Annotated in this window: 48 protein-coding genes, 2 tRNA genes and 1 pseudogene (1 of these 51 only partly in view); 15 read left to right on the top strand and 36 right to left on the bottom strand. The window is 65.1% G+C overall.

Going from position 1 to position 57,671, the window contains the following annotated elements; genetic code table 11:
- Positions 1 to 68: 68 nt before the first annotated feature.
- From zapE to typA, 5 genes are all read right to left on the bottom strand, one after another.
- Entirely contained in the window at positions 69 to 1,166 is a 1,098-nt protein-coding gene (gene zapE / locus BAMB_RS07050; protein ID WP_011656697.1) for a cell division protein ZapE, read from the bottom strand.
- A gap of 99 nt (positions 1,167 to 1,265) precedes the next feature.
- Positions 1,266 to 2,696 carry a dihydrolipoyl dehydrogenase gene (lpdA, locus tag BAMB_RS07045; RefSeq protein WP_011656696.1) on the bottom strand — a complete coding sequence of 477 codons (1,431 nt, stop codon included), beginning with the start codon at positions 2,694 to 2,696 and terminating at the stop codon, positions 1,266 to 1,268.
- Positions 2,697 to 2,777: 81 nt separating this feature from the next.
- Positions 2,778 to 4,055, bottom strand: a complete 1,278-nt coding sequence (odhB, locus tag BAMB_RS07040) for a 2-oxoglutarate dehydrogenase complex dihydrolipoyllysine-residue succinyltransferase (protein ID WP_011656695.1) — start codon at positions 4,053 to 4,055, stop codon at positions 2,778 to 2,780.
- A gap of 135 nt (positions 4,056 to 4,190) precedes the next feature.
- Positions 4,191 to 7,055 carry a 2-oxoglutarate dehydrogenase E1 component gene (locus BAMB_RS07035; RefSeq protein WP_006752281.1) on the bottom strand — a complete coding sequence of 955 codons (2,865 nt, stop codon included), beginning with the start codon at positions 7,053 to 7,055 and terminating at the stop codon, positions 4,191 to 4,193.
- A 317-nt stretch (positions 7,056 to 7,372) separates the two neighbouring features.
- Positions 7,373 to 9,199, bottom strand: a complete 1,827-nt coding sequence (gene typA / locus BAMB_RS07030; RefSeq protein WP_006752282.1) for a translational GTPase TypA — start codon at positions 9,197 to 9,199, stop codon at positions 7,373 to 7,375.
- Positions 9,200 to 9,521: 322 nt separating this feature from the next.
- Between typA and BAMB_RS07025 the strand changes: the two genes are divergently transcribed.
- The 4 genes from BAMB_RS07025 (at position 9,522) to BAMB_RS07010 (ending at position 14,461) form a co-directional block, all read left to right on the top strand.
- Complete coding sequence (locus BAMB_RS07025; RefSeq protein ID WP_011656694.1) at positions 9,522 to 10,016, top strand: MarR family winged helix-turn-helix transcriptional regulator; 495 nt, start codon at positions 9,522 to 9,524, stop codon at positions 10,014 to 10,016.
- An 84-nt stretch (positions 10,017 to 10,100) separates the two neighbouring features.
- Entirely contained in the window at positions 10,101 to 11,597 is a 1,497-nt protein-coding gene (locus BAMB_RS07020; protein WP_011656693.1) for an efflux transporter outer membrane subunit, read from the top strand.
- A 52-nt stretch (positions 11,598 to 11,649) separates the two neighbouring features.
- Positions 11,650 to 12,873, top strand: coding sequence for an HlyD/EmrA/EmrK family protein (locus BAMB_RS07015; protein ID WP_011656692.1), 1,224 nt, complete (start codon positions 11,650 to 11,652; stop codon positions 12,871 to 12,873).
- A 28-nt stretch (positions 12,874 to 12,901) separates the two neighbouring features.
- Complete coding sequence (locus BAMB_RS07010) at positions 12,902 to 14,461, top strand: DHA2 family efflux MFS transporter permease subunit (protein ID WP_011656691.1); 1,560 nt, start codon at positions 12,902 to 12,904, stop codon at positions 14,459 to 14,461.
- A gap of 95 nt (positions 14,462 to 14,556) precedes the next feature.
- Here the strand turns inward: BAMB_RS07010 and truB are convergent, their stop codons facing one another.
- The 9 genes from truB to BAMB_RS06965 all read right to left on the bottom strand — a co-directional run bounded on the left by truB (position 14,557) and on the right by BAMB_RS06965 (position 26,615).
- The gene (gene truB / locus BAMB_RS07005) at positions 14,557 to 15,489 is read right to left on the bottom strand and encodes a tRNA pseudouridine(55) synthase TruB (protein ID WP_011656690.1); all 933 of its coding nucleotides are present in this window, start codon (positions 15,487 to 15,489) and stop codon (positions 14,557 to 14,559) included.
- 13 nt (positions 15,490 to 15,502) lie between these two features.
- Entirely contained in the window at positions 15,503 to 15,901 is a 399-nt protein-coding gene (gene rbfA, locus BAMB_RS07000; protein ID WP_006752288.1) for a 30S ribosome-binding factor RbfA, read from the bottom strand.
- Between the two features lie 114 nt (positions 15,902 to 16,015).
- Positions 16,016 to 18,931, bottom strand: a complete 2,916-nt coding sequence (infB, locus tag BAMB_RS06995; RefSeq protein WP_011656689.1) for a translation initiation factor IF-2 — start codon at positions 18,929 to 18,931, stop codon at positions 16,016 to 16,018.
- Positions 18,932 to 19,022: 91 nt separating this feature from the next.
- Positions 19,023 to 20,498 (bottom strand): transcription termination factor NusA, encoded by a 1,476-nt coding sequence (nusA, locus tag BAMB_RS06990; RefSeq protein ID WP_006752290.1) that lies wholly within the window; start codon positions 20,496 to 20,498, stop codon positions 19,023 to 19,025.
- The gene (rimP, locus tag BAMB_RS06985; RefSeq protein WP_006752291.1) at positions 20,498 to 20,956 is read right to left on the bottom strand and encodes a ribosome maturation factor RimP; all 459 of its coding nucleotides are present in this window, start codon (positions 20,954 to 20,956) and stop codon (positions 20,498 to 20,500) included. The genes nusA and rimP overlap by 1 nt, the downstream gene beginning before the upstream one ends.
- Before the next feature lie 416 nt (positions 20,957 to 21,372).
- Positions 21,373 to 23,091 carry a 23S rRNA pseudouridine(2605) synthase RluB gene (rluB, locus tag BAMB_RS06980; protein WP_011656688.1) on the bottom strand — a complete coding sequence of 573 codons (1,719 nt, stop codon included), beginning with the start codon at positions 23,089 to 23,091 and terminating at the stop codon, positions 21,373 to 21,375.
- 60 nt (positions 23,092 to 23,151) lie between these two features.
- Entirely contained in the window at positions 23,152 to 24,174 is a 1,023-nt protein-coding gene (scpB, locus tag BAMB_RS06975) for an SMC-Scp complex subunit ScpB (protein ID WP_011656687.1), read from the bottom strand.
- A 271-nt stretch (positions 24,175 to 24,445) separates the two neighbouring features.
- A complete protein-coding gene (locus BAMB_RS06970; protein WP_011656686.1) occupies positions 24,446 to 25,648 on the bottom strand; it encodes a pyridoxal phosphate-dependent aminotransferase in 1,203 nt (400 codons plus the stop codon).
- 64 nt (positions 25,649 to 25,712) lie between these two features.
- Positions 25,713 to 26,615 carry a LysR family transcriptional regulator gene (locus tag BAMB_RS06965; protein ID WP_011656685.1) on the bottom strand — a complete coding sequence of 301 codons (903 nt, stop codon included), beginning with the start codon at positions 26,613 to 26,615 and terminating at the stop codon, positions 25,713 to 25,715.
- 432 nt (positions 26,616 to 27,047) lie between these two features.
- Here BAMB_RS06965 and BAMB_RS06960 point away from each other — a divergent pair.
- Positions 27,048 to 27,443 (top strand): annotated as a pseudogene (locus BAMB_RS06960) (transposase); the annotation flags it as partial.
- Between the two features lie 202 nt (positions 27,444 to 27,645).
- Positions 27,646 to 27,897: a hypothetical protein gene (locus BAMB_RS06955; protein ID WP_011656684.1), complete on the top strand. Its 252-nt coding sequence runs from the start codon at positions 27,646 to 27,648 to the stop codon at positions 27,895 to 27,897.
- Between the two features lie 189 nt (positions 27,898 to 28,086).
- On the opposite strand, the gene BAMB_RS06950 is transcribed toward BAMB_RS06955, so the two are convergent.
- Positions 28,087 to 28,404 (bottom strand): hypothetical protein, encoded by a 318-nt coding sequence (locus BAMB_RS06950; protein ID WP_006754206.1) that lies wholly within the window; start codon positions 28,402 to 28,404, stop codon positions 28,087 to 28,089.
- Between the two features lie 199 nt (positions 28,405 to 28,603).
- Between BAMB_RS06950 and BAMB_RS06945 the strand changes: the two genes are divergently transcribed.
- The 3 genes from BAMB_RS06945 (at position 28,604) to BAMB_RS06935 (ending at position 30,167) form a co-directional block, all read left to right on the top strand.
- Positions 28,604 to 29,278, top strand: coding sequence for a YdcF family protein (locus BAMB_RS06945; RefSeq protein ID WP_011656683.1), 675 nt, complete (start codon positions 28,604 to 28,606; stop codon positions 29,276 to 29,278).
- Positions 29,279 to 29,500: 222 nt separating this feature from the next.
- Positions 29,501 to 29,773 (top strand): hypothetical protein, encoded by a 273-nt coding sequence (locus BAMB_RS06940; RefSeq protein WP_011656682.1) that lies wholly within the window; start codon positions 29,501 to 29,503, stop codon positions 29,771 to 29,773.
- 136 nt (positions 29,774 to 29,909) lie between these two features.
- The gene (locus tag BAMB_RS06935) at positions 29,910 to 30,167 is read left to right on the top strand and encodes a hypothetical protein (protein ID WP_006758856.1); all 258 of its coding nucleotides are present in this window, start codon (positions 29,910 to 29,912) and stop codon (positions 30,165 to 30,167) included.
- 658 nt (positions 30,168 to 30,825) lie between these two features.
- Here the strand turns inward: BAMB_RS06935 and bamC are convergent.
- The 3 genes from bamC to BAMB_RS06920 form a co-directional block, all read right to left on the bottom strand.
- Positions 30,826 to 32,034 carry an outer membrane protein assembly factor BamC gene (bamC, locus tag BAMB_RS06930; protein WP_011656681.1) on the bottom strand — a complete coding sequence of 403 codons (1,209 nt, stop codon included), beginning with the start codon at positions 32,032 to 32,034 and terminating at the stop codon, positions 30,826 to 30,828.
- 141 nt (positions 32,035 to 32,175) lie between these two features.
- Positions 32,176 to 32,252: transfer RNA gene (locus BAMB_RS06925), tRNA-Pro, on the bottom strand.
- A 172-nt stretch (positions 32,253 to 32,424) separates the two neighbouring features.
- Positions 32,425 to 33,138, bottom strand: coding sequence for a class I SAM-dependent methyltransferase (locus tag BAMB_RS06920; protein ID WP_011656680.1), 714 nt, complete (start codon positions 33,136 to 33,138; stop codon positions 32,425 to 32,427).
- 553 nt (positions 33,139 to 33,691) lie between these two features.
- On the opposite strand from BAMB_RS06920, the gene BAMB_RS06915 reads away from it, so the two are divergent.
- Positions 33,692 to 35,902 (top strand): hypothetical protein, encoded by a 2,211-nt coding sequence (locus BAMB_RS06915; protein WP_011656679.1) that lies wholly within the window; start codon positions 33,692 to 33,694, stop codon positions 35,900 to 35,902.
- A gap of 86 nt (positions 35,903 to 35,988) precedes the next feature.
- On the opposite strand, the gene BAMB_RS06910 is transcribed toward BAMB_RS06915, so the two are convergent.
- The 13 genes from BAMB_RS06910 to BAMB_RS06850 form a co-directional block, all read right to left on the bottom strand.
- The gene (locus BAMB_RS06910) at positions 35,989 to 36,402 is read right to left on the bottom strand and encodes a MerR family transcriptional regulator (protein ID WP_011656678.1); all 414 of its coding nucleotides are present in this window, start codon (positions 36,400 to 36,402) and stop codon (positions 35,989 to 35,991) included.
- 61 nt (positions 36,403 to 36,463) lie between these two features.
- A complete protein-coding gene (locus BAMB_RS06905; RefSeq protein WP_006753316.1) occupies positions 36,464 to 36,850 on the bottom strand; it encodes an integration host factor subunit alpha in 387 nt (128 codons plus the stop codon).
- 72 nt (positions 36,851 to 36,922) lie between these two features.
- Positions 36,923 to 39,352, bottom strand: coding sequence for a phenylalanine--tRNA ligase subunit beta (gene pheT, locus BAMB_RS06900; RefSeq protein WP_011656676.1), 2,430 nt, complete (start codon positions 39,350 to 39,352; stop codon positions 36,923 to 36,925).
- A 96-nt stretch (positions 39,353 to 39,448) separates the two neighbouring features.
- Entirely contained in the window at positions 39,449 to 40,462 is a 1,014-nt protein-coding gene (gene pheS / locus BAMB_RS06895; RefSeq protein WP_041489802.1) for a phenylalanine--tRNA ligase subunit alpha, read from the bottom strand.
- Positions 40,463 to 40,610: 148 nt separating this feature from the next.
- On the bottom strand, positions 40,611 to 40,970 hold the full coding sequence (gene rplT, locus BAMB_RS06890; RefSeq protein WP_006052502.1) for a 50S ribosomal protein L20: 360 nt from the start codon (positions 40,968 to 40,970) through the stop codon (positions 40,611 to 40,613).
- Positions 40,971 to 41,000: 30 nt separating this feature from the next.
- Entirely contained in the window at positions 41,001 to 41,198 is a 198-nt protein-coding gene (gene rpmI / locus BAMB_RS06885) for a 50S ribosomal protein L35 (RefSeq protein ID WP_004191477.1), read from the bottom strand.
- A gap of 190 nt (positions 41,199 to 41,388) precedes the next feature.
- A complete protein-coding gene (gene infC / locus BAMB_RS06880) occupies positions 41,389 to 41,913 on the bottom strand; it encodes a translation initiation factor IF-3 (protein WP_081467222.1) in 525 nt (174 codons plus the stop codon).
- 49 nt (positions 41,914 to 41,962) lie between these two features.
- The gene (gene thrS, locus BAMB_RS06875) at positions 41,963 to 43,870 is read right to left on the bottom strand and encodes a threonine--tRNA ligase (protein ID WP_011656673.1); all 1,908 of its coding nucleotides are present in this window, start codon (positions 43,868 to 43,870) and stop codon (positions 41,963 to 41,965) included.
- A 270-nt stretch (positions 43,871 to 44,140) separates the two neighbouring features.
- Positions 44,141 to 44,217 (bottom strand) — tRNA-Val (locus BAMB_RS06870).
- 95 nt (positions 44,218 to 44,312) lie between these two features.
- Complete coding sequence (locus BAMB_RS06865; protein WP_011656672.1) at positions 44,313 to 46,532, bottom strand: RelA/SpoT family protein; 2,220 nt, start codon at positions 46,530 to 46,532, stop codon at positions 44,313 to 44,315.
- A gap of 39 nt (positions 46,533 to 46,571) precedes the next feature.
- A complete protein-coding gene (locus tag BAMB_RS06860) occupies positions 46,572 to 46,925 on the bottom strand; it encodes a RidA family protein (RefSeq protein ID WP_006758848.1) in 354 nt (117 codons plus the stop codon).
- A 74-nt stretch (positions 46,926 to 46,999) separates the two neighbouring features.
- Positions 47,000 to 47,893 carry an alpha/beta fold hydrolase gene (locus BAMB_RS06855; protein WP_011656671.1) on the bottom strand — a complete coding sequence of 298 codons (894 nt, stop codon included), beginning with the start codon at positions 47,891 to 47,893 and terminating at the stop codon, positions 47,000 to 47,002.
- 132 nt (positions 47,894 to 48,025) lie between these two features.
- Entirely contained in the window at positions 48,026 to 48,931 is a 906-nt protein-coding gene (locus tag BAMB_RS06850) for a LysR family transcriptional regulator (RefSeq protein WP_011656670.1), read from the bottom strand.
- A 138-nt stretch (positions 48,932 to 49,069) separates the two neighbouring features.
- Between BAMB_RS06850 and BAMB_RS06845 the strand changes: the two genes are divergently transcribed.
- Genes BAMB_RS06845 through BAMB_RS06835 form a run of 3 tightly spaced genes read left to right on the top strand, consistent with a single transcriptional unit; the run spans position 49,070 to position 51,415 of the window.
- Positions 49,070 to 49,627, top strand: a complete 558-nt coding sequence (locus BAMB_RS06845) for an ester cyclase (protein ID WP_011656669.1) — start codon at positions 49,070 to 49,072, stop codon at positions 49,625 to 49,627.
- An 11-nt stretch (positions 49,628 to 49,638) separates the two neighbouring features.
- Positions 49,639 to 50,664 carry a polysaccharide deacetylase family protein gene (locus tag BAMB_RS06840; protein ID WP_011656668.1) on the top strand — a complete coding sequence of 342 codons (1,026 nt, stop codon included), beginning with the start codon at positions 49,639 to 49,641 and terminating at the stop codon, positions 50,662 to 50,664.
- A 37-nt stretch (positions 50,665 to 50,701) separates the two neighbouring features.
- Positions 50,702 to 51,415 (top strand): SDR family oxidoreductase, encoded by a 714-nt coding sequence (locus BAMB_RS06835; protein WP_041491154.1) that lies wholly within the window; start codon positions 50,702 to 50,704, stop codon positions 51,413 to 51,415.
- A gap of 77 nt (positions 51,416 to 51,492) precedes the next feature.
- On the opposite strand, the gene BAMB_RS06830 is transcribed toward BAMB_RS06835, so the two are convergent.
- Together BAMB_RS06830 and BAMB_RS06825 are read right to left on the bottom strand one after the other, a co-directional pair.
- Positions 51,493 to 52,134 (bottom strand): CoA transferase subunit B, encoded by a 642-nt coding sequence (locus BAMB_RS06830; RefSeq protein ID WP_011656666.1) that lies wholly within the window; start codon positions 52,132 to 52,134, stop codon positions 51,493 to 51,495.
- A 1-nt stretch (position 52,135) separates the two neighbouring features.
- Entirely contained in the window at positions 52,136 to 52,840 is a 705-nt protein-coding gene (locus BAMB_RS06825) for a CoA transferase subunit A (RefSeq protein ID WP_011656665.1), read from the bottom strand.
- A 223-nt stretch (positions 52,841 to 53,063) separates the two neighbouring features.
- Between BAMB_RS06825 and BAMB_RS06820 the strand changes: the two genes are divergently transcribed.
- Complete coding sequence (locus tag BAMB_RS06820) at positions 53,064 to 53,609, top strand: PAS and helix-turn-helix domain-containing protein (protein WP_011656664.1); 546 nt, start codon at positions 53,064 to 53,066, stop codon at positions 53,607 to 53,609.
- Positions 53,610 to 53,715: 106 nt separating this feature from the next.
- On the opposite strand, the gene BAMB_RS06815 is transcribed toward BAMB_RS06820, so the two are convergent.
- Together BAMB_RS06815 and BAMB_RS06810 are read right to left on the bottom strand one after the other, a co-directional pair.
- Positions 53,716 to 54,147: an acyl-CoA thioesterase gene (locus BAMB_RS06815; protein ID WP_006753331.1), complete on the bottom strand. Its 432-nt coding sequence runs from the start codon at positions 54,145 to 54,147 to the stop codon at positions 53,716 to 53,718.
- Between the two features lie 32 nt (positions 54,148 to 54,179).
- Positions 54,180 to 54,956: an SDR family oxidoreductase gene (locus tag BAMB_RS06810; protein WP_011656663.1), complete on the bottom strand. Its 777-nt coding sequence runs from the start codon at positions 54,954 to 54,956 to the stop codon at positions 54,180 to 54,182.
- A 178-nt stretch (positions 54,957 to 55,134) separates the two neighbouring features.
- Between BAMB_RS06810 and BAMB_RS06805 the strand changes: the two genes are divergently transcribed.
- Positions 55,135 to 56,808, top strand: a complete 1,674-nt coding sequence (locus BAMB_RS06805; RefSeq protein WP_011656662.1) for an electron transfer flavoprotein-ubiquinone oxidoreductase — start codon at positions 55,135 to 55,137, stop codon at positions 56,806 to 56,808.
- Between the two features lie 113 nt (positions 56,809 to 56,921).
- Here the strand turns inward: BAMB_RS06805 and BAMB_RS06800 are convergent, their stop codons facing one another.
- A protein-coding gene (locus BAMB_RS06800; RefSeq protein WP_011656661.1) for a dihydrodipicolinate synthase family protein crosses the window boundary here: on the bottom strand, positions 56,922 to 57,671 show its 3' portion. 198 nt of this gene lie beyond the right edge of the window; only the last 750 of its 948 coding nucleotides appear in the window; its start codon lies beyond the right edge, outside the window — the gene reads right to left on this strand; the stop codon is at positions 56,922 to 56,924.

The following is a 57,671-nucleotide window of genomic DNA, read 5'->3' as shown; positions in this document are numbered from 1 at the left end:
ATACCCGGGGATCGCGATAATTTGACCGGAATTGACGTTTAAAGCCCGTCATTTATCGAAAACTACGCTCAGGTCAGCGAAGTATCGACGATGCGACGCGGCGTTTCAATGTATTCCTTCGACTGCATCTCGACGATCCGCGACACCGTGCGCGCGAACTCGTTCGCCATCGGCCCTTCGATGTACAGTTGCTCCGCCGGCACCGCCGCCGACATCAGCAGCTTGACCTTGTGGTCGTACAGCACGTCGATGAGCCACGTGAAGCGCCGCGCCTCCGATGCCATGCGCGGCGACATCTGCGGCACTTCGGACAGCACGATCGCGTGAAAACGGCTCGCCAGCTCGAGATAGTCGTTCTGCGAACGCGGGCCGCCGCAGAGCGTCGCGAAATCGAACCAGACGACCCCGTCGGCCTTGCGCAACGCCTTCAGTTCACGCTTCTCGATATGCAGGATCGGGCTTTCGTCGGGCACCGCGGCGAGCTTCGCGAATGCATGACGCAGTTCGCGATCGGCGTCCGCGCCGAGCGGCGTGTGATACATCCGCACCTGCGCGAGCGTGCGCTGGCGATAGTCGACGCCCGCGTCGACGTTCAGCACGGCGAGCTTTTCCTTGATCAGCGCGATCGCCGGCAGCATGCGGTCGCGATGCAGGCCATCGGGATACAGGTCGTCGGGATCGTAGTTGGACGTCATCACGAACTGCACGCCGTTGTTGAACAGGCGATCGAGCAGCCGGTACAGGATCATCGCGTCCGCGATGTCCGACACGTGGAATTCGTCGAAGCAGATCAGCCGGTAGCGCTTCGCGATGCGTCGCGCGAGTTCGTCGAGCGGATCGGCCTGCCCTTTCAGCTCCTCGAGTTCGCGGTGCACTTCGCGCATGAATTCGTGGAAGTGCAGGCGCGTCTTGCGCTGCACGGGCACCACCGCGTAAAAGCTGTCCATCAGGAAGCTCTTGCCGCGGCCGACGCCGCCCCACATGTAGACACCACGCGGCAGGTCCGGATGATTGATGAGCTTCTTGAACGCGTTCGAGCGGCGCGCCTTGTAGTCGACCCACTCGTCGAAGCAGTGCTGCAGGCGGTCGACGGCCGCGCGCTGCGCGGGATCGGACTGATAGCCGCGCGTGGTCAATTCGCGCGTGTAGTATTCGGTGACGTTCATCGGGCAAACCGGAAAAAACGAAGGCGAGCGGGAAACTCCCGCCCGCCTTCGTCATGAGACGGCTACGCCGACCAAAGGCCGGCCGCCGCTATACCGCACTCAGCTGTTCAGCGAGCGCTTGTCGACGGCGAGCGCCGCTTCGCGCATCACTTCCGACATCGACGGGTGCGGATGGCAGATGCGTGCGATGTCTTCCGACGCCGCCTTGAACTCCATCGCCACCACGGCTTCGGCGATCAGGTCCGACGCGTTCGCCCCGATCACATGCACGCCGAGCAGTTCGTCGGTCTTCGCGTCCGCGATCATCTTCACGAAACCGTCCGGCGCGTTCATGCCGAGCGCGCGACCGTTGATCGAGAACGGGAACTTGCCCGACTTGATCTCGCGGCCTTCGGCCTTCAGCTGCTGCTCCGTCTTGCCGACCCAGGCGATTTCCGGGTACGTGTAGATCACCCACGGAATGCAGTTGTAGTCGATGTGCGGCTTCTGGCCGTCGATCACTTCCGCGACCAGCACGCCTTCGTCTTCCGCCTTGTGCGCGAGCATCGGGCCGCGCACCACGTCGCCGATCGCGTAGACGTTCGGCACGGCCGTACGGCAGTGGTCGTCCACGTCGATGAAGCCGCGCTCGTTCGCCTTCAGGCCGATTGCCTCGAGGCCGAGGTTGTCGGTGTTCGGCACGCGGCCGACCGACACGATCAGGCGGTCGGCGTCGAGCGTCTGCGCGTTGCCGTCCTTGTCCGTGTAAGCGATCGACACGCCATCTGCGGTCGTCTTCACGTCACCGATCTTCACGCCGAGATGGATGTCGAGGCCCTGCTTCTTGAACAGCTTGGCCGCTTCCTTCGCGAGCGCTTCGTCGGCCGCGCCGAGGAACGCCGGCAGCGCTTCGAGCACCGTCACTTCGGCACCGAGGCGACGCCACACCGAGCCGAGCTCGAGGCCGATCACGCCCGCGCCGATCACGGCGAGCTTCTTCGGCACCGACTCGAACGTCAGCGCACCTTCGTTGTCCGACACGATCTTGTTGTCGACCGGGACGTTCGGCAGGTGACGCGCCTTCGAGCCCGTCGCGATGATCACGTTCTTCGCGGTGACGACTTCGGTTTCACCTTCGCCGCTCACTTCGATCTGCACACCGGCGTCGGTCTTGCCGGTGAACTTGCCATGGCCCTTCAGCCAGGTGATCTTGTTCTTCTTGAACAGGAACTCGATCCCGCTCGTCATCTTCTCGACGATCGCGTCCTTGCGGCCGAGCATCTTCGCGACGTCGATCTTCACGCCGTCGACCGTGATGCCGTGGTCGGCCAGGTGATGCGACGTGTTCTCGAACTCCTCCGACGACGCGAGCAGCGCCTTCGACGGAATGCAGCCGACGTTCAGGCAGGTGCCGCCGAGCTTCAGCGCGCCGGCCGGGTTCTTCCACTTCTCGATACAGGCAACGGTCTTGCCGAGCTGCGCGGCGCGAATCGCGGCGATGTAGCCACCGGGGCCGGCGCCGATCACGACGACGTCAAATTCCTTGGACATGACAATCCTTTCTACTTGTACGTCCGCACGCGCGCGCGGTGGCGCGAGCGTGCGGAACGGGTCAATGCAGTGAGACTCGGCTTACAGATCGAGCAGCAGGCGTGCCGGATCTTCCAGCGCATCCTTCATCGCGACGAGCGACAGCACGGCTTCGCGGCCGTCGATGATCCGGTGGTCGTACGACAGCGCCAGGTAGTTGATCGGACGGATCACGATCTGGCCGTTTTCGACAACCGGGCGCTCCTTCGTCGCGTGCACGCCGAGGATGGCCGACTGCGGCGGGTTGATGATCGGGGTCGACAGCATCGAGCCGAACACGCCGCCGTTCGAGATCGAGAACGTACCGCCCGTCATTTCCTCGATCGACAGCTTGCCGTCCTTCGCCTTCTGACCGAATTCGGCGATCTTCTTCTCGATCTCGGCGAGGCTCAGTTGATCCGCATTGCGCAGGATCGGCACGACCAGGCCGCGCGGCGAACCGACCGCGATACCGATGTCGAAGTAGCCGTGATAGACGATGTCGTTACCGTCGATCGACGCGTTCACCAGCGGGAACTTCTTCAGCGCGTGCACGGCCGCCTTCACGAAGAACGACATGAAGCCGAGCTTCACGCCATGTTCCTTCTCGAACTTGTCCTTGTACTTGTTACGCAGTTCCATGACCGGAGCCATGTTCACTTCGTTGAACGTCGTCAGGATCGCGTTGGTCTGCTGCGACTCGAGCAGACGCTCGGCGATACGCGCACGCAGGCGCGACATCGGCACGCGCTGTTCCGGACGGTCGTTCAGCCACGTCGCTGCCGACGCCGGCACCTTCACTTCCGGCAGCGCCGGCTTCGCAGCGGCGGTCTTCGCCGGGGCGGCGGCCGGAGCGGCCTTCGGTGCGCTGCCAGCTGCGAGCGCGTCGCCCTTCGTGACGCGGCCATCGCGGCCCGAACCTGCGACGTCGCCTGCCGACAGGCCCTTCTCGGCCAGCAGCTTCGACGCGGCCGGCGATGCGGCAGCCGAGCTCGATGCGACAGCGGCAGCCGGCTGGGCTGCCGGTGCGGCTGCAGCAGGTGCTGCTGCCGGCTTCACTTCGGCGGCGCCTGCGGCGGCTTCGGCAGCACCTGCCTTCGCTTCGGTGTCGATCGTCGCGATGATCTGGTCGGCAACGACCGTGTCACCGTCGTTCTGCAGCACTTGCGCGAGCACGCCCGCGGCCGGTGCCGGCACTTCGAGCACGACCTTGTCGGTCTCGAGTTCGATCAGGATTTCGTCCTGCGCGACTGCTTCGCCCGGCTTCTTCTTCCACTGCAGCATGGTGGCTTCCGACACCGACTCCGAAAGCTGGGGGACTTTGACTTCTACGATAGCCATGTGATTTTCCTGGATGCTTAATCTGGGTAATGACGAGGTTCGTGCGATTCCTTCGGCCGGAGCGGCGCGCGACGCGCCCGGCGGGCCAAAAGAGACGGGAAAGCGCCGCGCGCCTTCCCGTTTCGCTTCCGTCGGTTATTTCGCGATCGATGCGCTCTTCAGGCGGCCGAACGCACCTTCGATCAGTGCCTTCTGCTGCTCGTAGTGCTTCGCGTAGTAGCCAACCGCCGGCGAGGCCGAAGCCGGACGGCCGCTGTATGCCAGCTTCTGCCCTTCCTTCATGCCTTCCTTCAGGTGGTGCTCGACGTAGAACCAGGGGCCCTGGTTCTGCGGCTCGTCCTGCACCCAGACCACTTCAGTCGCGTTCTCGTACTTCTTCATTTCGGCTTCGAACTGCTTGTGCGCGAACGGATACAGCTGCTCGATACGGATGATCGCGACGTCGTTCGCCTTCGCTTCGCGGCGATGTGCGACGAGGTCGTAATACACGCGGCCCGAGCATGCCAGCACGCGCTTGACCTTCTTCGCGTCGATGCCGCCGTCGGTTTCGCCCAGCACCGGCTGGAACGAACCCTTCGCGAGTTCCGACAGATCCGACACCGCTTCCTTGTGGCGCAGCAGCGACTTCGGCGTCGCGACGATCAGCGGCTTGCGGAACAGACGGATCATCTGGCGACGCAGCAGGTGGAAAATCTGCGCCGGCGTCGTCGGCTGAACGACCTGCATGTTGTGATCGGCACACAGTTGCAGGAAACGCTCGATACGGGTCGACGAGTGTTCCGGACCCTGGCCTTCGTAGCCGTGCGGCAGCAGCATCGTGAGACCCGACACGCGGCCCCACTTCACTTCACCCGACGAAATGAACTGGTCGATCACGACCTGCGCACCGTTGACGAAGTCGCCGAACTGGGCTTCCCACAACACGAGCGTGTTCGGCTCGGCGGTCGAGTAACCGTATTCGAAGCCCAGCACCGCTTCTTCCGACAGCACCGAGTCGATCACCGTGAACTTCGCCTGACCTTCGGCGATGTTCTGCAGCGGCACGTACGTGCCGTCGTTCCAGCGCTCGCGGTTCTGGTCGTGCAGCACCGCGTGACGGTGCGTGAACGTGCCGCGGCCCGAGTCCTGGCCCGTCAGGCGCACCGAGTAGCCCGATGCGACGAGCGACGCGAATGCGAGGTGTTCGCCCATGCCCCAGTCGAGCGGCTGGTCGCCGCGCGCCATGTTGCGGCGGTCGTTGATCACGCGCTCGACGAGCGGGTGAACCTTGAAGTTTTCCGGGACCGTCGTGATGCGTTCGCCGAGGCGCTTCAGTTCGGCGAGCGGCACGGCCGTATCGGCTGCGTCCGTCCACTTGCGGTTCAGGAACGGAACCCAGTCGACCGCGTACTTGCTCTTGTAGTTCGACAGGACCGGATCCACCGTGTGGTGGCCGTCGTCCATCGCCTTGCGGTACGCCTTCACGTAGTTGTCGGCGTCTTCCGCGGTGATCACGCCCTGCTGCACGAGCTTCTCGGCGTACAGCGCACGGGTGCCCGGGTGCTGCGCGATCTTCTTGTACATCAGCGGCTGCGTGACGGCCGGCGTGTCCTGCTCGTTGTGACCCAGCTTGCGGAAGCAGACGATGTCGATCACGACATCCTTGTGGAACTGCATCCGGTAGTCGATCGCGATCTGGATCGCGAGCACGACGGCTTCCGGATCATCGCCGTTCACGTGCAGCACCGGCGCCTCGATCATCTTGACCACGTCGGTACAGTACAGCGTCGAGCGCGCGTCGCGCGGGTCGGACGTCGTGAAGCCGATCTGGTTGTTGATGACGATGTGCAGCGTGCCGTGCGTGCCGTAACCGCGCGTCTGCGCGAGGTTCAGCGTTTCCATCACGACGCCCTGGCCGGCGAAGGCCGCGTCGCCGTGGATCTGCACCGGCAGCACCTGCAGGCCGTCTTCGTCGCCGCGACGGTCCATCCGCGCCTTCGCGGAACCTTCGACCACCGGGTTCACGATTTCGAGGTGCGACGGGTTGAACGCGAGCGACAGGTGGACCGGGCCGCCTTCGGTCGACACGTCCGACGAGAAGCCCTTGTGATACTTCACGTCGCCGGCCGGCAGGTCGTCGACGTGCTTGCCTTCGAATTCGGCGAACAGGTCGGCCGGCATCTTGCCCAGCGTGTTGACCAGCACGTTCAGACGCCCGCGGTGCGCCATGCCGATGATGATTTCCTGCACGCCGCTCTTGCCTGCGTGCTGGACGACTTCGTCCATCGCCGCGATGAAGCTTTCGCCGCCTTCGAGCGAGAAGCGCTTCTGGCCGACGTACTTGGTGTGCAGATAGCGCTCGAGGCCTTCCGCTGCCGTCAGGCGATTCAGGATGTGCTTCTTCTTGTCGACCGAGAAGGCCGGCGTCGCGCGAGTCGATTCCAGGCGCTCCTGCCACCAGCGCTTCTGCTCCGGATCGCTGATGTACATGAACTCGGCGCCGATCGTGCCGCAGTACGTGTCACGCAGGCCCTTGACGATGTCGCGCAGCGAAGCCTGGTCGAAACCGAAATACAGGTTGCTTGCGCTGTAGGTCTGGTCGAGGTCGCCTTCGGAGAAGTCGTAGAACGCGGGTTCGAGCTCGGGAATGGCGGGACGTTCGCGACGCTTCAGCGGATCCAGATTGGCCCATTGCGAGCCGAGGAAGCGATAGGCGCTGATGAGGGACTGGACGTGGACCTGCTTGCGCGCGGTCGCCAGATTGCTGGTGCTTTCGCGCGGGATGAAGGCATTGGCCTTCGCACGCTCGGCGAACGATTCGACGATCGGAAAATGAGCGACGTCATTGGCGGTCGAGCCGTCGGTTGCAGGCACGTTCTGCAGCGCGTCGAAATACTCTCGCCAGTTCTCCGGCACCGATGCCGGATTGTTGAGGTATGCATCGTACAGTTCTTCAACGTACGAAGCATTGCCGCCGAACAGATAGGAGTTCAGCTGAAACTGCTTCATTACATCTGACATTTTACGCTCACCTTTCTTCGAGCTTCTCGAGAAATAGCGGGTTGCTCAACCTTCCGCGACACGGCCTGACCGTTTAGCGGATTGCGAATCAAGTCTTGCTTGGAAGGACCTAAAACTTGCGTGCGCGCAGCATATCACAGAACCGATACCGAAGTTCACGGCGAGATGCGCCCGGAAGCACCGTACGACGGGGTTTTGCCCGATTGCCACGACACCGGGGAACAGTGTTTTGCAACCGCTCCGGTTGCACCTCGCGAGAATGCAAAAAAGCTGCCCGAAGGCAGCCTTTTTTCGTCATGCACGGGAACGATCGATGCTTAGTCGACCGCGCCTTCGCGGCTCGCGCGGCGACGCTCGTGCTCCTTCAGGAAGCGCTTGCGCAGGCGAATCGACTGCGGCGTCACTTCGACGAGCTCGTCGTCGTCGATGAATTCGACCGCGTATTCGAGCGACATCTGGACCGGCGGCACGAGACGCACGGCTTCGTCGGTACCCGACGCACGCACGTTGGTCAGCTGCTTGCCCTTGATCGGGTTCACGACGAGGTCGTTGTCGCGGCTGTGGATGCCGATGATCATGCCCTCATACAGCGCGTCGCCCGGCTTCACGAACATGCGACCGCGATCCTGCAGCTTCCACAGTGCGTATGCCACTGCCGCGCCGTCGTCCTGCGAGATCAGCACGCCGTTGCGGCGCTCGAAGACCGAGCCGTCCTTGACCGGTGCGTACGAGTCGAAGATGTGGCTCATCAGGCCCGTGCCGCGCGTGAGCGTCAGGAACTCGCTCTGGAAGCCGATCAGGCCACGCGCCGAGATCTTGTATTCCAGACGCGTGCGGCCGCGGCCGTCCGACGCCATGTCGAGCATTTCGCCCTTGCGGCGGCCGAGCTCTTCCATCACGCCGCCCTGGTGCTCGTCTTCGACGTCGACGGTCAGCAGCTCGTACGGCTCGTGGCGCACGCCGTCGATTTCCTGCATCACGACGCGCGGACGCGACACGGCCAGCTCATAGCCTTCACGGCGCATGTTTTCGACGAGAATCGTCAGGTGCAGTTCGCCGCGGCCCGACACTTCGAACACCGTTTCGTCGCCCGTGTCCTTCACGCGCAGCGCGACGTTGTGGTTCAGTTCCTTCATCAGGCGATCGCGGATCTGGCGGCTCGTGACGAACTTGCCTTCGCGGCCGGCCAGCGGCGACGAGTTGACGAGGAAGTTCATCGTCAGCGTCGGCTCGTCGACGGTGATCATCGGCAGCGCTTCCGGCGTATCCACCGCGCAGATCGTCGCGCCGATGCCGACATCTTCAATACCGTTGATCAGCACGATGTCGCCTGCTTCGGCCGAGTCGACCTGCACGCGCTCGAGGCCCGTGAACGACAGCACCTGGTTGATCTTGCGGTTCAGCACATCGCCTTCCGGGCCGAAGCGCATCGCGACCGGCTGACCCGGCTTGATGCGGCCACGCGTGATGCGGCCGACGCCGATCCGGCCGACGTACGTCGAATAGTCGAGCGACGTGATCTGCAGCTGCAGCGGCGCGTCCGGATCGGCCGGACGGACCGGCACGTGCTGGAGGACCGCCTCGAACAGCGGGCGCATGTCGCCCTCGCGCGCGGCCGGATCGAGCGACGCATAGCCGTTCAGGCCCGATGCGTAGACGATCGGGAAGTCGAGCTGCTCTTCGGTCGCGCCCAGCTTGTCGAACAGGTCGAAGGTCTGGTTGATGACCCAGTCGATCCGCGCACCCGGACGATCGATCTTGTTGACGATGACGATCGGCTTCAGGCCGAGCGCGAGCGCCTTCTTCGTGACGAAGCGGGTCTGCGGCATCGGGCCTTCGACCGCGTCGACGAGCAGCAGCACCGAGTCGACCATCGACAGCACGCGCTCCACTTCGCCGCCGAAGTCCGCGTGCCCCGGCGTGTCGACGATGTTGATGTGCGTGCCTTCGTATTCGACCGCGCAGTTCTTCGCGAGAATCGTGATCCCGCGCTCTTTTTCGATGTCGTTCGAGTCCATCACCCGTTCGGCAATCTGCTGGTTCTCGCGGAAGGTGCCGGACTGGCGGAGCAGTTGGTCGACGAGCGTGGTCTTGCCGTGGTCGACGTGGGCGATGATGGCGATATTGCGAAGGGCGCGGGTCATAGAAACCTGGAAATCGTTGAACGCGCAAACGCGCACGCTCGTCAGTCCGTGGGACACGTGCGCGCGCGTTGCAGCTTGGAAACCACAAATTATAGCACGTGAGCGTGGCGGCAGCCGGACTCTTCGTTGCAGCGCAACAAACCACCCGCCCTACGGCTGCCCCGCTCCGGATCCACGGGCCCGGCGGCACGCCGAAGACCCTGACGCCGACAAGGGGATTTTGGGGCGCGGAGCGCGCCCTCGCCCGTTCAATTAACATTTGCCGCGGCAAGCAATTGTGCCTATACTGCTGCCTAGTCAACTATTGCAGCCTCAGGGTTTTATGTCGGATTCTCCTTCCCAACCGCCTGTTTCGCCGCTGTCCTCGTATCAGATGAACGACAGCGTCGGTTATCTGATGTCGCGTGTGAAATCGGTGATGACCAACCTCGTCACGCAGCGCACGCAGGAAGAGCTCGGCATCACCGGCACGCAGGCGAGCATGCTGTTCATGATCGCGGTCGGCAGATGCTCGACGGCCGCCGAGCTCGCGCGGGAATACGGGATCGACGCGAGCGCGGTCACGCGCCTGCTCGATCGCGTCGAGAAGCGCGGGCTGCTGTCCCGCGTGCGCAGCATCGAGGATCGGCGGGTCGTGCGGCTCGAGCTGACCGACGAAGGCCGGGCGCTTGCCGAGCGGCTGCCGCCGGTGTTCCGCAGCGTGCTCGACGAGCTGCTCGGCGGATTTACGCCGGAAGAAGTCGGGTTCCTCAAGAGCATGCTGCGCCGCATTCTCAGCAATTATTGCGAGAACGCCGGCGGTGGCGCCCCGCAATAGTTGCCATAACAATTACTTTTGACAGATTAATGTAAGGAAATCCTTGCAGTGTCCATCATTCATTCCGAGTCAGGGAACAGCGCGATGAAACCCTCCCCGTTGTCCGTGCGCGCCGGGTCGTGCCGCGCCGCCGTCGCCGCCGCGGTTGCCGCGCTGGCGCTGGCGGGCTGCGCAAACTACATCGGCATCAAGAGCGACAAGCAGATCGCGCCCGCATCGCAATTCGACACCACGCAGAGCCTGCCGGCCCAGGGCGGCCAGTGGCCGGCGCTCGACTGGGCCAACCAGTTCGGCGATCCGCAGCTGCCGAAGTTGATCGACGAAGCGCTCGAGGGCAGCCCGTCGATCGCGCAGGCGCAGGCGCGCATCGCGAAAGCATCGTCGTACATCGAATCGTCGCGCTCGAACCTGATGCCGAAGGCCGAAGCTAGCTACTCGTGGACGCGCGAGCTGTATTCGTCGAACGCACTGTTCCCGCCGCCGTACGGCGGCCAGTGGTACAGCGAGAACAATGCGCTCGCGAGCGCGTCGTGGGATCTCGACCTGTGGGGCAAGAATCGCGAGCGCCTGCACACGGCCGTGTCGCAGGAAAAGGCCGCGGAAGCCGACATGCAGCAGGCGCGCATCACGCTCGCGGCGTCGGTCGCCCGCACCTACAACTCGCTCGCGCAACTCTATGCGCTGCGCGACATCGCGCAACGCGAGATCACCAACCGCCAGACGGTCGGCAAGATCACCGACGGCCGCGTGTCGGCCGGCCTCGACACCAACGTCGAACGCCAGACCGCGCGCGGCAATATCGCGACGACCCAGGCGTCGCTGTCCGACCTCGACGGCCAGATCACGACCGTGCGCTACCAGCTCGCCGCGCTGCTCGGCAAGGGTCCGGACCGCGGGCTGCAGATCGCCGCGCCGGTGCTGAGCCCGGCGGGCGACGTCGCGCTGCCCGGCAACCTGCCGGCCGACCTCGTGTCGCGCCGCCCCGACATCGTCGCCGCGCGCTGGCAGGTCGAGGCCGCGATGCACGACGTGAAGGAAGCGAAGGCCGAATTCTTCCCGGATGTGAACCTCGCGGCCGGCTTCGGCTTCGATGCGTTCGGCTGGGGCAAATTCCTGAATTTCGCGAGCCGCCAGGCGCAGTTCGGCCCGGCCATCCATCTGCCGATCTTCGATGCCGGCGCGTTGCGCGCGCAGCTCAAGGGCCGTTATGCGGACTTCGACCTGTCGGTCGCGAACTACAACCAGACGCTGATCAACGCGCTGAACGACGTCGCGACGCAGGTCGCGTCGATCCGCGCGGTCGATCGCCAGATGGACGACGCGCAGCGTGCGCTCGACGCGTCGACGCGCGCTTACGATCTCGCCGTGATCCGCTACAAGGCCGGCCTGTCGCCCCAGCTCCAGGTGCTGACCGCGGACAGCAACCGCCTCGCATCGGAACAGACGGTGACCAACCTGAAGATGCGCCGGCGCGACATGCAGCTCGCGCTGATCAAGGCGCTCGGCGGCGGGTTCGACGCGACCGGCACGCGGCTCGCCGCGCCCGACGCCGACAAGCCGACGAAACAGGCCGCCAACTGATCCGGCGCCACCACTACGCAGACACTCGAAATAACGGACGGAGAAAATCGCCATGAGCGACCCTCAACAAAACGCCGCCAGCGCACAGCCGCAGAACAACGGGAAGCGCAAACGGATGATGACGCTGCTGATCGCGGTCATCGTGATCGCGGCCATCGCGTACGGCCTGTACTACTTCCTCGTCGCGCGCTTCCATGAAGAGACCGACGACGCGTACGTAAACGGCAACGTCGTGCAGATCACGCCGCAGATCACGGGTACCGTGATCGCCGTGAAGGCCGACGATACGCAGACGGTCAAGGCCGGCGACCCGCTCGTCGTGCTCGACCCGGCCGACTCGCAGGTCGCACTGCAGCAGGCCGAGGCCAATCTCGCGCAGACGGTGCGCCAGGTGCGCGGCCTGTTCGTCAACGACGATCAATACCGTGCGCAAGTCGCGCTGCGCCAGTCCGACCTGTCGAAGGCGCAGGACGACCTGCGCCGCCGCGTGGCCGTCGCGCAGACGGGCGCCGTGTCGCAGGAAGAAATCTCCCACGCACGCGACGCGGTGCGCGCCGCCCAGGCGTCGGTCGACGCGGCGCAACAGCAGCTCGCATCGAACCGCGCGCTGACCGCGAACACGACGATCGCGTCGCACCCGAACGTGATGGCTGCCGCGGCGAAGGTGCGCGACGCCTACCTCGCGAACGCGCGTAACGTGCTGCCCGCGCCGGTCACCGGCTATGTCGCGAAGCGCTCGGTGCAGGTCGGCCAGCGCGTGTCGCCGGGCAACCCGCTGATGTCGGTCGTGCCGCTGAATGCGGTGTGGGTCGACGCGAACTTCAAGGAAGTCCAGCTCAAGCACATGCGCATCGGCCAGCCGGTCGAGCTGACGGCCGACATCTACGGCTCGTCGGCGGTCTACCACGGCAAGGTCGTCGGCTTCTCGGCCGGGACGGGCTCGGCGTTCTCGCTGCTGCCGGCGCAGAACGCGACGGGCAACTGGATTAAGGTCGTGCAGCGCCTGCCGGTGCGTATCGAGATCGATCCGAAGGAGCTCGAGAAGCACCCGCTGCGCATCGGCCTGTCGATGCAGGTCGACGTCAACATCAAGGACGAGCGCGGCGACCAGCTCGCCAACGCGCAGAACACCGTCTACGAGACCAACGTGTTCGCGAAGTACGGCGATGAAGCCGACGCCGAGATCGCACGCATCATCGCCGAAAACGCGGGCGGCAACGCAGCGGCACCGGCCGCGGCTGCAGCGAAATCGAGCGGCACCGCCAAGATGATGTAACGACTCCGACTCCGGAAAAACTACCGACATGGCACAGGCTCCAGTCTCCCACCCGCCCCTGCAGGGCGGGCAACTCGTGCTCGGGACGATCGCGGTATCGCTCGCGGTGTTCATGAACGTGCTCGACACGTCCATCGCGAACGTCGCGATCCCGACCATCTCGGGCGACCTCGGCGTATCGTCCGACCAGGGTACGTGGGTCATCACGTCGTTCGCGGTCGCGAACGCGATCTCCGTGCCGCTGACGGGTTGGCTGACCGATCGCTTCGGACAGGTTCGCCTGTTTCTCGCGTCGATCCTCCTGTTCGTCATCTCGTCGTGGATGTGCGGGCTGGCGCCGACCCTGCCGTTCCTGCTCGCGTCGCGCGTGCTGCAAGGCGCGGTCGCGGGGCCGATGATTCCGCTGTCGCAATCGCTGCTGCTGTCGAGCTACCCGCGCGCGAAGGCGCCGATGGCGCTCGCGCTGTGGTCGATGACGACGCTGATCGCACCGGTCGCGGGCCCGATCCTCGGCGGCTGGATCTCCGACAACTATTCGTGGCCGTGGATCTTCTACGTGAACATCCCGGTCGGCATCGCCGCCGCGCTGGCCACGTGGTCGATCTATCGCACGCGCGAATCGACGGTGCGCCGCGCGCCGATCGACGGCGTCGGCCTCGCGCTGCTCGTGCTTTGGGTCGGTTCGCTGCAGATCATGCTCGACAAGGGCAAGGATCTCGACTGGTTCGCGTCGACGACGATCATCGCGCTCGCGCTGATCGCGGTCATCTCGTTCGCGTTCTTCGTGATCTGGGAGCTGACGGCCGAACATCCGGTCGTCGACCTGTCGCTGTTCCGCATGCGCAATTTCACGGGCGGCACGATTGCGCTCGCGGTCGGCTACGGGCTCTACTTCGGCAACCTCGTGCTGCTGCCGCTGTGGCTGCAGACGCAGATCGGCTACACGGCCACCGATGCGGGCCTCGTGATGGCGCCCGTCGGGCTGTTCGCGATCCTGCTGTCGCCGCTGACCGGCAAGTTCCTGCCGCGCACGGACCCGCGCTACATCGCGACCGCCGCGTTCCTCACGTTCGCGCTGTGCTTCTGGATGCGCTCGCGCTACACGACCGGCGTCGACGAGTGGTCACTGACGCTGCCGACGCTCGTGCAAGGCATCGCGATGGCCGGCTTCTTCATCCCGCTCGTGTCGATCACGCTGTCCGGCCTGCCCGGCCATCGCATTCCTGCGGCGTCGGGCCTGTCGAACTTCGTGCGGATCATGTGCGGCGGCATCGGCACGTCGATCTTCCAGACTGCGTGGGATCACCGGAACAACTTCCACCACGCGCAACTGGTCGAGCAGGCGAACCCGTACAACCCGACGTTCAACCAGGCTGTCACTCAGATGGGCAACCTCGGGCTGACGCAGAATCAGGCGCACGGCCTCATCAACAACATGGCCACGCAGCAGGCCGCGCAACTGGGCGTGAACGATCTGTTCTATATCTCGGCGGCGATCTTCGTGCTGCTGATCGGACTCATCTGGATCACGAAGCCCGAACGCGCGGGCGGCGGCGATGCGGGGGCGGCGGCGTCGGCTGCGCACTGAGCACCGCGCTCGAACGCGCGCGCCAAACAAAATAGCCCGGTCGATTCCGACCGGGCTATTTTTTTATTCCGACGGCGGCGCTTGCGCGCCGCGCATCACGCAGCCGTCACGACCAGGCGTTCGGGTGCGAGCACGCCGTTGGCCTTGCGCGCCACGCCGAGCAGCCGTGCCGCATCGTACACGCGCACACGCTCGCCCTCTGCCGCATCGATCGGATCGAGCGCCGACAGCGGCAAGCGCTGACCATGCAGGAACCGCTTCGCGCCGGCTTCGTCGAGACGCACCAGCGGAAACGTCGACAACAGCGCGTCGACCGGCTGAAGCCACGCATCGCGCGCCGCTTCGTCCGCATCGGACAGCGCGTCGAGCGTCACCGCATGCTCGAGCGTCAGCGCGCCGACACCCGTACGACGCAACATCGTCAGATGCGCGCCGCAACCGAGCGCTTCGCCGATATCTTCGGCCAGCGTACGCACATACGTGCCCTTGCTGCAGGTCACGCGAAACGTCACGTCCGGCAGCTCGCAGGCCAGCAGGTCGAGTGCAAGAATCGTCACGTTGCGGCCTTCCCGTTCGACCGTCTGGCCCGCGCGCGCATATTCGTACAGCGGCTTGCCGTCGCGCTTGAGCGCCGAATACATCGGCGGCACCTGCACGATCTCGCCGGTAAAACGTGCGAGTGCGGCTTCCACCGCCGCGCGATCGCATTCGACCGCGCGTGTGTCGAGCACGTCGCCTTCCGCGTCGCCGGTGGTCGTGCGCACGCCCAGACGCATCGTCGCTTCGTAGGTCTTGTCCGCTTCCAGCAAGTCCTGCGAGAACTTCGTCGCCTCGCCGAAGCACAACGGCAACAGGCCCGAGGCCAGCGGATCGAGCGTGCCGGTGTGACCGGCTTTCTTCGCGAGAAGCAGGCGCTTCGCGCGAATCAGGGCGTCGTTGCTCGACAGGCCGACCGGCTTGTCGAGCAGGAGGACGCCGTCCAGCGCGCGCCGGGGCACGCGCGGACGCTGGGAGGCTGCATTCGTCATAGGGCGCGCGCGCTCAATCGTCCTTCGCGGGCGCGTCGGCTTCGTCGTCGTCCTTCGCGCGCGTCGAGTTGGCCTCCTTGATGAGGCGCGACATTTCCACGGCCTTCTCGATCGTCTGGTCGTAATGGAAATGCAGCGTCGGCACCGTATGAATATGCAGGCGCTTGAACAGCAGGTTGTGAAGGTGACCCGACGCGTGGTTCAGCGCTTCCTGCGTCTTGTCCGGATCGCCGGTGAGCGCCGTGAAATAGATCTTTGCGTGCGCGTAGTCCGGCGTGAGCTCCACGCTCTGGATGGTTACGATACCGATGCGCGGGTCTTTGACCTCGCGCATGATGAGTTCGGACAGATCGCGCTGAATCTGGTCGGCGATCTGAACGTTGCGATTGGGGGAAGTACGTTTCCTGGACATGATCCATCCCTGATTCGTTTATCAGGATAATGCGGCCGCCGTCTGGCGCGCCGCCATGAAAATGGGCGGGACAGGCCCACAAGCCTGCCCCGCCCACGAGCCGATACGCGACGATTACAGCGTACGCGCGACTTCGGTCACTTCGAAGACTTCGAACTGGTCGCCTTCGGTGACGTCGTTGAAGTTCTTCACCGACATACCGCACTCGAAGCCTTGCTTCACTTCCTTCACGTCGTCCTTGAAGCGCTTCAGCGATTCGAGTTCGCCCGTGAAGATCACGACGTTGTTGCGCAGTACACGCACCGACGACGAGCGCTTGACGATACCGTCCGTGACCATACAGCCGGCGACCGTGCCGATCTTCGGCACCTTGAACACCTGGCGCACCTCGACCATACCGGTGATGACCTCGCGCTTCTCCGGCGCCAGCATGCCCGACATCGCGGCCTTCACCTCATCCACTGCGTCGTAGATGATGTTGTAGTAGCGGATGTCGATACCGTTCGATTCGGCCAGCTTGCGCGCCTGTGCATCCGCACGCGTGTTGAAGCCGATGATGACCGCCTTCGATGCCGTCGCGAGGTTGACGTCGTTTTCGCTGATGCCGCCCACCGCGCTGTGCACGATCTGCACGCGCACTTCGTCGGTCGACAGCTTGAGCAGCGACTGCACGAGCGCTTCCTGCGAGCCCTGCACGTCCGCCTTGATGATGAGCGGCAGGTTCTGCACTTCGCCTTCGCCCATCTGCTCGAGCATGCTTTCCAGCTTCGCGGCCTGCTGCTTCGCCAGCTTGACGTCGCGGAACTTGCCCTGGCGGAACAGCGCGATTTCGCGCGCCTTGCGCTCGTCCGGCAGTACGATGACTTCCTCACCGGCACCCGGCACTTCCGACAGACCCTGGATTTCGACCGGGATCGACGGGCCGGCTTCCTTCGTCGGCTTGCCGTTCTCGTCGAGCATCGCACGCACGCGGCCATAAGCCGAGCCTGCGAGCACGACGTCGCCGCGGTTCAGCGTACCCGACTGCACCAGGATCGTCGCGACCGGGCCCTTGCCCTTGTCCAGCTTCGCTTCGATCACGATGCCCTTGGCCGGCGCCTCGATCGGTGCCTTCAGTTCCAGCACTTCGGCCTGCAGCAGCACGTTCTCGAGCAGGTCGTCGATACCGACGCCCGTCTTGGCCGACACCGGCACGAACGGCGAATCGCCACCGTATTCTTCCGGCACGACGCCTTCCGCGACCAGTTCCTGCTTGACGCGGTCCGGGTTCGCTTCCGGCTTGTCGATCTTGTTGATCGCCACGACGATCGGCACGCCACCCGCCTTCGCGTGAGCGATGGCTTCCTTCGTCTGCGGCATCACGCCGTCGTCGGCAGCCACCACCAGCACCACGATGTCGGTCGCCTTCGCGCCGCGTGCACGCATTGCCGTGAACGCTTCGTGACCCGGCGTATCGAGGAACGTGATGACACCGCGCGGCGTTTCGACGTGGTATGCGCCGATGTGCTGCGTAATGCCGCCCGCTTCGCCCGCTGCAACCTTCGCGCGGCGGATGTGGTCGAGCAGCGAGGTCTTGCCGTGGTCGACGTGGCCCATCACGGTGACGACCGGCGGACGCGGCAGCTGCTCCGCATCGGTGGTGGTCTCGCCTTCGACCAGCAGCGCTTCCGGATCGTCCAGCTTCGCGGCAACCGCGCGGTGGCCCAGTTCCTCGACGACGATCATCGCCGTTTCCTGGTCCAGCACCTGGTTGATCGTGACCATCTGGCCCATCTTCATCATCACCTTGATGACTTCCGAGGCCTTGATCGACATCTTGTGTGCGAGATCGGCAACCGAGACGGTTTCCGGCACGTGCACTTCACGCACGATCGGTTCGGTCGGTGCCTGGAACGTCGATGCGCTGTCCTGGTGACGGCCACGACCCTTCGGGCCGCCGCGCCAGCCGCGGTCGACGCCGCCGCTCGAATCGCCGCGCGTCTTGATGCCGCGGCGCTTCGCTGCGTCGTCCTGCCAGCCGCCCTTGCCGCCACCCGGCTTCTTGTTGCGGTCGCCCGCACCTGCCGGTGCCGTGGTCGCCGGCGCTGCGCCGGCCGGCTTCTTCACGGCCGGACGTGCCGCGCTTGCGCCCGCCGGCTTTGCCGGCTTGTGCAGCGTGCCCTTCGCTTCGACCGGCTTCGGCGGTTCCACCGGCTTCGGCGGCTCGACTGCCTTGACCATGGCCTTGCGCGGCGTGTTCATCATTTCGCGGATCGCGCGCGCTTCGGCCTCGGCCGCCTCGCGACGCTTGCGAATCTCTTCCTGCTCGGCGCGCGTCTTGTCCGCCGCCTCGCGTGCAGCGTCCTCGGCCTTCTTCGCCGCTTCGCGCTGGGCCGCACGTTCGGCGGCCGCGCGTGCTTCGTCCTGCGCGGACTGCGCACCGGCCGTTTCCTGCTGAGCCTCGGCGGCCTGCTGGGCGGCAACCTGCTGTGCCTCTACGGCTGCGGCCGCGGCACGCTTCGCTGCCGCTTCTTCCTCGGCACGACGACGCTGGGCCTCGGCCGCTTCCTCGCGGGCGCGGCGCTCGGCTTCCTCGCGCTCGAGGCGCTCCTGGCGCTCGCGCAGTTCCTGCGCCTGCTTCTCGAGCAGCTCGGCCTCGCGGCGCGCTTCTTCCTCGCGACGCTTCAGTTCCGCATCGTCGTCCGCTTCGGCGACTTGCGCCTGACCCTGTTCCGCACCTTCGGCCACGTCGTCGCGCTTGACGAACGTACGCTTCTTGCGGACCTCGACCTGAATGGTGCGAGCCTTGCCCGTCGCGTCAGATTGCTTGATCTCCGACGTATGCTTGCGGGTCAGCGTGATCTTGCGCTTGTCGCCGTCGGTTGCGCCGTGCGACTTGCGCAAATGATCGAGCAGACGCGCCTTGTCCGCCTCGGACAGCGCATCGTCTTCACTCGCTTTCTGGACGCCCGCTGCCTGCAGCTGTTCGAGCAGCACACCAGCAGGCATTTTCAGTTCCGCGGCAAATTGGGCTACGTTGTTACTCGCCATTCATTCCTCTTAGTGCAAGGACCGATTCCTTGCGGTTAGCATCGGGTCAGGCCATACGGCCGCCATCAAATCAGTGCGCCATGGTCATTTCTCACTGGAACCAGTGTTCACGTGCTTTCATGATCAACGCCTTAGCGGCATCCTCTTCCATCCCGGTCATATCGACCAGTTCATCCACAGCCAGCTCGGCGAGATCGTCCCGCGTCTGCATGCCGTGTTCGGCCAGCTTTGCGAGCAACTCCGGCGTGACGCCGTCGAGGCCCTTCAAATCCAGCGCTGCGTTTTCGACCTTTTCTTCGTTGGCGATCGCCATCGTCAACAGTGCGTCGCGTGCGCGGTTGCGCAGCTCGTGCACGGTGTCCTCGTCGAATGCCTCGATTTCGAGCATTTCGTTGAGCGGCACGTAAGCGATCTCTTCGAGGCTCGTGAAGCCTTCGTCGATCAGGATATCGGCAACTTCTTCGTCGACGTCGAGACGCGCCATGAAGAGCGCACGCAGTCGATCGCGCTCTTCACCCTGCTTCAGGGCGGATTCGTCCGGCGTCATGATGTTGATCTGCCAGCCGGTCAGTTCGCCGGCAAGGCGAACGTTCTGACCGCTGCGGCCGATCGCGACAGCCAGCTCGTTCTCGTCGACGACGACGTCCATCGAGTGCTTTTCTTCATCGACGACGATCGACTGGACGGCTGCCGGCGCGAGCGCGCCGATCACGAACTGGGCGGGATCCTCGGACCATAGCACGATGTCGATGTTTTCGCCACCAAGCTCGTTGCGCACGGCCTGCACGCGGGAGCCGCGGATGCCGACGCAGGTACCGATCGGATCGATCCGCTTGTCGTAGGCGATCACGCCGATCTTCGCGCGCACGCCCGGATCGCGAGCGGCTGCCTTGATCTCGAGCAGGCCCTGCTCGATTTCCGGCACTTCCATCTCGAACAGCTTCATCAGGAACTCGGGCGCCGTGCGCGAGAGTTCGATCTGCGGACCGCGCGCGGTGCGGTCGACCTTCGCGATGTACGCACGCACGCGGTCGCCCACGCGCAGGTTTTCCTTCGGAATCAGCTGGTCGCGGCGCAGCAGCGCTTCGACACGGCCCGATTCGACGATGAAGTTGCCCTTGTCGAGGCGCTTCACCGTGCCCGTCATGATCTTTTCGCCGCGCTCGAGGTAGTCGTTCAGGATCTGCTCGCGCTCGGCATCGCGCACCTTCTGCAGGATCACCTGCTTGGCGGCCTGCGCGCCGATACGGCCGAACTCGATCGACGGCACCGGCTCCTCGACGAATTCGCCGACTTCGACGTCGGGGTTCTGCTCACGCGCTTCGAACAGCAGGATCTCGCGATCCGGCTCCTGCAAGCCTGCCTCGTCAGGGACGACGAGCCAGCGACGGAAGGTTTCGTGCTCGCCGCTTTCGCGATCGATATGGACGCGGATTTCGGCGCCTTCGTCGAACAGCTTCTTGGAAGCGGACGCGAGCGCAGCCTCGAGGGCGCCCAGCACCACATCCTTGTCGACGTTTTTCTCGCGCGCCAGCGCATCCACCAGCATCAACACTTCGCGACTCATTATTTGCGGCTCCTAAAGTCAACTTGCGGAATCAGGCGGGCTTTGTCGATGTCTGCCAGCGTGAAATCCAGCATGGCCGCCTCGCCCTTCTTCCCCTCAAATTCCAAACCGATCGTTTCGCCATTCGGCGCGTGCAGAATGCCGCGGTACGTCTTGCGCCCGTCCAGCGGCTTTTTCAAGGTCACGGAAACTTCGCTGCCGGCGAAGCGCTCGAAGTCGGCCAGTTTCTTCAACGGGCGGTCGAGCCCCGGAGACGAGACTTCGAGCCGTTCGTAATCGATGTTTTCGACCGTCAAGACGTGCTGGAGCTGACGCGTGACCTTTTCGCAATCTTCGAGCGAGATGCCGGCAAGCTGATCGATATAGATGCAAAGCATGCCGCGCCCGGTGCGCTCGAGATCCACCAGCTCGTAGCCGAGCCCGGTGACCGTGGTTTCTATCAGTTCCGTCAGTTGCACAGTGTCCTCTCAGGTGTTCGCGCCCGCCGCTCGCGATTACACCCGCGGGCGCGCGCCTTAGCCGGCGCAGGAAGCGCTACCCGAGATGCCTAACCGTTTCAGCAAAAAAAAATGGGCGGAACGCCCATCTTCTTACTGGTGGTCGCACCTGAGCCGCACATTGAATCCGTACGCCCAGCGACTCTGCGATTATAGCGTTTTTTGGCGCAAACGCCAAGCTAGCCGGTAAATGCAGCGCCCAGCCCGCATTTACCGACCAAAAATGCGAAACCGGACTGTCCGACCAGGCACAATCCGGCAGCGCAATATATATACAGTCGAAAGCAAGTCACGCAGCGCGCGGTGCCGACCCAACCGGATTCACGCCGATTTCGCCGGCGCGCCGGCGGCTTCACGCCGCCGTCCGCCGGAAACGTTCAGCGACCGCGCGAGCGATTGCGCTGCGGGCGCTGACCGCCGCGTGCACCACCACCGGTGTTGCCGCCGCCTTCGGCGCGATTGCCGTTCGGGTTGCGGTTACCGCCGCCCTTGCTGCCGCCACGCTTGGCGCCCGCGCCGCCTTCACGCTTGGGACCCGCGCCATACGACGCGCGATTGCCGTCGACATCGCGACCGCCACCCGAGCGGTTGCCATGGCCCGACGGCGAAACCGGCAGGCTGCCGTAGCCGCTCAGGCCCGGCAGGCCGGGGCCGCCGCGCCGACCGCCACCGCGACGCGGCTGGTCGAGTTGACCATGCGTGGTCAGCACCGGCTCACGGCTGATGAAGCCCATCGACGTCTGCATCGGATCCGGCTGGCGGCGCTCGGCCGGCCCACTGCCACCGCGCTTGCCCTTTTCCTCGGACGGCGCCTTCAGGCCGACGGTCGCCATCAGCTTGCGCACCTGCGCCTCGTCGAGCTCTTCCCAACGGCCGCGCTTCAGGCCGCGCGGCAGCGGGATCGGACCGTGGCGCGTACGGATCAGGCGGCTCACCATCAGGCCGGCCGCTTCGAACATACGGCGCACTTCGCGGTTGCGGCCTTCGGCCAGCGCAACGTGATACCAGTGGTTCGTGCCTTCGCCGCCGCCGTCGCGGATGCGCAGGAAGTTCGCCGGGCCGTCATCGAGCTCGACGCCATGCAGCAGCTTCTGCCGCATGCCTTCGGACAGCTCGCCGACGACACGCACCGCATACTCGCGCTCGACGCTATAACGCGGATGCATGAAGCGGTTCGCGAGATCGCCGGACGTGGTCAGCATCAGCAGACCTTCGGTGTTGAAGTCGAGGCGGCCCACCGCGAGCCATTTCGCCGTCTTCATCGGCGGCAGGCGATCGAACACCGACGGACGACCTTCCGGATCCGCATGGCTGACGATCTCGCCCGTCGGCTTGTGGTACAGCAGCACGCGCGGCGGCTTGTTCGGCAGCTTGCGCTTGACCGGCTTGCCATTGATGCGGACCTGGTCGGTCGGCATGATGCGCTGGCCGATGTGCGCGGGCTCACCGTTCACCGACACGCGGCCGGCGACGATCAGCTCTTCCATTTCGCGGCGCGAGCCCATGCCGGCTTCCGCGAGCACCTTGTGAAGCTTCGGTGCGTCGTCGTCCGGCGACAGCACGCGCTTGTTCGTCGGCTGCGCACGACCGCGCCGCAGCATCGGTGCACGCACGCCGCTGCCGCCCGCGGAGTTGTCCGCGTCGAAGGCCGGCGACGTCACATAGGCGAACAGATCGTCCTGCGACGCTGCATCGCCTTCGACCTTCGCCGCGCCGCCCTCGGCTTTCGCCGGGCTGCCACGCCGCCCCTGGCCGCCTTGTCCGCCCTGCGCACTCTTGGGTGCACCTTCACGCTTGGCGGCCGGCTTGCGGCCGCCCCTGGCCGCGCCTTCCTTGCGCGGTGCGCGTGCGGGCTGCGCTTCGGCGGCCTCGGCCGGCGGCGCGTCTGCGCCTTCGCCGTCCTGCGACTCGCCCTCGGCGCCCTTCGACTTGGCCGCCGCGCGGCGACGCGCGATCAGGCTGCGCGGACCGCGCCGCAGGCCGCGGCGGGGACGCTCGTCACCACCCGCGGCCGGAGCGTCCTGCTCCGGCGCATCGTCGGCACGCGCGGCCTGTGCGGCAGGCGCGGACGATTCAATATCGTGGATATCTGTCAAAACAACCTCAAAATGTCAGGTCTCGCGCCCGGCGCGGGCGCGGCAAGAAGTCGGCCGCGATCAGGCGCGGCGCTGTTCGGGTTCTGCTTCGTCGTCCGGCAGCGCGTCGGCGCCGATGGGCGCACTGGCACTGCGTACGGCATCGGCAAGGCTGTCGGACGTATCGTCCAGCATCTCGCCATCCGCGGGACCGGATCGTGAGGCGCCGGCGTTTCCAGGCTCGCCCGGCATGTCGCCGAGCGCCTCCGCTCCGTCTCCGGCAACCGCGTCGGCGGCCGGCTTGCGATCTTCCTCGTTCCACTCCGCGCGCGGCGGCTCGGACTGCCCGCCGGCCGGCGCTGCTTCGGCGCCGCCCTGTTCGGTTTGAACGCGATCAGCTTCCAGCGTATCGCGGTTCGGTATTTCGTGCGTCGACGCGACGTCCGTCGCCGCGTCGCCCGGCAATTCGTCAGGCTGCGCGTGCGGTTCGTCGGCCGCCGCTTCGCCGGCTTCCGGCGCCGCTTCCAGCGCCGGCACGTCGCCGTCGAAGTCCATCGCCTGCTGCGCGAGCAGCGCGGCCTCGATGTTCGCGGCGGGCTCCTCGAGCGCGGGCAGGTCGTCGAGCGCCTTTAGGCCGAGATCGTCGAGGAACTGCTTGGTCGTCGCATACAGCGCCGGACGCCCCGGCACGTCGCGATGCCCGATCACCTCGATCCAGCCGCGGTCCTCGAGCTGCTTGACCACCTGCGTATTGACCGTGACGCCGCGAATCTCTTCGATGTCGCCGCGCGTGACGGGTTGCCGATACGCAATGATCGCGAGCGTTTCGAGCACCGCGCGCGAATATTTCGGCGGCTTCTCGGGATGCAGTCGATCCAGGTAGTGACGCATCGCCGGCTTGCTCTGAAAGCGCCATCCGGTTGCCAGCGCCACCAGTTCGACACCGCGGCCGGACCAATCCTGTTTCAGATCTTCGAGCAACGTGCGGACCGTGTCAGCCGACACGCCGTCGGCAAAGAGCTTGCGCAAATCGCCGAGCTTCAGCGGTTCCTGCGCGCAGATCAAAGCAGTCTCGAGGACGATCTTCGCCTCTTGGGTATTCATGCAGCTAGGCCAGACCCTGTGGTCAAACGAACCGGATCAAACAGACGAAAGTAACGGAAGACGCGCTCGCCCGATTCTGATCGGTCATATTGATGGGAGCACGAACCGGGGGCGGCGAACCAACTTCAAGCCAGGCCCAAACCGGACGGAACAGCACGGCTCAACGACGGAACCGCGTGACTGAGCGCCATATTACGCAAATTCGCCCGGTGCGTAAAGATGAGCCGAACGGCCCGCCGTTCCGCGGGCCCCGCGGCGCTCCGTCCCCGGTTCAGCGCGCGCCCGCGCCGTGCGCGAGGAAGCGGCGCAAGCGCTCGACGCCTGCATCGAGCCGCGCCGGATCGCATGCATAGCACCAGCGCACGAACCCTTCCCCCTCCGGGCCGAATGCGCGCCCCGGCGCCAGTCCGAGCCCTGTCTCACGCACCAGCGACTTGCAGAACGCGAGGCTGTCTTCGGCGCCCGGTAAGCGCAGGAACAGATACATCGCACCCGGCGGAGGCGGCACGTCGACGCCCGGCAGCGTGCGCAGCGCGGCAACGAGATGGTCACGCGCATCGCGCAGCGCCGCGACGAACGACTGCACGAACGGCTCGCCATCGCGCAGCGCGACTTCGCCTGCAGCCTGGATGAAACCGGGCGCGCATGACGTGTTGTATTCGACCAGCTTCGACAGATCGCCGATGACCGGCGCCGGCGCGACCAGCCATCCGAGCCGCCAGCCCGTCATCGCCCAAGCTTTCGAGAACGAATTCACGACGATCAGCCGCTCGTCGCGTGACGCGATGTCGAGGAACGACGGCGCGCCGGCCGCATCGAACGCGAGTCGTTCGTACACTTCGTCGGCGACCACCCAGATGCCGTGCCGTCGGCAATGCGCGAGCACGGCCTGCTGGTCGTCGCGGGACATCGTCCAGCCGGTCGGATTGTTCGGCGAATTGACGAACAGCATCCGCGTGTCGGGCGTCAGCGCCGCGAGCAGCCGGTCGACATCGAGCCGCCAGCCCGCATCGCCATGGCCGAGCGGCACGCATTCGACCTGTGCACCGAGGATCTTCGGGATTTCGACGAGGTTCGGCCAGAGCGGCGTGACCGCGACGACGCGATCGCCGGGACCGACCAGCAGTTGCGCGGCGAGCATCAGCGCGCTCACGCCCGAACTCGTCACGGCGACCGTATCGACCGGCGTCGCGCCGTGGCGCGCGCTCACGTAGGCCGCGATCGCGCGGCGCAGCGGGACGGTGCCGAGGTTCTGCGTATAGAAGGTTGCGCCGTCGCGCAGCGCCGCCGCGGCCGCGTCGCGAATGAATGCCGGCGTCACGCGATCGGATTCGCCGAACCAGAACGGCAGCACGTCGGGCACGTCGAAGCCGGCGTTCGCCACTTCCCTGATCAGCGACGGACGCAGCGCCTGGACTGCGCTGCGTGCCGCCGGCGCGCCCGTCGCCGGGCCGGCATCTGCGGAATGCGTCATCGAGAACTGCCCCCGTGGAACACGATCCGCGTAGTGTACCGGCGTGCGCGCCGGATCCGCACCGTCAGTCGAGGTCCTCCGCCCGCGCCGGCATCTGGCGCGCGAGCTCCCAGATCGCCTGCGCGGCGGGCGACAGCGACCGGTCGCGGCGGCGCACCAGTTCGACGGTGCGCTCGGTACGCGGCGTCAGCGGCCGTGCGACCAGCGTCGATCCTGCCGGCAGCGGCAGCGACAGCCACGGCTGCACGCTCACGCCGACCCCGGCCTCGACGAGCCCGAATACCGTCGCCGAATGCCCGAGTTCCTGCATGACCGTCGCATTCACCCGATGGGTGGCCAGCGCAGCGTCGATCAGCGGCCGGCTGCCGGACGCATGGTCGAGCAGCACGAGGCGCTCGCCGTCGAGTGCCGTCCACGGCACCTCGGGCCGCGCCGCAAGCGGATGATCGGCGCGCGCGACCAAACAGAACGAATCGGTCATCAACGGTTCGCACACGAGATCGGCCACGGTGAGCGGCCCGATGACGACGCCGAAATCGACCTCGCTCGACTTCACCTTGCGCAGCACGTCGCTCTGCACGTCGTCGCGCAAGCCAAGCGTGACGAACGGGAACTGGCGCTCGCACGACGCGACAACGCGCGGCATCAGCCGGCACGCGATCGTCGGGCTCGCGGCGACGATCACGCGCCCCCGCCGCTGCTCGCCGATCTCGCGAATCTCGCGCAGCGTGTCGTCGAGATCGTCGATCAGCCGGGACACGCTCGCGATCAGGTTTGCGCCGACATCGGTCAACTGCACGTCGCGCGTGGTCCGGTCGATCAGCTTCAGCCCGAGCTCCGTCTCGAGCTCGCGCACGCAACGGCTCACCGCGGACTGCGTGAGCCCGATCTCGTCGCCCGCGCGGCTGAAGCTCCTGAGCCGCGCTACCTCGATGAACACGCGAAGCTGGCGCAGCGTTACGTTCATCCCTTCACCTCATCAATCGTGGATACCGATGCGCGATTTTAATGCGCGAAACACGCTTCGATGTGCGAATCCGGCATCGACCACCCATGTTTCGCTGCGGTGCAATATTCGCGCGAACGCACGCGGTACGGGCGAATTGCACAAGATTGGTGATTGTCCCGATTTGCTGCCGGGTTATTTTGGCGTCTTATACGCCCCTAGCTGACTTAGCCGTTAGCCCGCTGCCAAGCGGCTCTCGAGGGAATCGCCTCCGACGTGGCACACATCGTGCTTTATCTGACGCACAGGGCGCAGGTTTTCGTCGGACGGGAAGGCAGAAACGCCGCTGCCGGCCAACCGGACGCCCCCACCCGGCACTCGACGTTCGAGTGCCTGAAGAGTGCGCGGCGCAGGGCAGCGCACCGGAGTTAGCTTCGCTGAGGTGAGGACATGATGCTGTTCGACGATTTGAGAGATAACGAGTGGGCGCTGGTCGAAGGTCTGTTTTGCTCGGAACCCGCACGAAGCGAACGGCGCGGCCGTCCCCGCGTGGAGGCCCGTTCCGTGGTCAATGCCGTGCTGTGGGTACTGTCGACGGGTGAAGGCTGGTCCAAACTGCCGGGCCGCTATCCGTCGCCGCCGACCTGCCGCCGTCGCTTCGACGAATGGCAGGCAGACGGTACGCTCGCCGAAATCGTCAAGCGACTCGGCACGAGCGGCCGCCAGATCTCGTTGCGCGGTCGCATCGGGGCAAGCGCGGCGAAGCCGCCTGCACCGCCGAGCCGCGACCGGCTGCGCGGCGCCTTCTGGACCAATCCGGAATCCTGGCGCGCCCCCGTGAAGATGGCGTAACGCATGCTCGATCGGGCGGCTTCGGCCGCCCGGTTTCTTTCAGCGCCCCGTTCATTGCGCGGCGCTCGCGTCGTCGTCGATCCCCGCTGTCGTGCTGCGATACATCTCTTTACTATTATTTACAGCAAACCTGCACTCCCGCGCTTACCTTAGCGTCATATCAACAAGCTGCGCCGGCGGCTTGAAGGGAGCCCCCGCCATGAAACCAATGTCACTGCTCGTCGCATGCGGCATTGTCATTTCACTGGCGCTGACCGCCCCCGCTCGCGCCGATGATCGCGGCAAGCAGCCTCACCGCCAGCAAGAACACCGGAATTCCCTTCGCCAGCAACCGCCCGCCACGGCGTCCAATCGGCAGACCGTGCCGCGCGGCGACTTGCGCGGCGACATCGCCAGCAACGCACGCGCGCGCATCGGCTCGCAGCCGACCGAGCTGCCGCGCCATCCGTAGCCCGGCAACCTGCAGGTTTTCGTCAAAGAAAATTCCCCGATTCGGGAACTGCTCGATATGCGACGAGTCACATTCGTTGCCATGAGCACAGCGTGGCAACAGCAAAAGTATCCGGTACGCCCGTATCCTCGCGATACGGGCTTTTTTTCGGCGTGTCGCGCAGGGCTGCGCGAGGACAGGCGCGCGCCGCTACAGGCGGCTTTCGAGAATCGCCACGGCGCTGGCTTCGCTCAATGCGTAGTCGTCCATGCGGCGATCGGTCCAGGAAAGTAATTTCTCGTCGCGCTCGAGGCGCGCGCATTCGGCTCGACCGTTGTCGGTCAGCACCGCGATGTCGACCGGCGCATGAAAACCCGGTGCGGGCGCAACGGTCTTCTGCCTGACCGTGTCCATCAGTCCTAGCGACCGGAGATACTCGAACACGCCCGGGCGGCGCGCCCACGGTACCTGGCGGTACTGCACTCGTCTCAATGCGTCGAGCACCGCTTCGTTGGAATACGTGGCCATCTCGATTCTTTCTTAAAGTGCAGCGACAATGCGAAGCGGCGTGCCGGGCGGGAGCTCCGCCCGCCGATACCGCCACCGATTCTGGAGGCCGACGTTCGACGTCGCGTTAGGGCCAGATCGTCAGCCGTCCATAAAAAGACACCATACCCCAATCAAATTGATTCTGTTCGATTCGTTTGTACTTCTCTTCATCTGTTTCATGCTCTGCCGCAAGCGGCGGCGACAGATCGCGATCGCCGGCGCCGCGGTGTTCTGGCTGCTCGCGACCGGCTGGCTCGCGGCGCCGCTCATCGCGTGGACCGAGGCCGGTGTGACGCCGGTCGAGCACCCCGCCATGCACGGCCGGACCACGCTGATCACGCTCGGCATCGGCACGCGGCGCGGCGAAACCGGCCTGCAGGCGCCGCCCGACGGCGAAGCGCGCATCCGCACGACCGCCGCGCTCTATCGCACGTGCGTGCAGCAGGCCACCCGCTGCACCGTGGTGATGTCGGGCGGCGACCCGCAACATCACGGCGAAACCGAGGCGGCCGTCTACGGACGCCGGCTGGTGGCGGAAGGTGTCGCCCCCGGCGACCTCGTGCTCGAGCCGAACAGCCGTACGACCTACGAAAACGCGAAATTCACTGCTTCTATACTACGCTCACAACATGACGACACGCGCATTCTCGTCGCGTCGTCGTACCAGATGCGCCGCGCATTGCTCGACTTCCGCCACTTCGGCATCGATCCGCAGCCCGTTTATTCGAATCGCCGGCGCGCACAACTGGGCTGGCTGCCCCGCCGGGACAACCTGGAAAACGCGAACCGGGCATTGCACGAGCTGGTCGGCATCGCGCAATTTCACGTCTATCGATGGCTCGGCTGGTTCTGACGGCGCCCCGGGCGCCGGAGGCGAAAGCGACGGTATCGCCCCGGATGGCAGGCGCGTGACGGAACGCACGAAGTGTTGCGCGACTTCAACGGGGCCTTGCGCTGCGCCTCGATCCGGTGCACATTGATCCGTCACTTTTGTTACACTCGACACGCACTCGATTGCAGTCGCCAGACAAAACGGCAACATTCGGGTTCATCACCACTTAGCGGAGGTAAAGCAATGAAGAAGACGTCCCTGGCTATTCTGGTCGCGATGTCGGCGCTGACTGGCGCAGCGTATGCGCAAGAGAGCACGCAAATCCAGACCATCACCGATCCGGCAAAGATCGCCGAGATCGAGCAGCGCGCACAGGCACTGCAACAGCAGCAAGCAGCCGAGGCTGCACAGCCGGCGGCGCAGGAAGAGCATCACCACGTCAAGAAGGCGATGCATCACAAGGCAGCGAAGAAGGCCGCCAAGAAGGCGGCTCCGGCAGAAGCCGCCAGCCAGTAAGTTCGGCGGCACCGCACAAGCGAAAAGCCGAATCCGGGCAACCGGGTTCGGCTTTTTTGGTTGCGGCGCCCGCGCGTTGTGCTAAAGTCGCGCACCGAAATTTTCCACCCGTGCGCACCCCGGTGCGGAGGACAGCATGAGCAACATTCAACTCGACATCGAGTGGACCGAAGAAGCCACTCGCAAGATCAAGCAACTGATGCCGCGCGGCTCGACCGACGCGTTCCTCGCGCTGCCGCCGATCGAGTGCCTGCCGATGGAGGGCGACGTGCTTTTCCTCGGCCCGCAAGGCAAGCAGCAACCGTTCATCGTCGCCGAGCGCCAGTATCATCACGACGGCGATGCCGACTGGACGATCATCCTGATTCTCGACGTACCCAGCACGTCGCACTGACGGATCGCAGCGGCCGGCAATGCGTCCGGCCGCCTTGCCCAGCTCAAACGAACCTCCACAGCACGCGGATCCGGGAACGATCGATCCGTCCGCGACCGCTCCGCGGCAAGCCGGAATGTGCGGCGAATGCACATGTGCGGCCAATGCAGCCCCACCCTCCCAGCGCTCAACCAATACGAATCCCGCGGCCGGATCGGCATGCATTCGCTTTGCCGCCCCAAAAAAATTGCCCGCGCTTCAGAAGAAGCGCGGGCGAAACCGTCGCCCTACGAGGAAAGGCGACGGGGCCATCGGGATCCGCGCATCGCGCGGATCGTTATCGGTTTTGCGCCGGCGCTCGGAGCACCGGCATCTGAAGACATCGGTCGGACGGTCGAGACGCCGCCCGCTCTCTGACGCCACCCTCCCTGTCTTCACGACTCCACCTTATAAAGCAGTTTGTGTGCCAGGCACATTTGCTAAAGTACACCGTTGATCCATAAGGAGATTTTCTGCTGTCGTGACGATGTAACACCTGTCCTGCGGCCGTAACGCGCGGATGTTACGTAACGTCACGAGAAGAGACCGAACATCCCGCACACGCCGGCGCCAACGCGCGCGACAATGAAAAAAGCCCGCCGGAAGGCGGGCTTTTTCGAAGGCCGGGATCGTGCCGCGATCAGCGCAGCTGATTCACGAGCAGCCCCATGATTTGCCGGGCGGGCGTCGACGTATCGATCGCACCCGAATCGTCGACGACTGCGACGCGCGTCTGGTCGGACGACAGCGCCTTCACGTTGACGCGATACTGCTTTGCCTGCTTTTCCTTCTTGCCGTGGAACAGCTGGCTCCAGAAGCCCTGCTCGGCCGCGCTGATGTCCTTCGGATCGACATAACGCACGAAATACAGGCCCTTCGTGCGATCGCGATCGTCGACCGTGAAGTTCGCGCGATCGAGCGCGAGGCCGACGTGCAGCCACGAACGGTCGTACGGCTCGCCGAGCGTGACTTCGGACGGCACCGCAGCCGAGTCGACGTCGTTCGCTTGCGACGACGTACGCGCGACGTTCTGCGCGGCGATCGCCGCGGCGGCTGCCTTCGATGCGTCGGTGTCCGCCTTCTTGTCCTTCGGCACCGTGTTGTCGTTGATGTTCGCGATCGGCGGCTCGCCGTTCTTCGCGCGCTGCTCGTTCTGGGCGAGCACTGCCATCAGCCGCTTCAGGTATTCCGTCTCGAGCGCCGGATCGTTCGGCTTCGCTTCCCACTTGCTCGAATCGTTGTTCGCACCGGTGATCGCCTCGCGCATGCCCTTCTGGCTGATGAACACGTAAGTGCCGCCGTTCGGGGCCGAATCGAGGCGCGTGCGGTACTTGTTGCGCTCGGCCGTCACGTACGAGTTGCCCATCGCCTTCGTGATCACGCTACGGATCAGGCCGTCGTTGATCTGCGGATGGGTCTCGTTCCAGTCGGTTTCCATCACGCCCTTGTCGCGCTGGTCGACGACGAGCAGGAAGCCCTGCTCCTGCCAGAAGCGGCGAACCTGCGGCCAGATGTCGGCGGGCTTCTTGCCGTCGATCACGAGCCAGCTCTCGGTGCCGTCGCGCTGGATATGCATGCCGGACACGGCGGGCGCGACGGTGTCCAGCGCGGGTGCCGCGTGCTGGACCTGCTGAAGCGCAGACAGGGAAGTCGCGCCGCCCTGCGGCGGCAGCGAACGCTGATCGGCCGTCTCGTCAAGCATGTTGGGCGGCACTGCGAGCGACGCTTCCTTCGATTTCGAATCGCTCTTGTAGTCCACTTTCGTGGGCGACGACGTACCGCAACCGGCGACGAGCGCGCCAGTGGCGAGCACTGCAGCGAACCGCATGGTAAGACGAAGATCAGTCATGTTCGGGGAATCCTCTTCCGCTAAATCACGGCGCTTTCCGTGGATCAACCTTGCATTTTACCGGGGCCGCGCCGGGATGTGCAAAAAAGCGACGGCCAAGAAAAAACCCGCGTCAGCCTGAACTGACGCGGGTTCTTTATCTGGTCGGGGCGAGAGGATTTGAACCTCCGACCACCTGCACCCCATGCAGGTACGCTACCAGGCTGCGCTACGCCCCGAAAGAAAAAAATTATAACAGACAGTTCGCCGGTTTAGAACGGGTCGCATGCATTTTGTGAATGTTCCTGCGAAATTTTTTCGAGATGACGTGACACCACGTGGCGGCCTCGACGCGAGCGGCAATGCGCATCCTGCCTCGCCCCCGAACCGGCGATACGATCCGCCAGTTGCTCACCGCTTGCGCGCGACGCAGATGACCGTGAGGCCCGCCATCCGATTGAACCGGAACATCGGCAACTCGGCCCGGCAGATCAGCTTGAGCAAACCGTTGACGACCGGATGGTGCCGGCGCAATTGCGACGCCGGTTCACGCGGTTGCCGACGCGCGCGTTCGCTCAGCCGCATTGCCGCCGCGAGCGGAAACGTGAGGCCGAAGTAGTACGCGCCGTGCTCGACCTCCAGCCCCGCGCGACGCGCGACGTCTTCAAGACCGTCGAGCGTGTACCTGCGCTTGTGCTCGAGAAAATCGTCATGCGCGCTCCAGAGGAACTGAAACGCGGGAACCGTGATCAGGAACCGGCTGCCCTTGGGCGCACCCTCCACATATCGCGCAAGCAGCCCGACATCGTCATCGACGTGCTCGAGGACATCCATCAGCAACACGAGATCGGCATCGAATCGATCGACGGCGCGGCGAAAATGGACGGGCTTGCCGGCCGCCTCGCCGTCGGTATCGTCGGGGTAGCTCGTATCGACACACCACGCTTCGGTCGCCTGCGTGCGCTCGAGCAAATGCTTGGAAAAGAATCCCGAGCCCGCGCCGACGTCGAGGATCCGGCTCGCATCCGGCGAGCCCAGGAACCGACGGATCGCGCGCGCCTTCGACGCGTAGTACCAGTGATCGCCTACATCCGCTCCCAATACGTCGAGTTCCTTCAGATCCATGACGCCTCCCCCGTGTCGGCCACCATGCTGATCCATCCAGCCACTGATGCCGATCTTACCGCGCCTCGGCCGACGGACCCACGGCAAGTTGCGCGAATCGCACCGGCAACCCACGTCGCGTCCTAGTCGAAAAGGACGATGGCCGTTTCGCCGCGGATCGCTACCGTGCGCTTACCCGGCGCGAGATCGACGCGCACGGCGCATCGTCCGGCTGCACATGCTGGTTTGATCGGCCGTGCCGGCGACGACAGCGATACCACGTCCGTCGCCGCGCTCACCTCGCACGAAAACCCGCGTCAGCCCATGTCGGCGCCCGGTTTGACGATCGGTTCAGCGCGCCGCCCGCCCCGGCCGCAAAACCAAACGCCCGTTTGATCTTACCGCCCTGCCACCTGGAATCCATTGTCCTGTCGTGCATCGCCCGGCCTTGCCCGCACGCCCGTTGTTTGGTGACGCCGCTCTAGCGCGCTATGCCACACTGCACGGCATCGACGTCCGCGCTGCGCACGAGCCGCGTGCCCACGTCGATCACGACAAGACCTGGAGACAGACGATGCGGAATGCGGTCCGGCGCGGCCATCGCACGCCTTTGGCAATTCTCGACTGGATGGCTGCCCCGCGACGCGCGGCAGCCTCGGTCTCACACGGCACCTCCCGTGCACTCGGCTGCGGCGCGCTAGCGCTCGCGCTGCTCTGCACCGGCTGCGCGGAACCAGCCGCGCAGCGTGACGGCAACGTATCGGCCGCCTCGACCAGGATCGAGCGCGCGAAGGCCGAACGCCTCGCCCATGAACGGCAGATCGCCCGCACCGTGCCTTCGCTCGCGTCGATCAGCCTCACACAGCCGCGCCCGTTCACGCTGCGCGACTCGGGCCAGAACGGCGCGATGACGTTTCTGCGCGATGTCGATTTCCGCATCGTCAACAACCTCGGCTTCTTCATCCACCAGCTATCCGCGACACTCGTGCCGACGCAGGCAGGCGCGCCGATCGTGTTCGATGATCCGACGAGCTTCGAGATCGATGTGCACGAAGGCACGGTCACGCTCGACAACACGAAGCTGACCGCACTCTTCGACACCTACATCTTCGGTTACCGCAACGCGCCGCTGCGCAAGCTCGCCGTCTCGGCCGGCGACGGCGTGATCCATCTGCAAGGCGAGATGCAGCGCGACGGCTGGGTGCCGTTCTCGCTGACCGGCACGCTGGCGATCCGCGACGGCAGTCAGCTCGTGTTCCACCCGAACGGCGTGCGCGTATCGGGCATCAATGCGCAGCCGGTGATGCGCGCGGCCAACGTGAAGATGGCCGACCTGCTGAAGGTCGAGACACCGATCGCGCGCCTCGTCGGCGACGACCTCGTGATGTCGGTCGACAAGCTGATGCCGCCGCCGCGGCTGAAGATTCGGATCACCGCGCTGCGCGTGACGCCGGCCGGGCTCGACCTGACGCTCGACGACGGCTCGCACGCCGGCTTCGCGCTGCCCGCGAACGCGCCGCAACAGGCGATGTACATTCGCGGCGGCGACGTGAAATTCATGCGCTCGATGCCGATGAACGCCGACATCCTGATCAGCCCCGTCGATCCGGCGAAGCGCGACCAGAAATTCGTGTTCGACCTGTATCACTATCGCGACCAGGTATCGGCCGGCTATTTCAATTTCGACGAAAGCGGTGCGATGGCGATCCGGATGCCGTCGTATGCGGGGCCCGCGAGCGGCGCCGCGCTGGGCAATACGGCCGCCCGCCTGAACGACAGCTTCCTCGCCGCGCAGCAGAACGCGTTGCGCGACTTGCGCCAGCACTGGGAAGCGTTTGCGCTCGCAGCCGCCGCGGCGCAGCCCGGCATGCAGAAAGTCGCGATGCGGCGCTCGTCGACCACGCCGTTCAACGAACGGCACGTGTCGAACCGCAACCCGACGATCCACCTGCACAACGTCGACTTCAACCTGTCCGGCGACATCGGCTTCCATGTCGAGGATCTCGACGTGCAGCTCATCGCGAAACGGCCGGGCGAGCCGGTCGACCTCGACGATCCGAACCAGTACGACATCCGCATTCTCGGCGGAACGGTCGTCGAATCGTGGAAGGCGATGTCGGCGCTCTTCAACAACTATCTGCTCGACTATTCGCCGCGCTCGCTGAACGACCTGCAACTGAGCGCGGATGGCCAGGACCTGCGCGTGCAGGGCGGCATCAAGCTCTGGAATCACGTGCCCGGCGTGTGGCTGCCGACCGACATGAAGGGCTCGCTGTCGGTGCTCGACGACCGGCACCTCGCGTTCAAGCCGTCGCAGGTGTCGGTGCTCGGCATTCCGCAGGCGAAGCTGCTGCGCTCGCTCGGCATCGAACTCGCGTCGCTGACGCCGCTGCAGCGCCGCGGCGCGGAACTGCGCGGCGACACGCTCGTGCTCGATCAGTACACCGTATTTCCGCCGCCAGTGCTGAACGGCAAACTCGCGCAGGCGACGGTCGAACGCGACGGGCTGCGCCTCACGTTCCGGCGTCCCGCCGACGCACCCGTGGCGAAGCGCCCGCAGATCGACGCGCCGAGCTACATGTGGATGGAAGGCGGCGACATGAAGATGTTCAACGTGCTCGAACTGAATGTGCGCGCGCTGATTCGGAACTCTGCCGAGGCCGGCCCGATGCGTTTCGACCTGTACGGCTACCGCAGCCAGGTCGCGCAAGGCTCGGTGCGGATGCTGCCGGACGGCACGCTGGTCGTCGACATGGGCAAGCCGAATCCGCTCGCATCGCGCTGACAGCGTGGGCCCGCGCGCATGAAAAAAGCCCGGTGGCACTTCGCCAACCGGGCTTTGTTTGTTTCGAGCGTCGCGCTCAGTGACGCTCAGTCGCGCTTCAATCCATCGATCACGTCGAGGAGCGCCTGCCGCAACGCGTTCACATCGACCGTCTCTCCCTGCTGGCCCGGCGCACGCTCATCGGCACCGGCCACGTCCGGCTCGGCCGGCGCCGGGGCGCCGCGTTCGCTGCCCGGCGAATCGAGCCGGTTGCGCGCTCCGTTGATCGTGAACCCCTGTTCGTACAGCAGCTCGCGAATCCGCCGGATCAGCAGCACTTCGTGATGCTGGTAATACCGGCGATTGCCTCGCCGCTTCACCGGCCGCAACTGCGTGAATTCCTGTTCCCAGTAACGCAGCACGTGCGGCTTGACCCCGCACAGCTCACTGACCTCACCGATCGTGAAGTAGCGCTTCGCGGGAATCGGAGGCAAGACGACTTTCTCAACCGTAGTGGTCATCGTCGGTTAACCGTCGGTAAAGGGTGCGCGGCGGCCGCGCGGAGACGTCAACGCGCGGGCGTCATTCCACGCCGTTTTCGACCAGCGCCTTCAGCTTCTGGCTCGCGTGGAAGGTTACCACCCGGCGGGCCGCGATCGGAATCGCCTCGCCCGTCTTCGGATTGCGGCCCGGACGCTGCGGCTTGTCGCGCAGCTGGAAATTGCCGAATCCCGACAGCTTGACGCTTTCACCGTTTTCGAGCGCGTCGCGGATCACTTCGAAAAAAGCCTCGACCATGTCCTTCGCTTCACGCTTGTTCAGCCCGACGCTGTCGAACAGCAGCTCCGCCAGTTCCGCTTTCGTCAGCGTCGGCGTCTCGGTGGACGCCGGCGCCGAAGCGTCGCGGTTCATGGCGCTGCGTTGCGCCGTCAGGAGGGCTTCGAATTCACTCGAGGTCATGTCGTTCATATCTGCCATACAGCGCGTTAAACCAAAACTTGCGAGGGGAAAAAGCCGCCCGCCAACGGGCGGCCCCTCTCCTTAGCCGCGCAGGCGGGCACCGGCACGAGCCATTCGCTCGACCAGCGTCTGGATCGCCTGATCGACGACCTCGTCCTGTAGCGTGCCAGCCGGATCCTGCAGCGTCACGCGGAAGGCAAGGCTCTTCTCGTGCGCGGCAAGGCCACCGGAAGTATTTGATTTTGCACGAAATTCGTCGAAGAGTACAACCTTCTGAACGAATCGGCAGGCGTCTTCGGCCAGCGCCTTCTTCATTTCGTCGAAAAGTGCCTGAACCTCGACCGCCTGATCGACCACGACGGCGATATCGCGCCGTACCGGCGGGAATTTCGATACGTCGGTCGGAGCCGGCAGCGCACGCGCGATCAGCGCGTCCGTGTCGATTTCGAACATCACCGGCGCGTGCGGCAGCTCGTACTTCTGCATCAGGCGCGGATGCAGCTCGCCGATCCAGCCGACCGCGCGGCCATCGACTTCGATGCGCGCGCTGCGGCCCGGATGAAGGGCCGGATGTTCGGCCTTCACGAAGCGCGCGGCGGCCGGCGCGAGCAGCGCCTCGAGATCGCCCTTCACGTCGAAGAAATCGACTGCGCGCGTGGCCACGCCCCACTGCTCGTCGACCGCCGGGCCGTACGCGAGCGCGCCGACACGTTTCGGCTGCGTGTAGCCTTCGACGGTCAGCTCGCCGGCCTTCACCGACGAATCGGCGAGGAACACGCGGCCGGCCTCGAACACGCGCACGCGATCCGCGCGACGGTTCAGGTTGTGGCGCAGCACCGAGATCAGGCTGCCGAACAGCGTCGTGCGCATCACCGACAGCTGGCTCGCGATCGGATTCAGCAGGCGAATCGGGGTGTCGTTGCCGGCAAAATCGTGCTCCCACTCCGCATCGACGAAGCTGAAGTTGACCGTTTCCGCGTAGTCGCGCGCCGCGAGCGCATGACGGATGTCGTGGATCGAACGCTGCGTCTCGTTGGTCGCGCGCATCTCGCTCGTCGCGACCGGCGGACGCGCCGGAATCTTCTCGAAGCCGTAAATGCGCGCGACCTCCTCGATCAGGTCTTCCTCGATCTCGATGTCGAAGCGGTGCGACGGCGGCGTGACCAGGAATGCGTCGTCGTCACGCACGAACGGCAGGCCGAGGCGCGTGAAGATGTCCGCGATCTCGTCGGCGTCGATCTTCACGCCGATGATGCGGTTCGCGCGCGATACGCGCATCTTCACCGGCGCGCGCTGCGGCAGGTTGACCGCCTGATCGTCGATCGGGCCGGCCTTGCCGCCGCAGATCTCGAGAATCAGTTGCGTAATGCGCTCGACGTGCTCGACGGTGGTTGCGTAGTCGACGCCGCGCTCGAAGCGATGGGCCGCATCGGTCGAGAAGTTGTACTTGCGCGCGCGGCCACGGATGCTGTCCGGCCACCAGAACGCGGCTTCCAGATAGATGTTGGTGGTGTCGAGCGTGACGGCCGTGCTGTCGCCGCCCATGATACCCGCGAGGCTTTCGACGTGGCGGTCGTCCGCGATCACGCCGACCGTTTCGTCGAGTTCGACCGTATTGCCGTTCAGCAGCTTCAGCGATTCGCCGCGCTTGCCCCAGCGCACCTCGATGCCGCCGTGGATCTTGTCCAGGTCGAACACGTGCGACGGGCGGCCAAGCTCGAACATCACGTAGTTCGAGATGTCGACGAGCGCCGACACGCTGCGCTGGCCCGAACGCTCGAGGCGCTCGACCATCCATTGCGGCGTCTTCGCGTGCGCGTTCACGCCGCGGATCACGCGGCCGGAGAAGCGGCCGCACAGATCGGGCGCGGCAATGCGCACGGGCAGCGTCTCGTCGAGCTCGACGCGCACCGGGCGGATGTCGACCGGCGTCAGCGGAGCGCCGGTGATCGCGGCCGTCTCGCGCGCGATACCGAACACGGACAGGCAATCGGCCTTGTTCGGCGTCAGCTTGATTTCGAAGATCGTGTCGTCGAGATTGAGCGTGTCGCGGATGTCCTGGCCGACCGGCGTGTCTTCCGGCAGGATCAGCAGGCCGCTGTGGTCTTCGGACAGCTTCAGCTCGCGCGCCGAGCACAGCATCCCCTGGCTCTCGACGCCGCGCAGCTTCGACAGCTTGATCGCGAACGGCTTGCCACCCTCTTCCGCCGGCGGCAGTTCCGCGCCGACCAGCGCGACCGGCACCTTGATGCCGGGCGCCACGTTCGGTGCGCCGCAAACGATATTCAGCGTCGCGCCGGTGCCGGCGTCGACCTGGCAGACATTGAGCTTGTCCGCATCCGGATGCTTGACGACTTCGAGCACGCGGCCCACGACGATCTTCGACGTCGGCGGCGCAGCCTTGCTCAGCGATTCGACTTCGAGCCCCGCCATCGTCAGCGCGTGCGACAGCTCGTCGGTCGTCAGCTGCGGGTCGACAAAGGTTCTCAACCAGGATTCAGGGAATTGCATGGATGTCTACGTTCGAAACAGGTTAGATCGACGCCCGGGCCCCGTCGGAAACATCCGGCGGGGCGTGCGCGGGCACATGTCGGCGCGGCGCGTGCGTTATGCGAACTGGCGCAGGAAACGCAGGTCGTTCTCGAAGAACAGCCGGAGATCCTGCACGCCGTAGCGCAGCATCGTCAGGCGCTCGAGGCCGCTGCCGAACGCAAAGCCGATGTAGCGCTCGGGATCGAGGCCCATGTTGCGGATCACGGTCGGATGCACCTGCCCCGAGCCCGAGATCTCGAGCCATTTGCCGGCGTTCTTGCCGTGCTCGAACATCATGTCGATCTCGGCCGACGGTTCCGTGAACGGGAAATACGACGGACGGAAGCGCACGAGGATGTCGTCGCGCTCGAAGAATTTCTTCAGGAAATCGGTATAGACGCCCTTGAGGTCGGCGAAGCTGATGTTCTCGTCGATCCACAGCCCCTCGACCTGGTTGAACATCGGCGAGTGCGTCGCATCGCTGTCCACGCGGTACGTGCGGCCCGGCGCGATCACCTTGATCGGCGGACGGTTCATGCGCGCGTAACGCACCTGCATCGGGCTCGTGTGCGTTCGCAGCAGCAGCTGGCGGCCGTCGGCATCCTTGCCTTCGACGTAGAAGGTGTCCTGCATCGAACGCGCCGGATGGTTCTCCGGGCTGTTCAGCGACGTGAAGTTGTACCAGTCGGTCTCGATTTCGGGACCGTCGGCCACGTCGAAGCCGATCGAGCGGAAAATCTGTTCGACGCGCTCCCACGTGCGCATCACCGGGTGCAGGCTGCCTGCACCGGCGCCGCGGCCCGGCAGCGTGACGTCGATCGCCTCGGCGGCGAGGCGCTGGTTCAGCAGCGCGTCGGCGAGCGCCTGGCGACGTGCGTTCAGCGCGGCTTCAACCTGCTGCTTCGCGACGTTGATGCGTGCGCCTTCGGTCTTGCGTGCTTCGGGATCGAGCTTGCCGAGGCCCTTGAGCAACTCGGTCAGCGCACCCGACTTGCCGAGAAATCGTGCTTTCTCGTTTTCGAGCGTGGTGATGTCGGCAGCCTGTTCGAAGGACTGCTGCGCGTCGGCGACAATCTGGTCCAGATCCATAGATCCCATCATTTCCAACGTCATTCGGTCTTGGCGAGCAAATCTGCCCACCAAACAAAAAAGGGGCTCGGAAGAGCCCCGTTTTCGCTGCAGCGGCCGAAACTACCGGAACATCGCTGCAACTCACCACGCAGTGCTAATTTCGCAATTAGGCTGCAACGGCGGCTTTCACCTGCTGGACGATCGCAGCAAAAGCAGCCTTGTCGAACACCGCCATGTCGGCCAGGACCTTACGGTCGAGTTCGATCGACGCCTTCTTCAGGCCGTTGATGAACACGCTGTAGGTCATGTCGTGCTGGCGAACCGCCGCGTTGATACGCGTGATCCACAGTGCGCGGAACACACGCTTCTTGTTGCGGCGATCGCGGTACGCGTACTGACCAGCACGCATCACCGCCTGCTTGGCGATGCGGTAGACGTTATTGCGACGGCCGCGATAACCCTTGGCCAGCTTGATGATCTTCTTGTGGCGGGCCCGTGCGGTTACCCCACGTTTGACTCGAGGCATGTTTCTCTCCTTAGAGTATCAGTTGAGGGGTTACGCGAACGGCAGCATTGCGCGGACGGAGTTCAGATCGGAATCATGAACTGCCGTTGCGCCGCGCAGGTGACGCTTGTTCTTCGTGGTTTTCTTGGTCAGGATGTGACGCTTGAAGGCTTGACCGCGCTTGACGGTACCGCCCGGACGCACCACGAAGCGCTTTGCAGCACTCTTCTTGGTCTTCATCTTAGGCATGACGAACAACTCCAGTTTATTAGATGGCGATGGGTGTGCGGTTGGCATGCGCCCTTGACCCGCCCTTCGAAACCCAGTCCACTTGTGTACGGCGAACCGCTTGCGCAGCCGCCGTCATTGCTGGCGCGCCGCCCTGACCGGGCAACGCACCGAACCACTTGCGAACCTGCGCGCCGTGCGCGCGGGCCCGTTACTTCTTTTTCTTCGGCGAGAGCACCATGATCATCTGGCGCCCTTCCATCTTCGGCATCTGCTCGACCTGGCCGACTTCCTCGAGATCCGTGCGCAGACGTTCCAGCATCCGCATGCCGATCTCTTGGTGAGCCATTTCGCGGCCGCGGAAACGCAACGTGATCTTCGTCTTGTCGCCCTCTTCGAGGAAGCGCACGAGATTGCGGAGCTTGACGTTGTAGTCACCGTCATCGGTACCCGGGCGGAATTTGACTTCCTTCACCTGGATGACCTTCTGCTTCAGCTTCGCTTCGTGCTGCTTCTTGGACTCCTGATACTTGAACTTGCCGTAGTCCATCAGGCGGCAGACCGGGGGAACCGCTTGCGGCGCGATTTCCACGAGGTCGACATCCAGTTCTTCCGATTTACGGAACGCATCAGCGAGTTTTACGATACCGAGCGGTTCGTTCTCGAGCCCGACCAGACGCACTTCCGGCGCAGAGATTTCACCGTTGATGCGATGCGACGACTTATCAGTAGCGATGTTACGTTTCCTCTAAAAATTAAAAAAACGAGCCGCGCTGCCAGGGCGGTTACTTGAACGAGCGCAGGTCTTCCTGCAGACGCTCAACGAAGGCTTCGATCGGCATAACGCCAAGATCGACGCCGCCACGGGCACGCACGGCTACCGTTTGCGCATCACGCTCCTTATCACCCACGACGAGGAGATAAGGCACCTTTTCCAGCGTGTGCTCGCGTATTTTATAGCTAATCTTCTCGTTGCGCAAATCGCCCGCCACCCTAACCCCTTGTTTTTGCAACGTTTGGGTCAGAGAGTGTGCATATTCCACCTGACTTTCGGCGATATTGAGCACAACTGCCTGGAACGGCGCGAGCCAGGCCGGCATCGCGCCGGCATGGTGCTCGATCAGAATGCCGAGGAATCGCTCCATCGAACCGACGATCGCACGGTGCAGCATCACCGGCCGGCGGCGGCTGTTGTCCTCCGCGACGTACTCGGCACCGAGGCGCTCCGGCAGCACCATGTCGAGCTGCAGCGTGCCGCACTGCCACGACCGGCCGAGCGCGTCCTTGATGTGGTACTCGATCTTCGGACCATAGAACGCACCTTCGCCCGGCAGCTCTTCCCACGACAGGCCGCACGCCGTCAGCGCGTCGCGCAGGCCCTGCTCGGCACGATCCCACGTCTCATCCGTGCCCGCACGCTGTTCGGGGCGCAGCGACAGCTTGATGTCGATGTGCTCGAACCCGAAATCCTTGTACACGCTCATCGCCAGCGTATTGAACGCGATCGACTCGGCGATGAACTGCTCTTCCGTACAGAAGATGTGCGCATCGTCCTGCACGAAGCCGCGCACGCGCATCAGGCCATGCAGCGCGCCCGATGCCTCGTTGCGGTGGCACGAACCGAATTCCGCGTAGCGCAGCGGCAGGTCGCGGTACGAGCGCAGACCGTGCTTGAACACCTGAACGTGCCCCGGACAGTTCATCGGCTTGATCGCGTAGTCGCGCTTCTCCGACTCCGTCGTGAACATGTTCTCGCGGTAGTTCTGCCAGTGGCCCGACGCTTCCCACAGCGAGCGGTCCATGATCATCGGCGTCTTGATCTCGAGGTAGCCGGCGTCGTTCACGCGGCGGCGCATGTACTGCTCGACCTGCTGCCACAGCGCCCAGCCCTTCGGATGCCAGAACACCATGCCCGGAGACTCTTCCTGCATGTGGAACAGGTCGAGCTGCTTGCCGAGCTTGCGGTGGTCGCGCTTTTCCGCTTCCTCGAGCATGTGCAGGTATTGGTCCTGGTCTTCCTTCTTCGTCCAGGCCGTACCGTAGATGCGCTGCAGCTGCTCGTTCTTCGAGTCGCCGCGCCAGTACGCGCCCGCGACCTTCATCAGCTTGAAGACCTTCAGCTTGCCGGTCGACGGCACGTGCGGGCCGCGGCACAGATCCGTGAAGCCGCCGTGCGAGTACAGCTTGATTTCGTCGGTTTGCGGAATCGATTCGATGATCTCGGCCTTGTACTTCTCGCCGATGCTGCGGAAATAGCCGGCCGCCTCGTCGCGCGACACGACGCGGCGCGTCACCGGCTCGTCCTTCTTCGCGATTTCCTGCATGCGCTTTTCGATCTTTTCCAGATCTTCGGGCGTAAACGGGCGGTTATACGAGAAGTCGTAGTAGAAGCCGTTGTCGATCACGGGACCGATCGTCACCTGCGCATCCGGATACAGTTCCTTCACCGCGTACGCGAGCAAGTGCGCGGTCGAGTGACGGATGATGTCGAGACCGTCGGCATCCTTGTCCGTGATGATCGCGAGCGCTGCGTCGCGATCGATGACCGTGGACGTGTCGACGAGCTCGCCGTCGAGCTTGCCTCCAAGCGCAGCCTTCGCGAGGCCGGGACCGATCGAGGCTGCAACCTCGGCAACTGTCACCGGATGCTCGTATTGTCGAACTGAGCCGTCAGGCAAGCGTATCGAAACCATAGCAATCTCCGTGATGCCGACAGTGGGCGGCAAACCAGGTACGCGATATAAAAGTCGCGCGCGAAATTTCGCGACAAAAAAAATGCGGCCCCGCTTTCGAGGGGCCGCATTCGATACTTCACTCAGACTGAAAGGGCGAAAACGTTCCTCGACTAGCGTCGCTCCGAAAAGGTTTCGGTCAACGTTCGCGGTGTCATAACCGTATTCGCCCTGTTCGCGTTGAGTTATCTACTGCATCGAATACCCGGAAACCGGGCATTCTCAATTCGTTGGTAGGCTCGATTGGACTCGAACCAACGACCCCCACCATGTCAAGGTGGTGCTCTAACCAGCTGAGCTACGAGCCTAGAGAAGCTAAGATTATATGGAGCCAGCGCCGACTTGGCAAGTGTTTTATGCGGCCGCAGCAAAAGGCTCGTATTCCGGCCCCATTACAGGGACGTCACGTCTTGCGCCCCGCCCGCACGACGCCCGCCACTTCGCCAAGCAGCGTGCACGCACGCTGCACCTGCGCGGAATTCGACACCTCGACCGTGAACTGCATGAACGCCGCATTGCGGCGGCTCTGCGTCTTCACGCCCACCACGTTCATTTTTTCGCGCGCGAACACTTCGGAGATGTCACGCAGCAAGCCTTGCCGGTCGCTTGCCTCGATCATCAGGTCGACCGGATAGACGGACGCGCCGCGTCCGCCCAGCACATCGGCCGACCAGGTCGTCTGCAGCACGCGCTCCGGCGCCCGTTCGGCCATCCGCCGGAAGGTGGGGCAGTCGCTGCGGTGAATCGACATTCCCTTGCCGCGCGTGACGAAACCGCTGATCGGGTCGGGCGGCGCCGGACGGCAGCAGCGCGCAAGCTGGGTCAACAGCGCATCGACGCCGACCACCAGCACGCCGGTCGACGCGCCGTGCGCGACACTCGCCCCGCTGCTGCGCTTCTCGAAATCGGCGGGCGCCTCGGGCGCATGCTCGGGCGGCGGCGCATCGGACAGCGCCTGCTCGACGTGGCGCAGGCTGAATTCTTCCTTGCCCACGACCGAGAACAGTTCGTCGGGCGACTTGAAGCCGAGCTTCGCGGCGAGGTTGTCGAGATTGACCGACGTCTTGCCCTCGCGCTGCAGCGTCTTTTCGACGAGCGCGCGGCCATGCGCGATGTTCTCTTCCTGCTCGATCGAGTTGAACCACGCGCGCACCTTCTGTCGCGCACGCGAACTCTTCAGGTAGCCGAGCTGCAGGTTCAGCCAGTCGCGCGACGGGCCGCCCTCCTTCACCGCGACGATCTCGACCGTCTGGCCGTTCGCGAGCGACGTGTTCAGCGGCACCATCACGCCGTCGACGCGCGCGCCGCGGCAGCGATGGCCGAGCTCGCTGTGCAGGTGGTACGCGAAATCGACCGGCGTCGCCCCCTGCGGCAGCGCGATCACGCGCGCCTGCGGCGTCAGCACGTAGATGTGGTCGTCGTCGAGCGACGTCTCGCGCAGCTGGGCCCACGCCTGGTCGCCCGACACTTCGACGTCGTCCTTCCATGCGAGCAGCTGGCGCAGCCACGCGATCTTCTCGTCGTACTTGTCGCTCGCCGAGAACTGGCCGCCATAGCCGCGTGCGCCGGCTTCCTTGTAGCGCCAGTGCGCGGCGATCCCGTACTCCGCGAAGCGGTGCATTTCCTGCGTGCGGATCTGCACCTCGAACGCGCGGCCGTCGTCGCCGATCACGACCGTATGCAGCGACTTGTAGCCGTTCGGCTTCGGGCGCGAGATGTAGTCGTCGAATTCCTTCGGCACCGGCTGCCACAGGTGATGCACGATGCCGAGCACCGCGTAGCAATCCTTGATGTCCGGCACGATCACGCGAAACGCCCGCACGTCGTACAGCTCGGCGAAGTCGAGCTCCTTGCCGCGCATCTTGCGCCAGATGCTGTAGATATGTTTCGGCCGCCCGCTCACGTCGGCCGGGATGTGCGCTTCCGCCAGTTCGTGCTGGAGCCGCTCGATCGCCTGCGCGACGTACGCCTCGCGCTCGATGCGCTTCTCGTCGAGCAGCTTGGCGATGCGCTTGTAGGTGACCGGATCCTCGAAGCGGAACGCGAGATCCTCGAGTTCCCACTTCAGTTGCCAGATGCCGAGACGGTTCGCGAGCGGCGCGTAGATCTCGAGTGTCTCGCGCGCGACGTCGGGCGGCGGATCGATCTTCGCCGCCGCGTAATACCGCAGCGACTGCAACCGCGACGCCAGCCGGATCAGCACCACGCGGATGTCCTGCGCGAACGCCAGCAGCATCTTGCGCAGCGCCTCGATCTGCGTGCGCCGCTCTTCCGCCGCGTCGCGCCCGGCTTCAGGCATCGCATTCTGGGCGCGCAGGCTGACGGTGCCGAGCCGCAGCAGCTTGCGCACGTCGGACACGAGCCGCGCGACCTCTTCGCCGAACCGTTCGGTCAGTTCCCGCTCGGGATCGTTCAGATGCGGCGTCAGCACGAACAGCGCGGCCGCCTGCATCGCGTGCGGGTCGACGTTCAACGTGCGCATGATCGATGCGGTGCCCGCCGAGTGATCGGCGAGCAGTTCGCCCGTCGACAGGCGCGCGTCGCCGGCCCGCTCGCGCACGAACGCGAGCACGTCGTCGAACGACGGCGCCGCGACGGAAGAAGCGGTAACGGACTCGGTCATCGCACGGCCTGGCGTATTGCGGTCATCGTGATGCTTCGCTCAGCTCCGCTGCGCGGCGACGACGACGATCTCGACCAGCAGCGCTGGATCCGCGAGCTTCGCCTCGACGGTCGCGCGCGGCGGCGTGTTGCCCGGCGCGACCCACGCGTCCCACTCCGCGTTCATGCCTTCGAAGTTCGCGAGATCCGAAATGTAGATCTGCACCGACAGCAGATGCGCCTTGTCGCTGTTCGCTTCGGCGAGCAGGCGGTCGATGTGGCCCAGCACTTCGCGCGTCTGGCCCTTGATGTCCTGGGTGGTGTCTTCGGCGATCTGGCCAGCCAGATACACGGTACCGTTGTGGATCGCGGTTTCGGAGAGGCGGGCTCCGACGTGGTGACGAATGACTGCCATGGAATGTTCCGGTCGTTTGAGTGGTGAAGAATCGGCGACGGTGCGGCGCCGAACCGCATATTATGACGCGTTTATCAGGCGCCTTCGACGAAAAACCGCCGCGCGAGCGCAATCTGGTCGGCGTTCAGGAATGCCGGCGCGTGCCCCGTGCCGGGAATTTCCGCCTGCGTCACATGTCGGCCGCGGCGCACCATCTCGGCGGCGGTCTCGCGCGACAACAGGTCCGACTCGGCGCCGCGCACGACGAGCAGCGACGCATCGGTCGTCTCGATCGCGCGCCACAGGGTGGCCTCACCGAGCGCGGCCAGCTCGGGCGTCGTCGCCTTGAACGGCTCGGCGATGCGCGGATCGTAGCGCATCGTCCAGCCGCCGTCGGGCAGCTCGCGCAGCAGCGGCCGGTTGATCTCGCGCCATTCGTCGGCGGTCAACTCCCCGAACGGCAACGATAGCGACGTCAGATAGTCGACGCCTTCCTGCTCGGTCGCGAAGCGCGGCTGCACGCCGAGGTATTCGCCGATGCGCGTCAGCGAATCGGGTTCGATGCGCGGGCCGACGTCGTTGACGATCATCCGGCGCAGCGGCGAACCGGGCAACCCCACGAGCGCCATGCCGATCAGCCCGCCCATCGACGTGCCGAACCAGTCGACCGACTCGACGTCGAGCCGCGCGATCAGCGTGACCATGTCGGCGACGTATTGCGGAATCGCGTAATGCCGCGGATCGGCGAGCCAGTCGGAGCGACCGCGCCCGACGACGTCGGGGCAGACGACGCGATATGTATCGGACAGCGCGGCGGCGAGCCGGTCGAAGTCGCGCCCCGAACGGGTCAGGCCATGCACGCAGACCAGCACGCGCGGATTGGCCGGGTCGCCCCATTCGGTATAGGCGACGTGGTGAAGGCCGGCGGCGCTTGCACACTGCACGCGTCGCTGACGGGGAACCGGGGGATTCGCTGAGGTGATCGGCATCGTTGGGATCCTGTCGAACAGAGGCGGCGCGGCGGGCAACGCGTGCGCCGCCCGATGCAAACGATTGTAAACCGCTTCGTCAACGCAGGTCGTCACGCACGCCCCCCCGCCGGCACATCGCTCGCAGCGCGCTCAGTCGCCGCGGCCCCACGCGCCACGCAACTGCTCGCGCAGGAAATCGACGAAGGCGCGCACGCGCAACGGCACGTGACGACCACCGGGATAAACCGCATGAAGCGGCGCCGCCGGCGCCGCGAATGCCGGCAGCACGCGGACCAGTCGACCGGCATCGAGATCGGCACCGACGTCCCAGATCGACTTCAGCGCGATGCCCGCGCCCTCCAGCGCCAACGTGCGAGCCGCGCCGCCGTCGTTCGTCAGCAGCGCGGCCGTCACCTCGACCGCAACCGTGCCGTGTGCGCCGTCGAACCGCCACTCGGCACGCGGCTGATCGCCCATCACGATGCATCGGTGCGCACGAAGCTCGGCCGGTTCAGCCGGCAAACCGTGCGCGGCGACATAGCTCGGCGACGCGCAAAGCACGCGATGATTCGGCGCCAGCTCGCGCGCGATCATCGTCGAATCGGCGAGGCTGCCGATCCGCACGGCGACATCGATGTCGTGCGCGAGCAGATCGACGATCGCATCGGTCAGCATCAGTTGCACGATCAGTTCGGGATGCCGCCGCTGAAACGCCGCGATGAGCGGCGCGATCCGCAGCCGGCCGAGCTCGCCCGGCGCCGTCACGCGCAGCACCCCACCGACCGTGCCGCGGCGATCGCTCATCAGCGTTTCGGCACGCTCGACTTCGGCGAGGATGCGCAGCACCTGCGCGTGGAACTGCGCACCGTCGTCGGTCAGCGTCTGCTGCCGCGTCGTCCGGTGCAGCAGACGCACGCCGAGCTGCGATTCGAGATGCGCAAGCCGCTTGCTGACGACGGACAGCGACAAGTCCAGCTCGCGCGCCGCCGCCGACAGACTGCCGGCCGACACGATCCTCGCGAAGGTATCGAGCGCCGGGAGATCGTCGATCAGCATCCTGGCCTCGATCCCGCGCGAACCTTTCCTTTTTTCGAATAATCCATTCGATTTCCGACCGTATTTAGATGGAAATCGAAAACCTACCATACCTGTTCCGCGTCGTCGCACGACGCCATCCACAGGACACCCGAAACCATGTCGATTCGCCTTCTTTCGGCCGCTCGCCCGATCACCCGCGTCATCGCCGCGGCCGCCTGCGTCGTCGCGCTGTCGCCGGCCACCTCCCACGCGGCCGGCCTTGTCGAGCCGCACAGCCTGACCGTCGCGGCCGACCTGCCGGCCCAGCAGGCACGCGCGCAGATCCTCGCCGCGCGTCGCTACGGCACGTTCTGGGATACCGGCGACGCCAGCCTCGCCCAAACGGCACTCGCCGCCGGCTTCATCGACCGGACGCTTCCGGCCGGCCGCGCACAGGGCGTCCCGGGGCCGCTCGCGGCATCCCAAACGATGCGCGCGGCCATCCCGGACCTGCGTTGCGACATCGAGCAGATGATCGTCGCGGGCGACCGGGTCGTCGTGCACCTGCATTTTCGCGGGCACTTCACCGGCACGTTCAATGGCACGGCCGGCAGCGGGCAGACGGTCGACTTCATCGCGACCGACATCTACCGGATCGATCACGGCCGGATTGCGGAAAACTGGCACATCGAGGACAACCTGACGCTGATGCGTCAGCTCGGGCTTGTCGGCTGACGGAGAGGACGATGACTTACAACGACTCCAATCCGGCGACGCCTCCGGCGCGCCGCACGTTTCTGGCACAGGCCGGCGCCGGGCTGGCGGCCGGCGTCGCGATGGTCGCGGGCGTCGCGATGGTCGCGGGCGCCTCGCAGCCGGCAGCCGCCGCGCCGGCACCGCAGGAAGACACGCGCGCCGGCGGATTCTGGCCGAACGATACGCGGCTCGTCATCTCGATCTCGATGCAATTCGAGGCCGGCGGACAACCGCCGAAGGGCGCGGACAGCCCCTTCCCGCCCGTCGAATTTCCATCGTCGATGCCGGTCGATCTGGCGTCGGCCACGTGGTTCGCGTATGGCTATCGTGAAGGGATTCCGCGCCTGCTTGACCTGTGGGATCGGCATGGCGTGAAAGTCACGTCGCACATGATCGGGGAGGCCGCACGCCGGCATCCCGAACTGGCGCGCGAGATCGTGTCGCGCGGCCACGAAGCGGCCGCGCACGGCCCGACATGGCGCTCGCAATTCGCGATGACCCGCGACGACGAGCGTCGCTTCCTCACCGAGGCCCGCGACATGGTCGAAGCGGTGACGGGACAGCGCCCGGTCGGCTACAACTGCAACTGGCTGCGGCGCGGGCCGCACACGCTGCCGCTGCTGCAGGAACTCGGTTACGTGTATCACATCGACGACGTCAGCCGGGACGAGCCGTTCATCGAGACCGTCGGCGGTCGCGATTTCGTGGTCGTCCCGTACACGCTGCGCAACAACGACATCCTGCTGATCGAGGGCCGCAACTACTCGCCGACGATGTTTCTCGAGCAGATCAAGCTCGATTTCGACCAGCTGTACGCGGAAGCCGGGCAGCGGCGCAGATTGATGTCGATCAGCGCGCACGACCGGATCAGCGGCACGCCGCAGATGGTCCGCGCCTGGGATGCTTTCCTGCGCTACGCCCGATCGCATCCGGGGGTGGCCTTCATGCGCAAGGACGACATCGCCCGCTTCGCGCTGCGCAGCCCGTCGACGCTGCGCGAAGCCGAAACGATCTGACCGGGCTCCACTCACCTCCTCTCATCGGCACAACACCATGAACGATCCACTCCACGGAAAGAAAGTACTTGTCGTCGGCGGCAGCTCGGGTATCGGCGCCGCGGCAGCGAAAGCCTTCGCGCAACGCGGCGCTGCCGTGACGATCGCATCGCGCGACCCGGCCAGGGCCGGTGCAGATGCCGCGCCGGACGGGCACGTGCGCACCGAAGCGCTCGACATCACCGATACGGCGGCCGTCGATGCGTTCTGCGCGCGGGTCGGCCAGTTCGACCACGTCGTGATCTCGGCCGCGAAGACAGCCACGGGCCCGCTGCGCGCACTGCCGCTTGCCGACGCGCAGGCTGCGATGGACAGCAAGTTCTGGGGCGCATACCGCATCGCCCGCTCGATCGACATCGCACCCGGCGGTTCGCTGACATTCGTGTCGGGTTATCTCAGCGTGCGGCCGAGCGCGTCGTCGGTGCTGCAGGGTGCGATCAACGCGGCGCTCGAGGCGCTCGCCCGCGGTCTTGCGCTCGAGCTGGCGCCGGTGCGGGTGAACACGGTGTCGCCGGGCCTGATCGCGACGCCGCTGTGGGACAAGCTCGCGCCCGACGCGCGCGATGCGATGTACGCGGGCGCCGCCCAGCGTCTGCCCGCACGCCGTGTGGGCCAGCCCGAGGACGTCGCGAACGCGATCGTCTACCTGGCCACGACGCCTTACGCGACTGGTTCGACGGTGCTGATCGACGGCGGCGGCGCGATCGCGTGACGCCTGCGGTCATGACAAAACGCCCCGCGTTCCTGACGGAACGCGGGGCGTCGAGGGTCATGCTGAAAGGACGATGCTCAGGCGACCGCGCTCACATCGAGCGGTGCGCCCGTCTTCGTCTGGATCTCTTCCGCGGTCACGCCGTCGGCGAGCTCGAGCACCTTCAGGCCGGCCGGCGTCACTTCGATCACACCGAGATCGGTGATGATCAGGTCGACCACGCCGACACCCGTCAGCGGCAGGTTGCATTCATCGAGGATCTTGTGCTGGTCGCCCTTCGCGACGTGCTCCATCAGCACGACGACGCGCTTCACGCCCGCGACGAGATCCATCGCGCCGCCCATGCCCTTGATCATCTTGCCCGGGATCATCCAGTTCGCGAGGTCGCCCGTCTTGCTGACCTGCATCGCGCCGAGGATCGCGAGGTTGATGTGGCCGCCGCGAATCATCGCGAACGAATCGGCCGACGAGAAGATCGACGAGCCCGGCAGCGTCGTGACGGTCTGCTTGCCGGCGTTGATGAGATCGGCATCGACTTCGTCCTCCGTCGGCGACGGGCCGATGCCGAGCAGGCCGTTCTCCGACTGCAGCCACACCTCGACGCCTTCCGGCACGTGGTTCGCGACGAGCGTCGGCAGGCCGATGCCGAGGTTCACGTAGAAGCCGTCCTGCAGTTCCTTCGCCGCGCGCGCGGCCATCTGGTCACGATTCCAGGCCATGTCAGTCTCCTTTCGCGCGTACGACGCGTTGTTCGATGCGTTTCTCGGGCGTCGCGTTCAGCACGATGCGCTGCACGAAGATGCCCGGCGTGTGGACCTGGTCCGGATCGAGCGTGCCGTTCTCGACGATCTCCTCGACTTCCACGACGGTGATCCTGCCGGCCATCGCGCACATCGGGTTGAAGTTGCGCGCGGTGCGGCGATAGATCAGGTTGCCGGACTTGTCGGCCTTCCACGCCTTCACGAGCGCGACGTCGGCCGTCAGCGACGGCTCGAGCACGTAGTGGCGATCGCCGAACTGGCGCGTTTCCTTGCCTTCGGCGATCACGGTGCCGTAGCCGGTGTTCGTGAAGAAGGCGGGAATGCCGGCGCCGCCCGCGCGCAGCTTCTCGGCGAGCGTGCCCTGCGGCGTGAATTCGAGCTCGAGTTCGCCGGCCAGGTACTGGCGCTCGAACTCCTTGTTCTCGCCGACGTACGACGAGATCATCTTCTTGATCTGGCGCGTTTCCAGCAGCAGGCCGAGACCGAAGCCGTCGACGCCCGCGTTGTTGCTGATGCAGGTGATGCCCTTGACGGCCGAATCGCGCAACGCGCCGATCAGTGCCTCGGGAATCCCGCACAGGCCGAAGCCGCCCACCGCGAAGGTCTGTCCGTCACGGACGATCCCTTCCAGCGCGGCAGCCGCGCTTGGATAGACTTTGTTCATCTGTATGTCCCTTCCTCTATGGAAACCAGCAAAACCGGTTCACGCGCCCACTGGGCCGCAAGCCCGCCGCACCATTCTATGCATGCACGGCGATACCTGCGTCGAGGCGCGCTGTTTTTATATCGCGACAAACCGCCGCGAGATGCCTGAAAGGGTACGATGCGGCGCGGATACGGCACAATACGCAAAAATACATAAGCATTTCCCTCCGCTTGCCTGCGCCATGCCCGCTCTCGATTACCAGACTGCCTTTCACCTCGCGCCGCTCGGCCTCGTGATGTCGCGCGACCGCGTGATCGAGGACTGCAACGACGCGCTCGCGTCGATCTTCCGCTGCGCGCGCGCCGATCTGCTCGGGAAGTCGTACGAAGTGCTCTATCCGTCACCGGGCGAATTCCAGCGGATCGGCGAACGCATTTCGCGCGTGATGATCGCGAACGGCATCTACGCCGATGACAGAATCATGAAACGGGCCGACGGCGAGCTGTTCTGGTGCCACGTGACGGGCCGCGCGCTCGACCGCACCGCACCGCTCGCGGCCGGCATCTGGACCTTCGAGGACTTGAGCGCGACACGCCGCGTCGCCGTCGAGCTGACGCCGCGCGAACGCGAAATCGCCGCGCAGCTCGCGACCGGCAAGACCAGCAAGCAGATCGGGCGCATGCTCGACATCAGTTCGCGCACGGTCGACATCTACCGCGCGCGGCTGATGCGCAAGTACGGCACGAACAATACGCCGGAACTGCTGCAGCGCCTGCTCGGCCAGTGACTCGCGCGCCGCAATGGCAATCGGCCGCGTGACGCGGCCGATTCGGGAGAACTTCAGGAAATGGCGACACACCGGCGCCCGTGCACCGGCGCCGATGCCGCCGCGCTCAGCCGACCTTCGCCGCGAGCGCGCGCTCGATCGTATCGCGCAGCAGTTGCGGCAGCGGCACCGACTTGCCGAGCGCATAGTCGACCCACACGCAGCGCGCATTGCCGCGCGCATAGACGTGCTGCGGATCGTCCGCGCGCGTCAGCTCGAAACCGGTGTCGAAGCTGCTGCGGCCCGGCTTCGCGGCCGACATCCGCGCGATCACGTCGCCCGGATAGTGCAGTTGCTTCAGGAACTCCATCGACGCCGTGACGATCACGGGCCCCTGCCCCTCGCCGTTGCCGCCCGCGATGCCGAGTTCCTCGAACCACGAGATCCGCGCCTGTTCCATGTAGCGGAAATAGACCGTGTTGTTCACATGGCCGAACGCATCCATGTCGCCCCAGCGGATCGGCATCGACATTTCAAATACGGGGGAATATTCGCTCATTGCAGTCTTCTTTGTTGCGGAATGTCATCCACTCAGGCGAGGCCGAAGCCGTCGTCGGCGGAGATAATCGAGCCGTTGATGAACTGCGACTCGTCGGCCGCGAGCAGCAACAACAGCCCGTCGAGATCCTGCGGCTTGCCGACCCGCCGGCGCGGCAGTATCGACTGCAGCTTCTGGCCCTGCTCGGTTTCCCACAGGTAATGATTGATTTCGGTGTCGATATAGCCCGGACAGATCGCATTGACGTTGATCCCGTGGCGGCCCCATTCGAGCGCCATCGCGCGCGTCATCTGCACGACCGCCGACTTGCTCATCGCATACAGCCCGATCTGCGGAAACACGCGCAGGCCGGCCACCGACGCGATGTTGATGATCCGGTACGGCGGCTTGCCGTTGCCGTTCGCGCGCATCATCATCCGCTTCGCGACTTCCTGCGCGACGAAAAACGCGCCGCGCGTGTTGGTGTCGAACACGAATTCGAAATCGGCCGGCGTCACGTCGACGAGCTTCTGCATCGTCGAGACGCCCGAATTGTTCACGAGGATGTCGATCGTACCGGCTTCCGTCTCCGCGTGCGCGATGGCCGCCTTGATGCTCTGCACGTCGGTGACGTCGAGCGACACCACGTGTGCGGCACCGCCCGCCGCCTCGATCTCCGCGCGCAGTTCCTTCAGGCGCTCGACGCGGCGGCTCGCGAGCACGACCTTCGCACCGGCCTGCGACAGCACCTGCGCGAAGCGTTGCCCGAGACCGCTCGATGCGCCCGTGACCAGCGCGACCTTGCCTTCCAGATTGATCGATCGACCCATTGCACATCCCCTTTCGATATCGTTTCGCCGCGACGGGCGCCCTGCCCCACGCAGCATAACCCTGGCACAAAAAATAGAACGATCGTGCTAATCTATTCGCATGCTGTTGCGGCAAGCGTTTCGTTTCGCAGACAATACGCTCCCGAATAAAAGCATTCTAACGGTTAGAGGAACGCCAATGACCCCCGCAAGCCTCATCGAGCAGTACGGCCCGCGCGAATCGATGGAATACGACGTCGTGATCGTCGGCGGCGGCCCCGCCGGGCTGTCGGCGGCGATCCGGCTCAAGCAGCTGGCCGCCGAGAAAGGCACCGAGATCGGCGTGTGCGTGCTCGAGAAGGGTTCCGAGATCGGCGCGCACATCCTGTCGGGTGCGGTGATGGACCCGCGCGCGATCACCGAACTGTTCCCCGACTGGAAGGAACGCGGCGCGCCGCTCGACGTCGCGGTGACGGAAGACCGCTTCCTGTTCCTGTCCGAGACGGGCGCGGTCACCACGCCCAACTGGGCGCTGCCCGCCAACTTCCAGAACCACGGCAACTACGTGATCTCGCTGGGCAACGTCACGCGCTGGCTCGGGGCACAGGCCGAAGCGCAGGGCGTCGAGATCTTCCCGGGCTTCCCGGCCGCCGAGATTCTCTACAACGACGACGGCTCGGTGAAGGGCGTCGCCACCGGCAACATGGGCGTGGGCAAGGACGGCGAGCCGACCGAGAACTTCCAGCTCGGCATGGAGCTGCACGCGAAGTACACGCTGTTCGCCGAAGGCTGCCGCGGCCACCTCGGCCGTCAACTGATCTCGAAGTTCAAGCTCGACGCGAACGCGGATCCGCAGGCATACGGGATCGGCATCAAGGAGCTGTGGGAAATCGATCCGGCAAAGCACAAGCCGGGCCTCGTGATCCACACGGCCGGATGGCCGCTGAAGTCCGATACGTACGGCGGCTCGTTCCTGTATCACATGGACAACAACCAGGTGGTGGTCGGCTTCGTGGTGGGCCTGGGCTATACGAACCCGTACCTGTCGCCGTTCGAGGAATTCCAGCGCTACAAGACGCATCCGTCGATCCGCGCGTTCCTGGAAGGCGGCAAGCGCGTGTCGTACGGCGCGCGCGCGATCACGGCGGGCGGGCTGCTGTCGCTGCCGAAGACGGTGTTCCCAGGCGGCGCGCTGATCGGCGACGACGCGGGCTTCCTGAACGCGTCGCGGATCAAGGGCAGTCATGCGGCGATCAAGACCGGCATGCTGGCGGCCGATGCTGCATTCGACGCGGTGCAGGCCGGCCGCCAGTCGGACGAGCTCAACGCGTATCCGGACGCTTTCAAGCAATCGTGGCTGTACACGGAGCTGTACCGCGCGCGCAACTTCAAGCAGTGGATGGCCAAGGGGCTGTATCTCGGCACGCTGATGGTCGGGCTCGAGCAGAAGGTGATGGGCGGCAACGTGCCGTGGACGCTGCATCACAAGCATGCGGATCACGAGATGCTGAAGCCGGCGTCGCAATGCACGCCGATCGAGTATCCGAAGCCGGACGGCAAGCTGACGTTCGATCGTCTGTCGTCGGTGTTCATCTCGAACACGAACCACGAGGAGAACCAGCCGGCGCATCTGACGCTGAAGGATGCGAACGTGCCGGTGAACGTGAACCTGCGTACGTACGGGGGGCCGGAGGCGCGCTTCTGCCCGGCGGCGGTGTACGAGTTCGTGAAGAACGACGACGGCGGCGATCGGCTGGTGATCAACGCGCAGAACTGCGTGCACTGCAAGACCTGCGACATCAAGGACCCGACGCAGAACATCGTGTGGGTCACGCCGGAAGGTGGCGGCGGGCCGAATTACCCGAACATGTAAGCTGCCGGAAAACGCCGCCTCGCGCGGCGTTTTTTTTCGCCCGTTCGACAGTCGACGCTGCCCTGCCCGCCATCCAGCGTGCGACTCATGCACGGCACGCCGGACCGGACCGGTCAGCGCGCCGCGATCCGCCGACGGAAGTGCTCGGTACCGGACACGATCTTGTCGAGCACCGCATCGAGCGCCCAGAACCGCTCGCGCACGTCGTAGTCGATCGCGCGGCAGCGAATCGATGCGAACGTGCCGATCCGCTGGTGATAGATCTTCGCCAGCGCCGGATAGCCCAGTGCTTCCGACACGGCCGAGACCACCAGGAACGTCGACAACTCGTCGGCGAGCGCCGGATCCGAGTCGCCCCGCGTGCGCAGCCATCGATACAGATCCGGATGAAAGTTGGTAAACACACCGTTGAACCCGGCGGAACCCGCCTTCATCGCATCCCACGCGATCGCGGCGTTCGCATTCAGGATCTTCAGCGGCGATCCCGCGGCGAGCGCCACGCGCCGCTTCACCGTCTCCAGATCGCAACTCACGTCCTTGAGCATCACGAAGCGGCCGGTGTCGATGCACGCACGCAGTTCGTCGTCGGACAGCAATCGGCGGTAAGGCGCCGGGCATTCATACAAGCCGAGCGGCAAATCCGACGGCAGGCGCGCAAGCAGCTTGTGAAGATGGTCGAGAAACGCGGCGCTGCCTTTGCGCTGCGGGTCGAGCCGATTGGTCACGAGCACGACGCCCTGCGCGCCCGATTCCGCGGCCACGCGCAGCTCGGCGACCTGCGCATCGAGATCGTCGCTGATGTGCCCGGACGCGACGACAGGCACGCGCCCGGCCACGCGCTCGACCACGAAACGCGCGAGTTC

Origin of the sequence: Burkholderia ambifaria AMMD, assembly GCF_000203915.1 — a bacterium.
Taxonomy (GTDB): Bacteria; Pseudomonadota; Gammaproteobacteria; order Burkholderiales; family Burkholderiaceae; genus Burkholderia; species Burkholderia ambifaria.
The sequence above is the reverse complement of the archived record's forward strand: the minus strand, read 5'-3'. Positions and strand labels throughout refer to the sequence as shown.

Bases quoted from the DNA above. Each gene is read 5' to 3' on its own strand.
- BAMB_RS06840 (WP_011656668.1), top strand. From the start codon at position 49,639: ATGACTTACAACGACTCCAATCCGGCGACGCCTCCGGCGCGCCGCACG.
- BAMB_RS06935 (WP_006758856.1), top strand. From the start codon at position 29,910: ATGAGCAACATTCAACTCGACATCGAGTGGACCGAAGAAGCCACTCGC.
- BAMB_RS06835 (WP_041491154.1), top strand. From the start codon at position 50,702: ATGAACGATCCACTCCACGGAAAGAAAGTACTTGTCGTCGGCGGCAGC.
- thrS (WP_011656673.1), bottom strand. From the start codon at position 43,870: ATGGTTTCGATACGCTTGCCTGACGGCTCAGTTCGACAATACGAGCAT.
- BAMB_RS06855 (WP_011656671.1), bottom strand. From the start codon at position 47,893: ATGCCGATCACCTCAGCGAATCCCCCGGTTCCCCGTCAGCGACGCGTG.
- lpdA (WP_011656696.1), bottom strand. From the start codon at position 2,696: ATGTCCAAGGAATTTGACGTCGTCGTGATCGGCGCCGGCCCCGGTGGC.
- BAMB_RS06965 (WP_011656685.1), bottom strand. From the start codon at position 26,615: ATGAACGTAACGCTGCGCCAGCTTCGCGTGTTCATCGAGGTAGCGCGG.
- BAMB_RS06915 (WP_011656679.1), top strand. From the start codon at position 33,692: ATGCGGAATGCGGTCCGGCGCGGCCATCGCACGCCTTTGGCAATTCTC.
- BAMB_RS06845 (WP_011656669.1), top strand. From the start codon at position 49,070: ATGTCGATTCGCCTTCTTTCGGCCGCTCGCCCGATCACCCGCGTCATC.
- BAMB_RS06820 (WP_011656664.1), top strand. From the start codon at position 53,064: ATGCCCGCTCTCGATTACCAGACTGCCTTTCACCTCGCGCCGCTCGGC.
- truB (WP_011656690.1), bottom strand. From the start codon at position 15,489: ATGACGAATGCAGCCTCCCAGCGTCCGCGCGTGCCCCGGCGCGCGCTG.
- infB (WP_011656689.1), bottom strand. From the start codon at position 18,931: ATGGCGAGTAACAACGTAGCCCAATTTGCCGCGGAACTGAAAATGCCT.
- nusA (WP_006752290.1), bottom strand. From the start codon at position 20,498: ATGAGTCGCGAAGTGTTGATGCTGGTGGATGCGCTGGCGCGCGAGAAA.
- BAMB_RS06860 (WP_006758848.1), bottom strand. From the start codon at position 46,925: ATGGCAGTCATTCGTCACCACGTCGGAGCCCGCCTCTCCGAAACCGCG.
- BAMB_RS06950 (WP_006754206.1), bottom strand. From the start codon at position 28,404: ATGGCCACGTATTCCAACGAAGCGGTGCTCGACGCATTGAGACGAGTG.
- BAMB_RS07010 (WP_011656691.1), top strand. From the start codon at position 12,902: ATGGCACAGGCTCCAGTCTCCCACCCGCCCCTGCAGGGCGGGCAACTC.
- pheS (WP_041489802.1), bottom strand. From the start codon at position 40,462: ATGGATCTGGACCAGATTGTCGCCGACGCGCAGCAGTCCTTCGAACAG.
- BAMB_RS06865 (WP_011656672.1), bottom strand. From the start codon at position 46,532: ATGACCGAGTCCGTTACCGCTTCTTCCGTCGCGGCGCCGTCGTTCGAC.
- rbfA (WP_006752288.1), bottom strand. From the start codon at position 15,901: ATGTCCAGGAAACGTACTTCCCCCAATCGCAACGTTCAGATCGCCGAC.
- scpB (WP_011656687.1), bottom strand. From the start codon at position 24,174: ATGAATACCCAAGAGGCGAAGATCGTCCTCGAGACTGCTTTGATCTGC.
- rpmI (WP_004191477.1), bottom strand. From the start codon at position 41,198: ATGCCTAAGATGAAGACCAAGAAGAGTGCTGCAAAGCGCTTCGTGGTG.
- BAMB_RS06910 (WP_011656678.1), bottom strand. From the start codon at position 36,402: ATGACCACTACGGTTGAGAAAGTCGTCTTGCCTCCGATTCCCGCGAAG.
- BAMB_RS06850 (WP_011656670.1), bottom strand. From the start codon at position 48,931: ATGCTGATCGACGATCTCCCGGCGCTCGATACCTTCGCGAGGATCGTG.
- BAMB_RS06825 (WP_011656665.1), bottom strand. From the start codon at position 52,840: ATGAACAAAGTCTATCCAAGCGCGGCTGCCGCGCTGGAAGGGATCGTC.
- BAMB_RS06970 (WP_011656686.1), bottom strand. From the start codon at position 25,648: ATGACGCATTCCGCAGATGCCGGCCCGGCGACGGGCGCGCCGGCGGCA.
- odhB (WP_011656695.1), bottom strand. From the start codon at position 4,055: ATGGCTATCGTAGAAGTCAAAGTCCCCCAGCTTTCGGAGTCGGTGTCG.
- bamC (WP_011656681.1), bottom strand. From the start codon at position 32,034: ATGACTGATCTTCGTCTTACCATGCGGTTCGCTGCAGTGCTCGCCACT.
- typA (WP_006752282.1), bottom strand. From the start codon at position 9,199: ATGACCCGCGCCCTTCGCAATATCGCCATCATCGCCCACGTCGACCAC.
- BAMB_RS06815 (WP_006753331.1), bottom strand. From the start codon at position 54,147: ATGAGCGAATATTCCCCCGTATTTGAAATGTCGATGCCGATCCGCTGG.
- BAMB_RS07015 (WP_011656692.1), top strand. From the start codon at position 11,650: ATGAGCGACCCTCAACAAAACGCCGCCAGCGCACAGCCGCAGAACAAC.
- pheT (WP_011656676.1), bottom strand. From the start codon at position 39,352: ATGCAATTCCCTGAATCCTGGTTGAGAACCTTTGTCGACCCGCAGCTG.
- BAMB_RS06805 (WP_011656662.1), top strand. From the start codon at position 55,135: ATGACCCCCGCAAGCCTCATCGAGCAGTACGGCCCGCGCGAATCGATG.
- BAMB_RS06940 (WP_011656682.1), top strand. From the start codon at position 29,501: ATGAAGAAGACGTCCCTGGCTATTCTGGTCGCGATGTCGGCGCTGACT.
- BAMB_RS06905 (WP_006753316.1), bottom strand. From the start codon at position 36,850: ATGAACGACATGACCTCGAGTGAATTCGAAGCCCTCCTGACGGCGCAA.
- BAMB_RS06945 (WP_011656683.1), top strand. From the start codon at position 28,604: ATGCTCTGCCGCAAGCGGCGGCGACAGATCGCGATCGCCGGCGCCGCG.
- BAMB_RS06920 (WP_011656680.1), bottom strand. From the start codon at position 33,138: ATGGATCTGAAGGAACTCGACGTATTGGGAGCGGATGTAGGCGATCAC.
- BAMB_RS07020 (WP_011656693.1), top strand. From the start codon at position 10,101: ATGAAACCCTCCCCGTTGTCCGTGCGCGCCGGGTCGTGCCGCGCCGCC.
- zapE (WP_011656697.1), bottom strand. From the start codon at position 1,166: ATGAACGTCACCGAATACTACACGCGCGAATTGACCACGCGCGGCTAT.
- BAMB_RS06830 (WP_011656666.1), bottom strand. From the start codon at position 52,134: ATGGCCTGGAATCGTGACCAGATGGCCGCGCGCGCGGCGAAGGAACTG.
- rplT (WP_006052502.1), bottom strand. From the start codon at position 40,970: ATGCCTCGAGTCAAACGTGGGGTAACCGCACGGGCCCGCCACAAGAAG.
- BAMB_RS07035 (WP_006752281.1), bottom strand. From the start codon at position 7,055: ATGTCAGATGTAATGAAGCAGTTTCAGCTGAACTCCTATCTGTTCGGC.
- BAMB_RS06810 (WP_011656663.1), bottom strand. From the start codon at position 54,956: ATGGGTCGATCGATCAATCTGGAAGGCAAGGTCGCGCTGGTCACGGGC.
- BAMB_RS07025 (WP_011656694.1), top strand. From the start codon at position 9,522: ATGTCGGATTCTCCTTCCCAACCGCCTGTTTCGCCGCTGTCCTCGTAT.
- BAMB_RS06955 (WP_011656684.1), top strand. From the start codon at position 27,646: ATGAAACCAATGTCACTGCTCGTCGCATGCGGCATTGTCATTTCACTG.